We start from the raw sequence: 55,446 nt of genomic DNA, 5'->3' as shown, positions 1-55,446 counted from the left end.
GGGTACAGGAATCTGGCCTGCTATGGGCCCTGCCCGCGCCTTTCGAAAAGGTTTTGCTTCTGCCCAACGCCGCAACGGTCTTGGAACGCCGGATCAACGGATTGCTTCGCTCGCCTCCGGCTCAGGGCGGCGAGGCCGACGCTTCAATGGAAAGCGATACCCTGGCGGGATCGGGATACCTGCTGACCGCCGACGCGAGTGTCGTTCAGCTCGACATCCGCGTCTTCTATCGGGTGACCGACCCCTTCACCTACGTCCTGCAAGAGGAGCACGTCCTTCCGGCACTGGACCGCCTCGTGACCCGAAGCGCCGTTGTGATCTGCGCCTCACGCGATCTGGACAGCGTTCTGGTCGCCCGCCCGGAGCTGGTCTCCGCCGGCAGCGATATCGCCGAGCGTCGCGAGCGTTTGCGCGCCGACCTGGTGAGCAGCATCAATAGCAGTCTAAACTCCCTGAAAGCGAAGGGCACAGGTCTCGGGATCGAGATCGACCGCGCCGATGTTCAATCCGCGCTCCCGACGCCGGCCGTTAGCGCATTCGACGGGGTGCTCACGGCGAGCCAGCAGGCGGAGCAGGCCATTGCGTCAGCGCAAAACGACGCGGAAAAGGACAAGCAGGCCGCCGATCAGGAAGCCGACCGGATCGTGCAGGTGGCGGAAGCGCAATCCAGCGAACGGCTGTCAAAGGCGCGTGCCGACACGGCCACCGTCACCGGTTTTGCCAACGCGCAAGGGTCCGATAGCGACCCCGGTCTTCTCTGGCGCCTCTATCGGGATCGCGTTGGCAAAATCCTGTCGCAGGCAGGCTCGGTGGTCACGGTCGATCCCCGGGACGACGCACGGCTCATTCTGCAGGGAGCCGACAAATGAGTGTCGCGACCGATCATTCGCACGGCTCCCACGGCCACGCGCACCATCATGGCCATATGCTCAGCGCCGGCCTGCTGACCGCCAACGAAAAGCAGGCGGCGGCCGTTCAGCTCACACTCGCCATGATCGCCTTGAGCTTGCTCGCGCTCGGCATCGGCTGGCGCTGGCTTGCGCCTGACGAAGAGGGCGTCAGCCAGCTTCTGCTGGCGGCTGCCTCGCTGATCGTCGCAGTTCCGGTCGTACGGTCCGGTTGGCATAGTCTGCGCCATCCAAGCCTGCACGGCATCACCGATCAGTTGATCGCCCTGGCGATGCTGGCTGCCTGGGCGACGGGCGATCTGCTGACCGCCGCACTTCTGCCGATCATCATGATATTTGGCCATGTGCTGGAGGAGCGCAGCGTCATCGGATCAAAAGAAGCGATGGAGGCGCTGGCACGTCTGACCCGCAGCCACGCGCGGCTGATCACACCGGACGGCCGGACGCGTGAAGTCGACAATGTATCTCTAAAGCCCGGCGATTTGGTGGAGGTAAGAGCGGGAGACCGCATTCCCGCCGATGGTCGCGTCAGGGAGGGACAGGCAAGCCTCGACACCGCGCCAATCACCGGCGAATCCGTGCCTCTCGAAGTCTCCGCGGGGATGGACGTCTTCGGTGGCGCGATTAACCTGGACGGTCGTCTTGAGATCGAGGTGACCCGAGCAGGTGAGGATTCGACGCTTGGAAAAGTCATCGCGCTGATGCAGCGCGCGGAAAGTTCAAAGCCGCCTATTACCCGTTTCTTGGAGCGTTACGCCCAGCAATATCTGGCATTCGTGTTGACGATAGCGGCCATCGCCTGGTTCCTCACCTACAATGACCAGATCATGCTTGCGATCCTGGTTGCTGCCTGCCCTTGCGCCCTGGTCCTGTCCGCGCCGGCAACGGCGATTGCCGGTATCGCAGTCGCCGCGCGCCACGGCATCCTCATCCGTAGCTCGGCATTTCTCGAAGAGCTGGCAGACCTGACCTCCTTGGTCATCGACAAGACCGGCACCCTCACCTTCGGCCGGCTTCGGCTGAAGGACATCAGGCTTACCGCCAATACGGATCGAGAGATCGTTCGGGCCTTGGCCGCCTCTCTGGGCGCTGCCAGCAGTCATCCGGTGAGCCGAGCGCTGGCCTTGCTCGTCGCCCATGATGCTTATCACCCCCTGACGAGCGTTCGGGAATTTCAAGGTTTGGGCGTCGTTGCGAGCACGGCAATGGGTGAAGTGGCCCTTGGACGTCCCCAATTGTTTGAACGCCTGTCCGTCGTCGTTCCCCCGGTTCCCGTGCATGACGGTCCGCTCGCGGGCATGTCGATCGGCGGAAATTTTGTCGCCTGGCTTCTCCTGTCGGACACGATCAAGCCCGAAGCAGCGGCTGCGATGACGGAGTTGCGGGCGCTCGGGCTCCATCGACAGCTTCTACTCACCGGCGACCGCCAATCGGTCGCACATACCCTCGCGCGCGAGATCGGCATAACCGACATCGCGGCTGAGGCCTTGCCCGCAGACAAGCTGAAGCGCGTGCTAAGCGAGACGAAAAGCGGCTTCAAACCTCTTGTCGTCGGCGACGGGATCAACGACTCGCTCGCCCTCAAGGCCGGTGCCGTCGGGATTGCCTTAGGCGCGGGCGGCGCCGATATTGCGCTTGCCTCCTCGGACATCATCCTGATCGGCAGCGATCTGCGACGGCTCGGCACATGCATCCGGCTCAGCAGGCTCTGTCGCCGGACGCTGAAAACCAACGTTATCACTGGCCTCGGCTGGACAGTGGCGATCGTCGTATTGGCGGGCTTCGGTTTTCTCGGAGCGGCGGGGGCCGTTGTCGCCGCCCTCCTGCATAATTTCAGCACACTGTTGGTGCTGGCGAACGCCGGGCGGCTGATGCGATATGACGAACCACTGGCGGCATGAGGCAAGGTCTGCTGACATCATCTGCTATGCTATACACCAGCTAATGTCGATCAGTACTATCGTCACGGTTTGCCACTTAACGTCGACGCAGCGCTCGCCTGCAGCAGACGCCAGAGTGCCGACGCTGCTGGCCCATGTGCCCGGCCGGACCGCCGGGCGGCGACCAGCTCAATCACGCCGCCGCCGAAATAGCCGTTGGCCAGAGAAATCAAACGGCCTTCCCGCAATTCGGCATCGACAAGAAAATCCGGCATGTGGCCCCAGCCAAGGCTTTGCAGGATCACTTCCTTCTTCATGAGCTGATCACTGACCGTGCAAGTCCGCGCACCTTCGATGACATAGTAGCTTCTCTCGGGCAAATTTTGCGCGCTGTCCCGAATGACACATTGAACCAGGTCCCGCATTCGTTCCGGCGACGCCTCCTCTGTCGAAAAGGGCAGAAAGTTCGGGGCAGCGACTGGAATCAGGCGAACAGGACGAAGGCTGATCGTTTCAAAGCGCGGATCACTCTGATCGACGTGATGCAGAATGAGGTCTGTACGATCCTCCAACAGCAATTCCCATGGCCCGGAAATCGCCGCGAACTGAAGATGCAATCGAGTGGCCGGCCGACCATCGAAGAAACCACGCAGGAGTTGGAGCATTTCGGGAAGCGGCGATAGATCACCGATCACGACTCGCAACTCGCTTTCCTCACCGGCGGCGAGCTGGGCGGCATAGACCTGAAGGTCCACCATTTCGGTGAGCACGCGTCTGGCACGCGCCAGGAACGCCTCTCCGGCGGGCGTAAGGACCATGCGATACCCAGTTCGATCAAACAGGGGGAAGCCGATCTGGCGTTCGACGTTGATGATGGCCGTATGCAGAGTTGGGTGCGTGCGGCCGAGCCGCAGCGCGGCAGCTTGCAGCGATCCCTCGGAGACGACGGCGTCGATCGAGCGGAGTTGGGCGAGCGTGAGACCATTCATGGCGATAAAGTCTACAATGTTTGGAGAAACTTTGTAAAATACTTTTTGCCGGGCGCTTGTATGTCTTCTGAGAGGAAAAAGGAGCACACACATGCGCGCCATTATCATAAGCCGCCCCGGCGGCGCCGAAGTTCTTAGTCTCTCGGAACGCCCGAGACCCGATCCACGATCAGGCGAAATTCTGATCGCGGTCAAGGCCTTTGGCTTGAACCGGGCGGAGCTTTACTTTCGAAGCGGTGCCTGGGGTAAGGTGGCGGAGATTAGCGGCATCGAGTGTGCCGGCATCGTCGAGGCCGATCTCGAGGGAGGCTTTGCGGCGGGGCAAAAGGTCATTGCGCTTATGGGCGGGATGGGCCGCACCCGCAACGGCTCCTACGCGGAGTTCGTGAGCGTGCCTCGGGAAAACGTTGTCGCCATCGACACAGACCTGCCTTGGGAAGAGCTTGCGGCTCTTCCTGAATCCTACGCCACTGCTTGGACATGCCTGGTTGGAAATCTCCAACTGGCTCCCGGCCAGACGCTGGTGATCCGAGGGGCGACTTCTGCGCTTGGCCAGGCGGCCTTGAACATCGCAAGAGGTTTGGGAGTGAGAACGGTCGCCACCACGCGCCGAAGGGATCGCGCTGATATGCTGTACCGGCTCGGCGCGGCGCATGTCATAGTTGGCGGCAACGAATTGGCGGCGAAGTTGCATGATATCGCGCCGACTGGCGTCGATGCGGTGCTGGACCTTATCGGCACCACGACCGTGTTCGATTCTCTGGCGGCGGTTCGGCGGGGCGGTCGCGTTTGCCTGGCAGGGTTTCTTGGCGGCGGCGCGCCGTTGCCCCAGTTTGATCCTGTCTTCCAAATGCCGAGCGGCGCCCACCTCAGCGCATTCGCCAGCGCGCTCGTCTTCGGCACCCAGGATTATCCACTCAGCGAGATTCCGTTCCAGCAAATCGCCGACAATGCGGCCCGAGGACTCTATCAGGCAAAGCCTGCCCGCGTGTTTCGTTTCGAAGATATCCAGGCAGCGCACAGGCTGATGGAGACGGACGAGGCCGGTGGAAAGGTAGTCGTGCGCATGTGAAGACAGAGGATAGTTCGTTCGACGATGCCCCCAGTTCACCCTTTGCCCAGTGACGCGTTCGTTCTCAAGGACACGCATTTGCATAACGAAGAATGGGGAGACAGTTTTTGCCCTTGTTGGGGAAAAAGGCAGAGCCATCTTTCCTCACTGGAGGAAGTGCACTTCCAGATCCTTAGCAAATGCCTCTGTATATGGGCTCTCTCGACGGGGTCATCTTTGCACTTTTTCACACTCTGACGCTCAAACTTCTCCTTTTGTTCTTGGCGACACTGCCATCCCGAGAAAGACCAGCATCGCCTGATTGAGGCGCACGATGTCCTCATCGTCAAGCCGTCCGACCTGCCCGCCGATCTTCGATTTCGGAACGGTTGTGATCTTATCCACCATCAGCCGGGATGCCGTGCGCAGACCGTTGCGGTCATTCGGCTTGACAACAAGCCGGAACAACGGCGCCTCCGTCTCGTCTGATGTGAAGGCGCAAATAGTGATCGAATCCGTGGCGTCGAAACTGTCGTCCTGCACGATCACGACGGGGCGCGGCTTGCCCGCATGATCTTTGCCACCCGCGACCGTCCAGATATCGCCGCGCCTCACCCATCACCCCAATCAGACACAGCATCGACAAATGCCTGATCCTGGTCGGCATGCACGCTTGCCACAACGGCAAGCGACTGGCGGTGGGCCTCGGCCTTGAACGATGGTGCACGCACGTCCGGAACCCAGATCTGGATCGGACGCAAACCTTGGGCACGCAATCGGGCGCGATGCTCTCCGACCTTCACGCGCGAGGGAATGCGCTTTGATATAAGGGCCACGTATTTCTCCATCATTTTTGGTTACATGTAACTTATCAGAAGCCTACAAGCTTGCCAACATCCTTTCTAGAAGCGACCCTCCCCGGCATCGGCGCTGCGCCGAGCCGGTGTCCGCCATTTCCAATTCCATCGCCTACGAGAACCTGATGGTCCAAGCTAAGGTCGCGAAGCCCTCTGCTGTCCGAGATGTTCTCGGCCCCTCCCGATGGATCAATCTCCGGCCGTTGACACTCTTGCAACGGAAAATGCCCATACGGGATGGCGAATTTTCGTTTGCGGTGGACTCGTCCAGAGCTGCTTCCCTACCTGGCAAATCGGAGGGCGTTTACGTCACCCACCCCCCAGCAATGCGGCACATCGGTAATCGTGATCAGGTTGGATATTGCCGGCCTCGTCGAAAACAAACCGGAAGGAAGGCGGGCGAAGTGTCACCCGCGATCATTGATCAGCGGCTGATCGTCGCCTGCAGTGCGTCGATGGAGGACTGGATGCCTGCATCCGTGGACATGGTGAAATCTTCCATCTCGAGGCTGACCCAGTCGTCGTAGCCGACCATGCGAACTACAGAGAAAAACTCCTTCCACCATTGCAGATCATGGCCGGCGCCGACGGCGACATAGTTCCATGTGCGGTTGGCGACGTCGGTGACGTCCTTCAGCTCAAGCAAGCCATTCACGTCAGCCAGGCCGCGTTCGATGCGAGTATCCTTGCCGTGGCAGTGGTGGATCGCGCTCCCGAGCGCGCGCGCCGATGCGATCGGATCAGCACCCATCCACATCAGATGCGACGGGTCGAGGTTCATGCCGACTGTCGAACCAACCTCGTTGCGCAGGCGGAACAGGGTCTCCGGGTTCCAGACGAGCATCGCCGAGAAATTCTCCAGCGCATATTTCTCGACGCCGACTTCGCCTGCAAGCCTCACAAGATCGTGCCAGAGCGGAAAGGCGCGATCTTCCCACTGGTAGCGGTCGCGCTCCGGCATCTCGTTCGGCCAGCTCTTGGTGTAGACGAGCCAGTTCGGCACCATGTCGCCGGGACCGGCCTCCGGCAGACCGGACATGGTAACGATCTTCTTCACACCGATTTCGCCTGCAAGCCGGATCGTGTCCTCCATCTCCTTGCGGTGGCGCTTGCCCATGTCGCCTGGATCGAGGGGATTGGCGGAGCAATTGAGGGCGGCGATTTGCAGGCCGCGGACCTCGATCTCCTTGAGTTTGGATTTGAGCAGACCCTTGTCGGCCAGGAGCTCATCGGCCCGGAAGTGCGGACCGCGTGACCAGCCGCCGCCGGTCATCTCGATACCCTCGACGCCGAGCTTCACGCATTTGTCGAGCATATCCGTGAAGGAGAGGTCGCCCATCACGTCAGTACAAATAGAGAGTTTCATCGTGTTGTCTTTCAAAACAAGGAGGGTGAGGACGCGCCTAGGAGTAGGACGGAGGAAGTCCGGCACGTCCTCTGCTGGGTCACTGGAAGTCGACCCAAGCGGCGCCCGCGTCAGCCGAGCGGACGCAGTTTTCCAGCCAACGCACACCTGCGGTGCCGGCCTTGATGCCCGGATAGTGATGGCCCTGAAGGAAAGCCTCGTCTCCACGGCGTTTGGCATCTATGGCCTGGGCAATCCAGAGGTAGATATTCGACCAGCTATCCCCCAGGCCCTCGGTGTGCAGCGCGCCCATGCGGTCGACGGCAAGGCTTTCCTCCTCGAGGTATGGCATGCCGTGATGCAGCGTGCGGTTCGGCTCGCCCTGCACTTCGTAGATCAGCTGGTCGGGTTGAGCGTCGGACCATTCGACCGACGCCTTGGAGCCGACGAAGCGGTAGCGCTGCGAACCCATGTTCCCCGCATTCACCGAGGATACCCAGAGGCGACCGCGGGCGCCGTTGTCGTAGTGCATAAGAACGGTGGCATGGTCCTCGAGTGGAGCCCGGGTCGGGATGAAGGCCTTGCGGTCACAAAGCAGCTTGTCGATCTTCATGTGCGGCAGCACGACTTCGGAGAGGTAGTAAAGGTGCGTCCCAATATCGCCAAGCACGAAGGTCGAGCCGGCGGTCTTGGGATTGGTGCGCCATTTAAGGGCTTCCCCTGCGCCGGTGTCGTCGCCCGCGTTGAAGCCATGGCTATATTGCATGTCGACGATCCGGATGTCGCCGAGCATGCCCTTCTTGACCATCGCCGCCATCTGATGAACTAGTGGATGGCCGGTAAAGCCGTAAGTGACACCGACGATCAGGCCGTTTTTCTCCGCCAGCTTCGCGACCTCGTCGCATTCCGCGACGGTGAAGAACAGAGGCTTCTCGCAAATCACATGGAGACCGGCTCCAAGGCAGGCCTTGGTGATCTCGTAGTGTGTGAAGTTCGGCGTGGCGATCGAAACGACCTCGACGCCGTCCTCGCGTCCGGCCTCGCGGGCGATCAGTTCCTTGTAGTCGGCATAGCATCGGTCCGCCGCGACGCCGATCCTCATGCCGAAGTCGCGTCCGCGCTCGGCATCAAGGTCGAAGGCTCCGCAGACCAGCCGATAGGTGCCGTCCCGCTGAGCGCCGGTTCTATGCTTGTATCCCACCTGCCCAGTGCGGCCGCCGCCGACCATGCCCCAGCGCAGGGGGCGCTCGATCTGTCTTTCTCCGTTGATCATCCTCTGTCCTTCCAGGAGTAGTGTCTGTGAATTTCAAGTGGCGGCACAGCCGCGTCGGCCTCGGCTACAGCGCGCCGAGGGCTCACTGGGGCGCTGGCTGCAGACGGACCTATCCGCTGTCATTTGGCCGCCCAGTACTTGTCGACGAAACGCTGCATCTCCGAGCGCATGAACTTGCCGGAGTGGTCGGCCTTGTCCTCCCATGCAAAGACGCAGGCGGTCATGATACCGTCGAAACCGACCTCAGCCAGGGTGCCGAAAAAATCGTCCCACGGAACCTCGCCCTGACCGATGTTGAGGTGCTGATGCACGCGGGCGTTCGTGCCGGGAGGATTGAGGATATACCGAAGTCCGGAGGACGCCCTATGATTGAAGGTGTCGCCGACGTGGACATGGGCGAGCACGTCCTTGGCCTCGCGCAGCATCGCCTTGGTGTCGTCGCCGAAGTAGAATGTGTGCGGCGCGCAATAGAGAAACTTGACGTTCTTCGAGTTCACGGTCCGGATGATATCCAATGCCGGCTGAAGCGTTTCGCACCAGTCTTCCGGGTGCGGTTCGACGTGCATGTTGATGCCCTCGCGTTCGAGGACCGCCACGAGTTCGTCCATCGAGCGCCACCAGGCATCCTCGCAGGCTTCGATCATCGATGCGGTATGGCAGCAATAGCAGGAGCCTCTATCCGGGTGAGGACCGCGCCCGAATTCGGAATTCATAGTATCGACGCCGAGTTCGACGCAGATTTCGATGGCGCGCTTCCAATGCTTGACGGCGGCCTGCCGCTCGGCCTCGTCGTTGGACGCCCAGCGGTACATCGGCAGGAGAGAGGCAATGCCTACATTCGCGTCCGCGAGCGCCTTCTTGAAGGACTTGATCCGCGAGGGGAAAACGCGCGGCGCCTTGAACCATTCGAGGAAGTCCGCCCTGGGGCTGAGTTCGATCCACTCGTAGCCAAGTTCGGCAACCTTCGAAGGGAGTTCCTCAAGGGAAAGATGTCGATGCATAAATGGGTCGAGCGCGATTTTCATGATTGATCACCTCTAAAATGGTTGCACTTGACAGCCCCACCCGCGATGGCGGGTGAGCCGGTTTCGATTGTCTGGCGGTGTTCGTTTGGCCGATCGCTCAGACCGCCGGGGAATGGTCGTCATTCGCGGATGAATGAGCCGAGATCTCAGCCTCCAGTTCGGCCATCGCCTCCCCGCCTGCCATGAGATCGGTGATCTCCTCCCTCGTCTTTTCGCCCTTGCGGAAGTCGGCCGCCTTCTCGCCCTTGATCAGGACAGCGAAATGATCGCCGACCGTCATCGCGTGAATGACGTTGTGCGTAATGAAGATGACTGCCAGTCCGCGACGCCGCGCTTCGAGAACGATGCGAAGCACGTGGGCGGCTTCCTTGACTCCGAGTGCTGCCGTTGGCTCGTCGAGGATCAGCACCCTGGCGCCGAAATGGACCGCCCGGGCAATCGCCAGCGACTGGCGTTCCCCGCCCGACAGTCCGCCGATCAGGCGATCGCCGTCGTCGATACGGGTAATGCCGAATTCGCGCACCGCCTTCACCGCGATGTCGTTTGCCGTTTTGCGGTCGTAGATCTTGAACGGGCCGAAGCCCTTGGTCGGCTCACGACCGACGAAGAACGAGCGGCCGATGCTCATCAGCGGGAACGTGCCGCCGAACTGGTGCACTGTCGCGATGCCCATATCGGCGGCCTCGCGCGGGTTGTTGAAGATCAGCGGCTTGCCTTCGAACCTCACGGTCCCGCTCGTCGGCTTGTAGACGCCGGCAAATGTCTTGATGAGAGTGGACTTGCCTGCACCATTGTCTCCAAGAAGACAAAGGACCTCCCCCGGATGGACTTTCAACGTGATGTCATGAAGGACATCGATCGGACCAAAGGACTTGTTGACGTTTTCGAGTTCAAGGATAGGCGTTCTCATATCCTGATCCCTCACTTCTTCTTCGGCGAGTAGGTCAGCGCCATGTGACGGAACGTGTTGTTCATAAGCACCGCGATCAGCAGCATGACGCCGATGATGAGGCTCGACCAGTTGCGGTCGAAGGTTGTGAAGTAGATGCCCTGGTTCACAACGGCGAAGGTGATCGTCCCGAAGAAGATCCCGATCACGGAACCGAAGCCGCCAGTCAACAGGACGCCGCCGACGACAACCGAGATGATCGCGTTGAAGATGAAGGTCATGCCGCCGGAGACCTGCGCCGAATTGAAGAGGATGGCCTGGCACATGCCGACGAAGGACGCACTCGTGGAAGAGAGCACGAACAGGATGATGGTCAGTCCCGCCGTGGGGATGCCGGCATTCCGCGCGCTGCCCCTGTCTCCACCCATCGCGAAGACCCAATTTCCATACGGCGAGAAATGGATGAAGAAGACGAAGAGAGCGGTGATCGCGATCCACCAGACGATGATCACCTGGAAAGACCCGAATAGAAACTGGCCGAAGAGGAATTTTGCCCACGGATCGGCGGTCAGGGCGACGCTGGTCGTTCCGGTTACCAGAACCGAGACGCCGAGCATCAGTCCCTGGACCGCAAAGAGCGTGCCGAGTGTTACGATCAGCGATGGCACCGCCGTGCGCACCACGAGATAGCCGTTGGTCAGACCGACGATGAGACCGATGCCGATCGACCCGAGCATGCCGAGCCAGATCGGAAAACCGTAATAGCCGGATATGATCGCCACCGTCATCGAACCGGCGGGGATCATCGCGCCGATTGAAATGTCGAGATCGCCGGCGATCATCAAAAGTCCGATCGGCAAAGCGACAATGCCGAGATTGGCAGCGACGTTCAGCCAGCTCGCGGCCCCGGCAGGTTCCAGAAACTTGGCGCTTCCGAAGATGATGAAGAACGCCAGCACTCCAAAGAGCCCGAGAAAGGCACCCGCCTCAGGGCGGCGCAAGAGGTTGCCGACAGACAGATTGTTCATTTGCTGTATCCCCAATCAGGCTTCTTTTCGAAGCATGGGACGTCTCATTGCCGATCCGCGAGTTTCTCGCGGGCCGGAGCGAAGCCTACCCGATCTATCGGGCGCCCTGTTTGACGCCGACCATGACCGCGTCGATATTGGAAACATCGACGATACCCGGACCCGTCAGCACCGGCGCCGTGGGCAGGTTGGTGCCGAAGTCCAGATGGGATGCCAGTAGCGTTACGCTGAGCAGGGCTTGGAGATAGGGCTGCTGGTCGATCGCGAAGGTCTGAGAGCCGTCCTTGATGCGCGCCAATCCCGATGCATTCAGATCGAAAGTGCCATGGACGACTTTCCCCACCTTGCCTGCTTGATTGATCCCGCTCGCAGCGGCGTCCGCGTCGGTCGCTCCGACGTTGAGGACGCCATCGATTGTGTCATCCTGAATGAGTGTGGCCTTCACCGCCTCGGCAATTGCCGTTTGATCACCGAAGCTCGTGGCCGGCAGCGGCAACTGCTTGCCCTTGCCACCCCTAGCGGTGATGCCATCGATCACGCCTTTGCACCGGGCCTCCTGATTGGCAGCACCTGGAAGCGTATTGACACAAATGACATTCTTTGCGCCTTTTGATCCCATATATTCGCCGCCAGCCTTGCCGGCGACATATTCGTCCGAGCCGACATAGTTGATCGCGCCGAGCTCGCGCGCCTTATCGATATTGCCGGCGTTCATGAGGATGATTTTGATCCCGCTCTGAATAGCAGCCTTGATCGCTTCATCCTCTGCCGCCGGCACCCAGTCAGGGACCACGATGCCCTTCACACCCTGGCTCATCGCGGTGCGTACGAGCTGCGCTGCGTCCGGACCGAGATTGTCATAGGTCTGCAGCTGGAGATAAGTTACCGTACCGCCGTTCTTTTCGAGAACGGGCCTCGCATCATCGACACCCTTCTTGATGCGGCTCCAGAACTCGTCATCCGTCTTGCCACCGACCACGGCGATATTGGCGGCCAGGGCGGCAGAGGCACAAAGGGCGACAACAGACGCCGCCAATACCCCTTTGAGGGCACCCTTAAAGAACTTCATTAGATTTCCTCCCGAAAGTTGCCCTCGAGATCACATCTCCTCTGATCGATCTCGGCAACGCCAGGCAGTAGTACCAAATGAACTGCTTGTTCGAAATAGCTATTGCAATGGAATGAATATTTTGTATCTTTTATTCCATTCTAAAATGAATTGGATAATGTCATGAAGGCACGCCCTACGATCGCGGATTTGGCCAGTACCGCCAAGGTGAGCATTTCCACCGTGAACAGGATCCTTAATGGTTCATCCTCTGTGAAACCGAGGACAATCGAGAGAGTTCAAAAGGCTGCGGAGGAAATCGGCTTCTATGGTCGGGGCGTCATCGAAGACCGGCAAAGAAATGCCCGCCCCTCATATTGCTTCGGATTTCTTTTGCAGCAGTCGACCCGAGAGCTATACCGCCTCTTCGGCTCCAGCATCGTCAATGCATGTCAGCAGAGATCCGGTGAGAAAGTCGAGGCGCTGGTCGAATTTGTCGACGTTTTAAGTCCCGAGAACATCGCAAACAGATTGGATGCCCTGGGAGAAAAATGCGATGCGGTCTCTGTCATTGCGGGAGATCATCCCCTGATCGGACAGACAATTCATTCTCTCAAGCTTAGAGGCAAGCCGACCGTTGCCTATATAACGGATCAGAGCGCCCCAGATCGCGCCGGCTACGTCGGGACCGACAATTGGAAACTGGGCAGAACTGCCGCATGGTTTTTAGCCCAGACTGCCCAATCGCCCGGGCGAGTTGCAGTGTTCATCGGTAATCACCGCTACCAATGCCAGGACGTCTCGGATGCCAGCTTTCGCTCATATATGCGCGAGCATGCGCCTCACATCCAAATCGACGATAGCCGGCCAACTCATGAAGAGCCCGAGGAGGCTCATCGGATCGTTAGCCAATTGCTGTCCGAACTCGATGACCTGAGAGGTATCTTCATAATTGGAGGCGGGATTTCGGGGGTTCTCAGGGCACTGCGCGAGGCAGCTCCCGAAAGAAGAGACAAGGTGAAGGTGGTCTGCCGCGACCTTGGTCCGGAGACGCGTAAGGGACTGACGGAAGGCCTAATCACTGCAGCTTTGTGTCATCCGATGGACCGAATCTCTGACGAATTGGTCGCAACAATGATTGCCTCCCTGACCCATCGCGACAGCCCGGCAATTCTCCAACGTATCGTGCCGTTTGAGACGATAACTCCAGAGAGCGTGTGAGCCTGCAATGCGAGATATCGGGCAGCAGTCTCAGTATCGAAGAACTGATTTGACCGGCGTCGACGATAAATTGAGCCTGGTGGCGGCGGTGGGGATAATGACAAGCAAGGCAACGTGCTTCGACTACCCATCCCAATTTACATGTCGAGGCGAATACGCTTAGACTCCGCTGTTGCCTGCCCGGCGGCGATATCAGTGGTTCGCATATGGACCCGCGCGGAGCGCGATGGTGCACTTTTTCCTTGAGAAACCCAATATAAAATTGCCAAACTTCCGATCGAAGCTCGGAAAACCCTACGAAGCAGATGCATATCGGCGACTGCCGGCGTTTGTGCCTGTGATCGTCAGGCGGCGTCTGCTATGGCATTGGCTCTCGCATCGCTTCCAAGCAAAAAAGAGATGCAGGATTTATAGGTAACGCTGCCCTCGCAACTATCATCGGTGATTGGATGACCACATTCTCCGTCCGGCATATCACCTCCTATCGCTACACAAGACCTGTGGAGTTTGGCGAGCACCGGCTGATGTTCAGGCCAAGGGACAGTTTCGACCAGACGCTGTTGAGCTCCCACCTGCAGGTCGATCCGCAGCCGGAATACGTCCGATGGATCCATGACGTGTTCGGCAATTGCGTCGCCCTGGTTGGTTTTGCGGAAGCCTCGCGTGAACTTCGCTTCGAAACAACCATTCGCCTCGACCATACGCCTCACATTGCAATCGACCTTCAGATCGACGAGGCGGCCTTGACCTATCCTTTTGCATACGATCCGGAGGAAGCACTTGATCTGGAGCGGACAATTCATCGCCATTACCCAGATCCGGGGGATACGGTCGGCAAATGGGCGCGGCAATTCGTGCGGATCGGCCAGCCTACCGAAACCGGGCACTTGCTGATGACCTTATGTTACGCGATCCACGAGAGCTTCATCTACGCTCGGCGGTTGGCGCATGGCACGCAGACTCCGCTGGAAACTCTGCAGCTTCGGCGTGGAACCTGTCGCGATTTTGCACTGCTAATGATGGAGGCGGCGAGATCGCTTGGGCTCGCTGCCCGCTTCATCACCGGCTATATCTATGTTCCCGACCGTGACGGCTCGTTGACGCTCGGGGGCGGGTCGACCCATGCCTGGTGCCAGATCTACCTTCCGGGCGCCGGCTGGGTAGAGTTCGATCCCACCAACGGTATCGTCGGCAACCGCGACCTGATCCGGGTCGGCGTCGCCCGCGACCCGAAACAGGCGATACCCCTGTGGGGCAGCTATGATGGCAGCGCATCCGATTTCGACGACATGTCCGTGCAGGTGAATGTCACGACCGATGATCGCAGTGCCAGGCTTTGAGGTCCACGTCCCCGGACAAGGCTGGCGCCCACTCGCCCTTCAGGTTCGTTTAAGCGAGCTCCGATAAAGCACGGATCGTGCGAACACTCGCGCCCCCCAGCCGGAGGTTCGCACAGGGAGGTCTTTTCAATAGGCCTTTTTAAGCTCTGCCTCAATGCCACGAGGCAGAGCTCTTCTCGTTTGTCATCGGCATGCACCGCTTCACAATGCCGTAGTTGAGGTCGGATACCTTCTTCATCCAGGCAAGCCAATGGCATTGCGGCAACTCGGCAATGATCTGCGAGACCAGTGGAACCTTCATCGTACTTGACTTCATGTGTCCCTCTGGCACGGTAAATGTTACGTCAAAAATAGGAAGATCCATGACCCCAGAACGTTTTTCCGAATGCCTTTTGCATATTCGCTGGACGCCCATCAATCTGGCGAGTGCCCTGCAATGCGACTTGTCGTGGGTGGAGGCGTTGGAAGCAGGCAATGCCGAAGTGCCGACTGGATTGGCGGCGTGGCTTGAAACTCTCGCACAATGCCATGAGGCTGCCGGCGTTCCAACGACCTATCGCGGACGTGGGCACGAGTGAGATCAACAGTCGCGGAACGCGCGGTTGACGCGAGTTATCAATGAGCAACCACCCCCGGCGGAGGGATTTGAGATGAATGATGATTTTCGCTTAAAGCTTGTCAAGATTAGAGACGAAAAAGTCGCCCATCGCAATGAGCTTCTGGCGATGAAGTTGCAGGGCGCAGCTGCGAAATGGGTCAACGAGGATATCGATATTGACGGCATGATCGCCCGCGAACAACTCGCGATCGACAACCTCGACGATACGATTGCCCGCCTCAGCTAAAAGCGCCCGATCGTAACTTGAAGGCGAATCCTCGCCATCGACATTCGCGCGGCTTCTGATATTTTTTCTATTTTACAGCGACGACAGTTCTGGGAGGAACTTCACCGTCGGGAGGAACACATGACCGGGAAACCGAACAACCGTGATGCCGCCGCCCTGTCAGCCGGCGCGGTGGCGCTTTCGAATTCCGCCATGCTTGCAGCGCTGATCGGTCATCTTCGGCGGATCGGCGCGGTCAGCGCGGAAGCAGAGCGCGATATGTATGAGAACGCCCTTCAAATGCTTGAGGAAAGCCAGGGCGATGACCAAAGCGGCGTATTCGCAGCGGCTCGGGAACTGATTGCAGAGCATTTGAAACCGCATAGTTCCAAGCTGGCAACTTAGGATAGGTCACGGATAGACGGGATCGTGAACACTCGCGCCCACCTCATGGGCAAATGCGATGTCGTGCAAACGATTACATTTTTCGGCTCGCATGTACCGCAATTTGGGGTTTGCAAGAGACAATAGGGTTTCCAGTTCTGCCATTGATTATCATTTCACGGGAGGCTGAAAGAGAGTATCTTGTACGATGGAGGAAGGTCATGCGTCGCTACCTCATCGAATGCGTTCTTCAACCAGAGGAGATCGACAATCTTCAAAAGATTTTCGACGTTATCATTGCTCAGCCCTGGTTCGTTTTGAACGATGTCAACCGAGAGATGTTTGCGGTGGATCTGATCAAGCTCTACCAAAGTGGAATTGTTGATTGCAATATACTACGCGATCTCGCCACCTCGAGAGCCATTAGGCGCTTCGGCCGAGAAATGCCGAGGACCCCATCGGAAAGAGAAAGAGAAGCCTATGAACAAGGTATTGCTGCAGGAAGACGACACCTGAACGATAGGCCCAATCCATATCCGGAAAACAGCACTCTTGCGGCTGCCTATGAGAATGGTCTTCTTGACGGGCAAAAGCTGCAATAGATGCCAGCCGGCCCGATTCTCGCGGGCTCGACCATATCCGGCCTGAATTTACCGCCAATTTGATGAAGAGGGACCGCCGTCGATCGGCGGAACGTCGTCGCACCGTCGCCAAGAATTTCGCGTCATCCCTGTAATTTTCCTCGTTTCACTAAGGAGCTCAGGCCCACATACCCGGAGGCGCCGCATCACGAAAGGATGATTTATTATCTAGGAATTCACCCTTGAGTAGTGTAATATTAGCGGACGGACAAGTTCACACCCCTGACACTTGGTCGCACTAAGTGAGCCGTTATAGGTCTCCCGGCTCTGCCTTGCCCCACAAGGCAGAGCCGCTTCTCTATTCCAAGAGAAGGAATGCCAATGGTGTGGCCCATCTGGCAGTCGTGTCCGGCCCGGCGAAAGCATTCAGAGAAGTCGTCTCAGCCGTAATCGTTGACCTGCGCCAAGCAGGCGAAAAATATCAATACGAAATTAAGGGCTGGCTGTCCGCAATTGTCAGCTGTTTTGATGGTAACGGAGGACTGCTACCATCAACTTCAACGCGCCTGAACGGGCCAACCACATCTAGGGCAGTTGGACGCCTGTGGCTGTGGTGTAGACGCGGTATAACGATTGCGTCGCAGCGATAAACAGCTGATTGCGGCGAGGCCCGCCAAAAGTCAGGTTGGCGACCGTCTGCGGTATCTTGATCTTGCCGAGCAAGGTGCCATCGGGCGCGAAGCAATGCACGCCGTCGCCGGCACTCGTCCAGATATTACCCGCAATATCCGCGCGGAATCCATCCGGAATGCCCGCGTCGATGTCGCAAAACACCCGGCCGTTGGCGAGCTTGTTTCCATCAATCACGTCGAACACGCGAATGTGCCGCGGAGCATTGATGTCATGGCTTGCGGCAGAGTCGGCGACATAGAACTTCGTCTCGTCCGGCGAGAAGGCCAAGCCGTTCGGCTGACGGAAATCGTCGACCACGATCTCCAGTTCGCCGGTCGCCGGGTCCAGCCTGTAGACATTGCGTGTCGCCTGTTCCGGCTCTGCCTTGTAGCCCTCGTAGTCCGACAGGATGCCGTAGGTCGGATCGGTGAACCAGACGGAGCCGTCGGAGCGGACGACCACATCGTTGGGCGAATTCAACCGCTTGCCCTCGTAGCTATCGGCAAGAATGGTGATCGAACCATCGATCTCGGTGCGCGTCACCCGGCGGGTGCCATGCTCGCAGGATACCAATCGCCCCTGGCGGTCGCGCGTGTTGCCGTTGGCGAAATTCGAGGGAGCGCGGAAGATCGACACGCTCCCACCCGGCACCCAGCGCAGCATGCGTTCGTTCGGGATATCGCTCCAGATCAGGCATCCGGTATCTGCGAACCAGACCGGCCCCTCCGCCCAGCGGCAATCGGAATAGAGTTCCTCAAGACCGGCACTGAGAACCACGAGATCGCGGAACCGCGCGTCGTACATTTCGTAGATGGACGGTGCGTCGTTTGGCATTGCTATTTTCCTGTAAAGACCGCTGGGAACAGTGTCAGCGCCCGCCGATGGGACGGCCGCCGGCAACGAGAATGACGGCAATGATGATTAAGCCGGTGAGAATGAGCCTTGGGCCTGCGCCGAAACCATAGGTGTTCAGCATGGAAACAACCAGGAACATGAACAGGGACGCACCCCATATACCCGGCACATTTGAATCGCCGCCGGCGACCGCCGTGCCGCCGATGATGACGACGGCGATCGACATCAGCAGATATTCGGCCCCCATATTGAGAGCTGCGCCACCGGAGAAGCTGGCGAGAAGATAGCCGCAGATCGATGCGAGAATGGCGCAGAGTACATAGGTCGCAAGCCGCGTGCCATCGACGGGAATGCCAGCCATGCGCGCGGCAAACATGCTCTGTCCGATCGCCGAGATCCAACGACCGTAGATCGTCCTCTCCAGCAAGACCCAGGCAAGCGCCGAGAGCAGCAGGGCGACGATGGCGACATTTGGAATGCCGAGCACACCGGACGTGGTGAAATCTGCCAGCTGCTCGGGCGGCTTGATACGCAGCCCGCGATTGCTCCAGATGGCCGCCGACTGGATGATGAAGCTCATCGAGAGGGTCGCGATAATAGGTGGAATGCGCAACAGCTTGATCAGCGCATAGTTGCCGATCCCGATGCCGAGACCGATCACGATCGACACCAGCAGACCCGGCACGACCATGCCGTCCTCGACATTCATCAGCTTCAGCGCAATCGTACCGGCAAGCGTCATGGTGGCCGGCACCGAGAGATCGATATTTCCGGGCCCGAGCGTGATGACGAACATCTGCCCGATGCCGACGATGACGGAGAAGGCGGCAAAGGTGAGTGCGGCCTGCGACAGGCCGATCGAACTGGCGCCGCCGGTGAAAAGCACCGTGATGATCCACACGAGGATGGCAGCGACAAAGGACCAGATCCAGGGCTTCCGGCCGAGCGCACGAAGAGCGATCATGATTGTTTCTCCCGCTTTTCGACACGGTTGAGCAAGAGCCTCAGGGCAAGCACGATGACCAGGATCGCACCCTGCGCACCGATCTGCCAGTCCGGCGAGATCCGCAGGAAAGACAGAAACGAGCCCGCCAGCGTCAGCGTCAGCGCGCCGATCACGGCACCCACCGGCGAGACGCGCCCGCCCGTGAATTCGCCCCCGCCAAGGATGACCCCGGCAATCGACAGCAAAGTATAGCGCAGCGCGATATTCGCATCCGCTGAGGTCGTAAGGCCGACAAGCGCAACACCGGCCAGCACGGCGAAGAGGCCGGCCAGAGCGTAAGCCGCTGCACGCAGGCTGACGACGGACCAGCCCGCACGCTGGAGCGATCGCTGATTGCCACCGACACCGCGGATAAGAACACCGAAGGAAGAGCGCATGACAATCAGGTGGGAAATCAACGCGATGACGACGCTCGCGACGATTGCTATGGGGACAAGTGGCGGTTTAGAGGTCATCAGCCAGCGCGCCCAATCCGGCGCGGTACCGCCTGGTGCCGGCAGCAAAAGGACCGCCAGACCGCCCCAGACGAAGCTCATGCCGAGCGTCACGACGATCGACGGCAGATCCCTGATATAGATGATGATGCCGATTACGGCATAGACGGCAATCGCTGCAGCCAGGATGAGGATGCCAATGAGCGGGGACGACTGCAGATAGGTCGCCGCCACGCAAGCGGTGAAACTGACGAAGGTTCCCATCGACAGATCGAGATCGTTGACCGACATGATCAACATCTGGGCGATCGTCGCAAGCGCAATGGGCACGGCAAGATTGAAGAGTAGATTGAGGCCGATATAGCTCATGGCTCGCGGCTGCAGATAGAAGACCGCGACGAGCAGGACGGCAAGCGAGAGCGCCGGGATCAGCAGGCGCAGGGTGGAGGAAGATGGACGGTTCATGCGTCTTCTCCGGCAAATGAAGCGGCCAGCACATTTTCCTCGGTGATTTGGTCCCCGACAAGTTCCGCAACGATGGCGCCATTGCGGAAGACATAGGCGCGATCACAGAGGCGGATCTCATCCATCTCGGTCGAGTACCAGATGAAGGTGCGCCCGGCCGCTGCTTCGTGGTTCAGGATCCTGTAGACTTCCTGTTTGGTGCCGATATCGACGCCGCGCATCGGATCGTCCATCAGCACAATCGGCGACGTGGTCGCTAACGCACGAGCAAACAGAACTTTCTGCTGGTTGCCGCCCGATAGCGACAGGATTCCGTTTTCCATGGCTGGCGTGCGAATTTCGATGCGACCCTTCCAGTCGGCTCCCAGGCCTTCTTCCCGCTGTCTGTTGACGAGGTACTTCTGCGAGAGCTCGCTCAGCGATGCGATGCTGAGGTTCTTCAAAATGCTCCACAGGGGAAAAGTGCCATTCAGGCTTCTGTCGCCGGCAACGAAGGTGATCTTGTCCTGCCTACCCGGCAGCCAGTTGCTCGAGAGCGACCGATGGAGATCGAGGAGCATTTCGGTCTGGCCGTGGCCAGCAAGACCGGCAAGGCCGATCACCTCGCCCTTGCGGACCGCGAAGGCAAGACCCTTGCCGCCGCGCGCGGGCAACGCAAGAATGGGAGATACCGCGACACGCTCTTCGTTCCTCACTTTGCGATCCTGTTCCTTGACGACACTACCCATCGCCTGAACAAGGCTGTGCACGGTAAAATCCTGAGCCACGCGATCGGCAACGACGCGGCCGTCTTTCATGACCAGAATGCGGCTCGCGGTCGACAGGATCTCGCCAAGGATATGCGAGATCAGCATCACGGCGCCGCCTGTCTGAACGAAAGCCCGGACATAGGCCATCAGTTGCGCCGCCAATCCGGCATCGAGCGAAGAGGTGGGCTCGTCGAGAATGACGAGCTTCGGCTCTTCCCCCACGGCGCAAAAGGTAATCGCGATCTCCACCATCTGCCGCTCAGCGATGGAAAGTTCGCCGACAGTGCGCATGACATCGATCTTGTGGCCGGTGAAAATCTCGTCGAGCTTGGCGCGGATGATCGCTGCAGCCTGCCGCCGCCAGTTCCAGCCGGCGAGGCTGCGGTGAACGACCCGCATGTTCTCGACGACGGTCAGGTTCGGCGCGAGCGATAGCTCCTGGAAAACACAACGAATGCCATGCGCACGCGCAGCGTTGATGCCATGCACTTTATCGTCGCCCTCATAGGCGATGATGCCTTCGTGCGGGCTCAGGCCGCCATTGATCACGTTGACGATCGTCGACTTGCCGGCGCCATTGTGACCGACAAGACCGATACATTCGCCGGCAAGAATTGTAACATCGGCGCCATCAAGCGCCTTGACGGCACCGAAATGTACCTTAATGCCGCGGGCCGAGACGACCGCTTGCGGCTCGGCATCCTGTCTCATCGAAGCATTGTCTTTGACTGCAATCATGGATCGTCCGGTCGGGCGTTGCGTCTGCCCAGCGCCACCCTCTCATCGGGCAGCGCTGGTTTTAAATAGCAGGTTGATATCGACTACTTCGCCGTGGCGATGGCTTTCTTGGCATCGTCGAGCGTGTATTCAACATTGGCGACGCCGCCAGCCTGGGTCGAGGCGAGGTTGGTTTCGAGATTGTTCTGATCGATGCGCAGGAACGGCACGACCAGATCCTTCTTCACCTGCTGGCCGTCGAGGATCTGCTGGGCGACCCAGAAGGCGAGCGTCGAGACGCCGGGCGCGATGGAAACCGACATGGTCTCGTAGCCGCTGGCGTCCTTCTCCTTCTTCCACCAGGCAAGCTCGTCCTGGCGGTTGCCCATAACGATCGTCGGCATGGGGCGCTTTGCGGCTGCGAATGCTTGCGCGGCGCCATAGCCGTCACCGCCCTGGGTCACGACCGCGGCAATGTCAGGCAGGCTCGGCAGGATACCCGCGACGGCGCGTTGGGCAACATCCTGCGCCCAGTCACCATGCACCGAACCGACGATTTTGAACTGCGGATATTTGGAGGCCGCATCGTGGATGCCGGCCGAAATCTCGTCATCTACGGAAACGCCGGCAAGCCCGCGAATTTCCAGGATATTGCCGCCCTTCGGCATTTTCTTCGCGAGATACTCGATCTGGCTTGCGCCCATGCCCTTAAAGTCGACGGCAATGCGCCAGGCGCAGGGTTCGGTGACGATGCCGTCAAACGAAACGACGACGATCTTGGCATCGCAGGCTTCCTTGATCGCGCCGTTCAGCGCGGTCGGCGATGCGGCATCGATGACGATCGCATCATAACCCTGCAGAATCATGTTCTGAATCTGCGCGGCCTGCTCGGTCGCCTGGTTTTCTGCCGTCGTGAACGGGTCGGCGGCGGCAACGACGCCCGCTTTCACGGCCTCGCCGGTCACCTTCTGCCAACTGGTGAGCATGGCCTGGCGCCAGGAGTTGCCCGCATAGTTGTTAGACAGGGCAATTTTCTTGGATGACGTATCTGCAAAAGCAGCCGGTACGGCAACGCTCGCGATGACGGCGGACGCCAGAAGCATCTTGGTAATATTCATTTTTTCCTCCCAAAGAGCCTGTACTTCAACTTCCAGGCCAAGATTTTCGAACGCGCTCCTCAACGAACGATCGAAAATATTATTTGCACTGAAGGTTCCCCTTTCAGTAGAAACAGGATGTCCGAGATTGTGACGCTTGTACAGGCGCTTAAAGGGCGGGACCTTGCGGGATCCCGCAGAAAAGATGCGCAAGTCCGCAAGACGAACGACTTTGTTCGGCGCTTAATAGCGTTGGAAATTTACATGCTGCGATCGGCCGGAGGAGTTGAGGTCGACGCGTTGCCTGGGAGGGCCTGTCTTGCGCGATCTGGCGCCGCAATCGGTCTTTGACCATTACCTCAACATTTCAAGGCTCATCGCAGGACGGCTCGATTTTCACTCCGTCATCCAGGCGGTCGCGGCCGAGATCAACCATGTCATCCCGCATGATCACCTCGATGTCTGCATCATCATGGTGGATGAAAAATTCCATACGGCCTACGAAAGCGGAATGGAGACCGATTGGGGCAAGCGCTTTCCCGCTCCCGTCAGCAACAGCCCCATCCGCACGCTTCTGTGGGGCGAGACCGACCATCTGCTGACAGATGACGCCTGGAGCGACCCGCAATTCCATTTCCAGGGGGCCTTTTCGCATCCGATCTTCCATCAATCGCTGCACAGCCGCCTGCATGTCCCCCTCAAAGTCCAAGGCCACGTCATCGGGGCACTCTCCTGCTCCAGCCATCAGATGGGCTTTTACGACATGCAGGATGTCGAAAGCGCACGTGTGATTGCCGATCTGTTGGCTCCGCACTTCTTCGCCATCCGCGCGGCCGATCAGGCGAAACGATCCGCTATCGTCGAGGCGGAGGCACGGGCTCGCGAGGAAGGCCTGCGGCTCGGCGCGCTTAAACTGACGGAGGCTCTTGAGGCGGAGCGCCAGCGCATCGGCATGGATCTGCACGACCAGATTCTCGCCGATCTCACTCGACTTTCGCGGCGGCTGGAACGGCTGGCGCGTCAGCCTGACGTCACAGGCGAGGCGCTCGAACCTCTCTTCCGGGGTCTGCAGCACAGCATGCACGATCTTCGCCAAATCATTGAGGAAGCAAAGCCCTCGGTCCTTCAGCTCTTTGGCTTTGCCCAGGCGGTGGAGAACCACCTCGAACGGTCGATCCAGGAAAGCGGAGCCACGCTCAAATGGAGGCTGAACGATGAAACGAGCGGTGCCATCGACCGCCTCGAGCAATCAGTCAGCATCGCGCTCTTTCGCATTATACAGGAAGCCATCAACAACGCGATCCGCCATGCCCAGGCAAGCAGTATTGTGGTTCATCTTAAGGCCACCGAGGGAGCCGTCACCATTGATGTCATCGATGACGGCCTCGGGCTTGGAAACGCCCACAGATCCTCTGGCGGCGGTATCGAAAACATGAAGACGCGGGCGCGATTGATTTCGGCGCGCTTCGCGATCAAAGCCGCAGCGGTCTCCGGAGGCACGCTGGTCAGCGTCAGCCTGCCCGCCAAAGAGCTATCGGCCAAGGGAGCTGCGGCATGAAGGTGCTGATCATCGAGGACGATCCTCTCCATCGATCCTATCTGAGCGAGGCCATCCGCGCCGCCCTCCCCGAATGCGATGGCGTGCTGGAAGCAGAAAACGGCGGAGCCGGAGAGCGGCTGGCGCGCGATTGCAAATCCGCCCATATCGTCATGGACCTGCAGATGAGCGAGCGCAACGGCATCGAGGCTGCGCGCACCATCTGGAAGGAGCGCCCGGAAACGCGCATCCTGTTCTGGTCGAACTACTCGGACGAAGCCTATGTCCGCGGCGTCTCTCGCATCGTGCCGGTCGGTGCCGTCTACGGTTATGTCCTGAAATCGGCCTCCGACGACCGGCTGAAGCTTGCGCTGCGCAGCATTTTCATCGAAAGCCAGTGCGTGATCGACCGCGAAGTGCGCGGCATGCAGCAAAGAAGCCTCGGCACCATCAACGGCTTCACCGAGGCCGAGTATGAAATCCTTGTCGACATCGCGCTCGGCCTCACCGATCGGGCGATTGCGCACAGGCGCAATCTGTCGGTACGCAGCGTGCAGAACCGGCTGCAGCAGCTCTACATCAAACTTGGCGTCTATCAGCCGCTCGGTGCCCAGAGCGACGAGGGCCGGTTCAATCTGCGGGCGCGAGCCATTGCCGTCGCGCTCCTTCGAAAGCTACTCAATCACAGCGCGCTGGAGCGGGCCGAGGCGGATCTGAGCGCCTGGCTTGCACGCCAGCCGCACAGCTGATGGAAAGAACTTTGCCGCCGGCGTCAATCACGCTTGACGCCCTCCCCGTCGAATGATTGTCTATTGCTAGCAATAGACATTAATCCAACCTCACGGAACCCTTCATGTCCGCCGTTTCGCCTGTCATCCTCCTTAATCCCATAGACGACGTCGCGGTTGCCCGCGCGATGATCCGTGCCGGGAACCAGACCGGCATCGAAGGATTGATCGCCGCCGAGCAGATTCCGCGCGGACACAAGGTGGCGGTGCGCGATATCCCCGCCGGTCAGGAAATCCGTAAATTTGGCCAGCCGATCGGCATAGCGACGCAATTCATTCCGGCGGGAGGCCATGTGCACCTGCAGAATCTCGCCGTCATCGAATCCGAGCATCCCTACCAATTCAGTGTCGATATCGAAGAGACGGGAATGCTGTCGCGCGAGGACTGTCGCACTTTCATGGGCTTCGATCGCGGTGCCGGCGGCGTCGGCACCCGCAACTTCATCGGCATCATCACCACGGTCAACTGCTCGGCCACCGTCTCGAAATATATCGCCGAACACTTCAACCGCACCGGCGGCCTGGAAGGCTTTGATAATGTCGATGGCGTCGTCGCGCTCACCCATGGCGGCGGCTGCGCGATCAATATGAATTCCGAGGGCTACCGCTACCTGGCGCGTACCCTGCAGGGCTATGCGCGCCATCCGAATTTCGGCGGCATCCTGATGATCGGGCTTGGCTGCGAAACCAACCAAATTGCGCCTATTCTGGAGCACTACAAGCTAGAAGAGGGAAACCGGCTGCGCACCATGACCATTCAGGATCTCGGCGGCACGCGAAAGACCATCGCCGCCGCCTCCGAGATGATCCGGGATATGCTTCCCGAGGTCAACGCGGCCGAACGGACCGTTCAGCCGCTTTCGGGATTGAAATTGGCTTTGGAATGCGGTGGATCGGACGGCTATTCGGGAATCTCCGCTAACCCGGCGCTCGGATATGCCTCGGATCTTCTCGTTCGCAATGGCGGGACATCGGTTCTGGCGGAAACACCGGAGATCTACGGCGCGGAACACCTGCTGACGCGGCGCGCTGCAACGCCTGACGTTGCTGAAAAACTGCTCTCCAGGATCGACTGGTGGCGCGACTATACGCGACGCAACGGCGCCGAGCTCAACAACAACCCATCCTACGGCAACAAGCTCGGCGGGCTCACAACCATTCTAGAAAAATCGCTCGGCGCGGTCGCCAAGGGTGGCACCATGCCGCTTAAGGCGGTCTACGAATATTCGGAGATCGTCGACAAGACCGGCTTCGTCTTCATGGATACGCCGGGCTATGATCCGGTTGCCGTTACCGGCCAAGTCGCCGGCGGCTGCAACGTGATCTGCTTTACGACAGGCCGGGGATCGGTGTCGGGCTTCAAGCCGGCTCCCTGCATCAAGATCGCCACCAACACCGAGATGTACAATCACATGCGTGAGGACATGGACATCAATTGCGGTGACATTGTCAGCGGCGAGGATACGATCGAGGCGGCCGGCGAGCGCATCTTCGAGGACATCATTGCAGTTGCGTCCGGCAAGAAGACGCTGAGCGAAACCTTCGACTACGGCGATAATGAATTCGTGCCCTGGCAGGTCGGCGCGATCACCTGATACCGCTTTTATCTGCTAGGCGATGAAGCTGTAATCATCAGGCTGATAATGCTCGCGAATATAGGCAGCGCGCGCCTGGACATTCGGCTCGGAATTGCGGACGTGGTTGCGCATGGCCTTGCGTAACCCCTCCTCGTCGCGCCGCCGCATCATCTCGAAGACACCGATATGTTCAGCAAGAAACGGCTCGTATTCCGGCATTTTGATGCGAATGCCGACGACATGCTTGCTGAGCGTCAGGATGCAATGGGTCCGCCTGAGGATGCTCAGGAACTCCTTGTTCGGGCAAGCCTGAAGGCTGCGAAGGTGAAGATCGAGCTCCAGTTCGTACATGGTCGAGGCCGAAACGTCGGGATAATCAGCAAGCGCCGTCGACAGCCGCGCTAGCATCATGCCGATATGATCATCCGAAAGGCCGCCCAAGGCGCTTGAAAGCGCGATCGGCTCGATCTGCTCGCGCACCTCGTAAAGATCGCGGATGCGCTGGCTGTCGAGCGGCACGATCGACCAGCGGAAATTGTCGTCCTTTTCAATAATGCCGAGCGTTTCGAGCTTCAGGAGCACATCGCGCGCCACCGCACGGCCGACCCCGAAATGCCGCGCAAGCTCGTTTTCATTGATACGGTAGCGCCCGAAAAACGAGCGGTAAACAACGATGCGCTCGACATTTTCATAAAGCGCCTGCCAGGCAAACATCGGCCTGGCATCGGCCTCGATCAGCTTGCCGAGATAGTCGGCCAGCTTCTCCCGTCTGGGCGCCGTTCCCGAGGAGCCGACGACAAAACCGCGGCCGTCGAAGCGATTGATCAAGCCATCCTCGACCAGCATTTGCAGCGCCTGCCGAACGGGCGCGCGGCTGCTGCCGACAATGCCGGCAAGGGCAGCCTCGGTCAGCACGATGCCTTCCGGCACGGCACCCTCCAGGATTTCAGCCTTCAGCCGCCCATGAAGCTCCTCATAAAGGCTCCTCTTGCGCGGTCCACCGCTGCCCTCCAAGTCCGATACGCTCATACCGCCCATTTCCCTTGTGCGCAGATCCTGCCGTTTCGCTGAGGAACATCGCACAATTGGGAGGAAGACAACAATCCTGGAAAGACCGTCGTGCAGGGCAGCAACGCGCGGCAGGACATTTTTACCGACCGAGGTGACGGCACCGATGATGGTGTCATACGTTCCTCGCGTTTCGTTGAGAGGAATGCCGCGCAATTTCTCGACCATCTAGCGATTGTAGAGGACCGGGGCAAAAAAAGCCGGACACACCCTGCTTCCCTACACTTTCTCGGCGAGCAACGCCGAGTTTCGCGTAATTCTCAGCCGGCGGATCAGACGCACGATACGCAGCACGACATCAGCAAATGCTTCGCGGGACACTCAGAGGCGTTCCCCTTTGAGGTTCCAAGCGGCTGCTCGTCGACAAACCTGCAGCCGTGCTTTGACGGCGGGCCAGAGTAGCCAGATGTTCGGCGAGTCTGACGGCCAAGGCGACGGCGGGAAGCGTGGGGTTAGCTTGTCCGGATGTAGCGAAAACGGAGCTACCGGCGATGTAGAGGTTAGCGATATCGATGACGCGACAGTTGTGGTCGACGACGGCGTGGTTGCGGTCCACGCCCATCTTGGTCAACCCGATCTGATGGTAGCCGTCTTTGGCTTGTGCGGCGATATGCTCTTCAAGATTCTCGGGGGCTGTATCGAATATCAGCTTGCCTATTTTGCGCTCCTTGAGCCAGCGATCAAGGGCGAGATGTGCTTGGAGCGTGCCGCGAAAATCCTGAGGTAAATATTGGAATGAGACCTCGAGCTTGAACTGGCCGTCCGCATCTTGCACGGGCTTGAGGAAGGCGCGGTTTGAACTGCTTGGAATTTGCTCCCCATGGTAACGAAGGCCGTATCTCAAGTCAGGCCTGCGCAGCAGAACATATGGTTCGGCCACACGGTATTTTTGGTTAAACAGCGCCAGCGCGGCAGAGGTCGTGCCAAGAGGATTGCGCAGGACATTATGCAGCACATTATAGTAACGGGATCGGTCGGCTTCGCCCCATCTCGCCCTGTGAACGACGGTCTTCCGACTGTTCCAAAGATATAGCAGCGAGAGCGCCGGATCGACCTCATCGACAGCAGCCCTCCGGTTTGTGGGCCAAAAAGCGATATTCGGCAACTCGAGTGCGCGTTGCAATTGGGGGGCGGGTTGAAACCGGTTACACACGAAGGTTCCGGTGGATGTGCGCTTAAAAAGATACCGTTCGGCATGTTCCTTGGTGGCGAATTCGATCTGCGCGATCTGTCCGGCGAGGTGTCCCATGTAGAAGCGGCCGAGCGGCCCATCGCTTCCGCCGAACAATTGCGGAAATGCAACCTGGAGGTTCAGCAGCAGCCGGGTATTGCCCCTGCCGCCACAGGCCAGCACATAGTGGTCGGCGCGCACCTTGTACGAACCACCGCGGCAGGCGATCGACATGGAATGGACCCGTTCTTCTACTGGGTCGAATACCAGAGCTTTGACCCTCGCGTCTAAAGCGACGACGAGGTTCTGCGAAGAAGCGATCTCAGCCCTGTTGGCTCTCGCTGTGTTGCGTATTCGTGTCCAGCTTTCCCGGGATGCTGGAAAATCACTCTCCGGCTCCGGATCCGGATCCGATCGCTGGTCGCCGATATTACTGCTCAAAAGAGACCGCGCCCGCTGATAGAAAGGCGAAATCTTTTCGTGAGCAATAGGCCAACCGGAGTGTGTGACATAATCTCTTGCTTCGAAGTCTATATCATCAAGCTCAACGCATTGCCCACCCCATCGTTCGGACGTGCCGCCAAGTCCGGTGGCCGAAGTAAGTCGGTCCGCAGCGTGATAGATATCGTCTCCTACGTCGAACCCTGTTTCGTTTTGGTGAGGTCGTTTCGATCGTTTCGGCCCGGCTTCGATAAGCAGCGTTCGCAGGCCTCGCCGGCTCAATTCCAGTGCAGCGGAAATACCGACCGGGCCTGCGCCCGTGACGCACACGTCAAACACCTGTTGAAAGACCTCTAAATCCGCAAACATCTGCCCCCCCAAAATTTCGAGCTAGCGTCCTTTCAGCAGCGGCCGCAATCCCGTTACGTCCCCTTGCGGCACTGCGGATATGTCTTGGCGCGATCGCCACCGGATGGAAGGTGGAGGCGCAGACCTGCGGGGGCACGCTAATGCTTCACCATCCGCAGAACAATTTCACCTTAAGTGGAATGAATTTACTCGTCACTTCGAGCAAAAGGATTAGTAACAGCTTTGCACGCTCTGCAATCCCGATCGTCGTCCAGCTCAAACAAAAGGCATCCGTAATGGCAATCCGAAGTGCGCTACGTCAGACGTTCGCCGATCGTGTTGGCGGATGGCGCTATCAAGACGCGCACGCTGCTTGGCGCCAGGGCGATGCATGGGGCAATCTAAAAACAGGCGCGACCAAGCCGACCCTGTTCCCCAGCCTTGCATTGAGCGGCCGCACACTGAGACCGAAGAAAGGCACACCGACAATAATTGTATCAAAAGGCGGATCGCCGAATGCTGCGGTTTTAACAGTCAAACCACAGGAAGATCGAATGGGGCCGCCGCGCGTGAGCCGGACGGCTGAGAACGCCGCACGGCGCCACATTGAGAGCCTGACTCAAAAGCCTGCATTCTTGACAGCTCAAAGTCAGGCAGCCGCCACCGCCTCCCGTCGCGCGGTCCTGCGCAATACCTCCGCGGGCACACCGAAGGTCCGGAGGAACGCTCGACGCATGCGTTCGCGGTCGGCAAAACCTGTCTCCTGCGCCACGACGTTCACCGTGTGCCGCCCCTCTTCAATCATGAATCTGGCCGCTTCCAGCCGAAGTTGCTCGACGGCTTTTGCCGGTGACTGCCCGGTCTCGGCCAAAAAGGCACGGCTGAACTGGCGGGGGCTGAGATTGGCAACCGCCGCAAGCTCCTCGATCGTGAGCGGGTTCCGGAGATTCTGGCGAATATGAGCCAGAACCAATTCGATGCGATCGGATTTCGGCGTCATGTCGAGGAGCGCGGAATGCTGCTTTTGTCCGCCCATCCGACGCTGGTTCATGACCAGAAGCCTGGCGACCATCTTCGCGGTTTCGGGACCGAGATCATTATCGATCAATGCTAGAACGAGGTCGATCCCTGCGGTCATTCCCGCCGAGGTCCAGATCGGGCCATCGTTGATGAAGATCCGGTCCTCTTCCGTTTTGACGTCGGGAAACCGGATCCTGAAGCTCGCTGCATGGGCCCAGTGCATCGTCGCGCGCCGGCCATTCAGAAGGCCCGCCTCGGCAAGTACAAACGCGCCGCTGCAGATGGAGGCAGTCCGCCTGGAGGCTTTGGCGGCTTCTCGTACGAACGCGATCACGCTCGCATCCGAGGGCGGCATTTCCATCTCGGTGATCGACCCCACGATGACGGTGTCGAAGGCGGGATCTCCAAATGCCTCGGTTTCCAGCATCATTCCCGAGGAAGACCGAACTGGACCGCCATGTTCAGACAGCAAATGGATGTCGTAGCGCTGGTCAGCCGGGGGCAGGTTCACGATCTCGAACGCCGTTAGCGCCGCAAGGCTCATCAACTGGAATCCGCGCGGTACGATGAAACCGACCCGATGCATATTCACTCCTAGTGTCCGGAATTCATATACTACCCTAAATTAGTGACATCCACGAGATACGTTCGGAAGCCTACTTTCGGTGCCCACGAGAGGACTTCGCAGGCTCGCGCCTTCTATGTCACGAATGGTGGCAAGAACGACCTACGTCGAGTCAACAAAACGCGTTAAGACTTAAGCAACATACAGATCTCGCCCTGCCTAACCAAGGTATTGCTCACCACCTGGATAGTGAAGGGAGCGTCCAGTCGGTCGTCATCAATTCGAGTGCCATGGCCACGCTGCCGAGTGCTCGCCCGGCACGGCTATTCCTTGACCTCGCTGGAGGCGGATCGTGTTGCGGCACTAACGGCCAATCAAACGCCTACCTCAACCCTTCCGCGAGGAAGAAAGGATGATGCATGTCTTCTGATCACACCCCATTCACCGAGCACCGTATTCCGCGAGTCGAAGGAAGCGTGTACACTCGAGACTATGCCGGCACCGGGCCAACTTTCGTGCTCATGCACGGCTTCCCCGATAACCAGCACATCTGGGACGACCTGATTCCGCACTTGGTCGCCAGCGGGCGGCGCGTGGTGACGTTCGATTTTTTGGGCTTTGGCGCCTCCGACAAACCCGCCGGCGCCGCCTATAGCTTCAAGCAGCAACTGGGTGACCTTGAAGCAGTCGTTGAAGGTCTGGGCTTAGGGAAGATCGTGCCCGTCGCTCATGACTCCTCGGGGATGGCGACGCTCAACTACGCACTCACGCATCCGGACGCCGTCGACTCCGCGATCATGCTCAACTCGGCCTATAGCGAGGACTCCACTTTTTTTTGGCCAGAGATGATCACGCTCTTTGCGACCCGGAACATCCAGCCCCTGGCCATGGCGATCGCCCAGAGCCCCGAACAGTTTGGATGGCTGCTGAGATGGCAGCAGAAGAAATTCCTGGACGCTTTGCCCGAGGAGCAAAAGCGCCATTTCAGCGCGTTCATCGGTTCGCTGATCATCAACAACTTCATCGTCCAACCTGGCGCCGGGCCCGCCTTCGTACAGCTGGCCGCGGAATTCTTCGATGAACATGCCAGAAACGCCAAGCATCTGGCGGCGCTCAAGGCGTTGGATATTCCGGTCAAACTGATCTGGGGACAGTACGATCCTTACTTCCCCGCCGCCATGGCCGAGCGGCGCCAGTCTCAGCTCAAGAATGCGTCCCTAACCCTCATACCGGCAGGCCATTGGCTGCAGGCCGACGAGCCCGCGCAAGTGGCGAAGGCGATGCTGTCATGAGCCGCGTCCTCGACAAGCTCGCTGTGAAAGCGACTCGCTTGACTAGGCTCACGTGCTTCGGTGTCGTCGTAGCGCTACTCCCAGCGATCGGGCCGGCCACTTCGTTCGCTCAGTCGGCGCCGCCATCCTCGGGCCTTGACGTGCCGACCACCAAGCTACTGGCGATCGGCACCTTCACCGCCAAAGGGTCGCCGGACCAGTGGAAGCCGCTCCTCCCCGCCGAAGTGCGCGACACGGTTCGGCTCTATCTCGCTGGGAAAATCGACCAGTGGTACCTCAAACAGGACCAGAGCGGCGTCGTGTTCATGATGAACGTCACCGATCCTAAGGAGGCGTTGGAGCTGCTGGGCAAGTTTCCTTTCGGCCAGGCGGGGATGATGGAATTCCAGATCATCCCGCTCGGCCCGATTGCGCCGCTTCGCGTGCTTTTGGCCGAGCCTGCAAAGTAGTTCGTGGTGTTCCAGACCAATATATCAAAAGGAATTAGCAAAATGCCCAACAAGAATCCGCGCGTTCATGCCGAGATACTGCCCGCGCTTGCCGCCGTCGTCGTTCCGACGACCAAGATCCTGGCGATCGGGTCGGTCACGGCCAAGGGCACGCCCAAGGCGATCGCGCCGGTCCTGCCCCACGAAGTCCGCGCGACAGTTCGCAACCATCTCGCCGGAAAGATCGAGCAGTGGTTCTTCCAGACCGAGGGCTACGGCGTCGTCTTCATCGTGAACGCGACCAGCACGGCCGAAGCGCACGAGCTCCTGGAGAAACTTCCTCTGGGCGTCGCCGGCATGATGGAATTCGAGCTGATCGCCCTCGGGCCGCTCGCCCCGCTCGCCATGCTCATCGGTGAGCCGCCTCATTCGTGATGTGATCTCGGGAGCTCGTTGGGAGCTTGGTGGCTCTCCAGGCTCCATCGCGATCGCGATCGTCAACTTCACGCCGCCGCTGTTCGCCTATCTGAAATCGCAACTCGCCGCCGCGCGCGATTTCCTGGCAGCGCTGCGATCAATGAACGTCACGCCCACCACCGAAATCGATGGTCACAGCGTTGAAGAATGGATCGCATGGGCGGTGGAATGGCTCGAGCGGGCTAATCCAACCGGCGGCGGCGTTGGCAGCTTCTTCGAGCAGGTCGCTGAAATCACCGATTGGGCCTACCGCGATTGACCAAGTGGACGCTGAGTAAGCGTTGCCATCGTATTTGGACATCGTGGTCTCTGCGGCAGGTGCCAGAAGCCGCTACTCGAGCCATAGACCGTCACGGCAAACTCACTTACAGCCGAATTCTGAGGGGGCGTTGCGGGTCTCTCCGCTGCAGAGGGTGCGTCGGCAGCGAACCGCCGGCCGGAAGGTATCCTTCTCCCCAAATTGCGACCTTGCAAGTTCCAATTGGCGGAACATTGACTTCCAATCAGCCGTGGAACGCCGCCGAAGAAACGGAACATCCGGACGTGTGAACCGATCCAATCGGGGAGTGCTGTGTCCAGGTCGCCATCAGATTGTTTCCGCCGGTATTGCGTTCTGCGGCAACTCTGGGTCCAAAGTCTGTTGCCATCAGGCGGCGTTGCTTCACTAAACTAAGCAGTTTTCAAATTTATAATGGGTCAGTGGCGTGTAGCGAGTGACACTTACATCTTGCCGTTTGAACGGCTCGCCGGCCTTATCTGTACAGCGTAAATCCAAGTCAGGCCCTGCATTGCGTGCCTGTTCGAGCTGCGTCTGCAATGTTTTCCGGCTGGAAAACATTGCAGACAATCACTTACGAGCAAGGCGAGCGCGAAACCCCGGTTCGCTTTATCTTGCCGTACTTCCCCCTTCCCAGTTGACGCTCCCCATATCGCTGCTTTCCGGTGTTCAGAGCTGACGGGGCGGGTATTTCTATACGCGCCGTTCAAGGGAAGATCGCAGCAATTCGACCAGAACGGAACGCTGTTCGGGCTTGAGCTTGTCGAGATTGCGCTGCCGCCAGCGGATGGCGGGAAGCTCTGCGACATGACCTATCTTGAGCAAGGGCCAGTCCGGTTCGCCGCGCTCAAAGCCGATCAGAAATTCACGGTGATGATCCGGCATGCCGCCGATTAGCACCTCGATCATTTCATGCTGCGTTTCTATCAACTCTTCGATGGCAACAACCTCCTCGGTCATGCCCTCGAAGCCGTTCTGGTATTCGTTCGCAAGGTCTTTGACGCGGCCTGATAGCCCTTCGCCCATGGGGCGGTTGTGACTGAGCAGATACACGATGAAGGTTTCACGCAGGTCATCGCTCAGCCCTTCATTGGTGAGCAGGCCGCGCACGTCAAAGAGGTCGCGCGGGTGCTGACGGTCGAGGGCGGCAACCAGCTTGCCAGCGAAAAGGTCTTCGAAGGATAGGACGCTGGTTTCGGCAAAGCCGAAGACCTCTTCAACGGCCTCGGTGACGGGAATCGTGGAAGGTTCGTGAACCACACCGCGCAACACGGGCGAGACTTCGATCTTCACCTGTGTTCCCTCGGCCATCACAAGAAGGCGCAGGATCGCTCCATCATGGACGTTTTCGGTAACGCGCGCGCCGGGCAGTTCCGCCAAAGCTGCCGCCTTGATGCGCTTCATGGCGGCGTCGATGTCCGCCAGAGCCTCCGGCCTTTCGTTCACTGGCAGATACATCAGATCGATATCGACGGAGAGGCGCGGCAGGTTGCGCACAAAGAGGTTGATCGCCGTTCCGCCCTTGAGCGCAAAACAGGCTTCTCGCGCCACGGTGGGAATAAGGCGCATGAGGAGCCTGACCTGGGCCTGATACTGATCACGAAACGGCATTGAGGTCCTCCGGCACGGTTATGAGATAGGCCGGATCGAGCTTGCCGCCGGGCACAAGCATGCGTTTGCCCTTGCCGAGATCGATGGCGGTTTTATCCAGACGCTTGAGCCATGCATGGCCATGCCGATCCGCGAAATAGAAGAACAGGCGCTTGACCTTCACACTGCCGCAATCCACCAGCAGTTTTTGCAGCCGTCTCGGGCTGAAATTTGCTGCGCTCTGCATGATCATGTCGGCTTGATGGAAACTCTCATGGCGCGGCAATTCATCAAGCATTTCGAGATAGGCGCGCTCGGGCTGCGAAAGCGTCAAAGGCCAATCCCACTGCCCCCAGGCAAACGAGGTCAGGCTGCTGCCCTGAAAGCGGGTGAGATCACGGCCTGTTCCGTCCGCGATATCCCAGGCAAGACTGCCGAGCTCCTTTGTTACGGGATCATTCCGGAAGAGGGTCGCGCTGTTGTGATAGACAAAGCGCTGGGGAAGGTTCAGCTTGTTCAGCCATGCGGGCGGCTTGCCCGGCCCGTAGAGGTGAACAGTCTTGGTCTCATGCGAAAGATAATGCGCAAAGCCCTGTAGCTCCAATGCCGTGCGCCCACCGACATAGAACGGTGTTCGCAAGAGCAGGGTCTGAAGAGAGATAACAACTTGCTGCCAGCTCAGCCTGCCACGCGGCCTTTTATAGACGCTGCGCACCGGCTGTTCCAGCCAGCCGGCCTTGACGTAGTAAGCACGCAAATTACTGGCGATACCGCGCTCTTCCAGCCAAGCGGCATCCACGACCAGCCCCTCGGGGAGATCTTTCTCAAGTCGGTTTAACAGTGATGCAGATTGCATAGCCATACTGAGTATATTACACGATTCTCAAACCATTTCAAGTTTGCCAACATCTCAATATACTCAATAGAATTGAGTATATCCGATAATATGCAAACCTCTTATATCCAGCGCCCGCCTCTGGTGGCGCGATTTTTCTCGCCAGAACAAGGGGAACCGCCGCTTACGCGGCGGCTCCTTCCTTGGATTTGGCAACGCTTTGCAGACCACGCGGGAAATCGGCGGCGCGCTGCGCATGGGCGGGGGGGGGAGGGGGGCTGAAGATTGCACGCTTGTCTTCCTTCACCACTTTGAGTTATCCGCATTGGACTAACCCGCTCCGCTACGCCGGAGCGGCAAGTAGGTCAGATATTCAGTAGGAGCCCCAACTGCGAGAGGATGGGACGGCTGTTTTCCAGCCCATTCCATCGCACAGAGGAGCTCATCATGACCCCACTTCGCCAGCGCATGAGCGAAGACATGCAGGTGCGCAATCTTTCGCTCAATACCCAGCTCTCGCATCTGCAACAGGTGTCGCTGTTCGCCCGACACTTCGGCAAGTCGCCAGACTTGCTCGGCCGCGAGGATATTCGGACCTATCAGGTCTATCTCGCCAACGAGAAGAAGCTGATGCCCGGCTCGATCCACATCGCCATTTCGGCGTTGCGATTTTTCTTCAACGTCACGCTCGAGAGGGCCTGGGGAAGTATTGCCACTTCCCAAGAAGCCCCAGAAGCTGCCCACGGCAAGCCCGGAAGATACGCTGTCTCAGATTGCGAACGCGCCGATTGACCTGCCACCAGTTGATGGCATTCCAGTCGGTCTGTCCCTTGGTTCCGTTTGCAGAAGATTTCCGCACCTAACTTCTCCCTCGGTTAACAATCGTCACATTGTCTTCGCGCGGTTCACCAGACCCACGTCAGCAGCCTTTCGGCTTGGGCATCGCCCTATCTGACGGGTTATGGATTTTTGAGGCTGAATCAACATAGCCATTTAACTATATTATTTATTATAGTATAATCGATGTCATTGGTGCCCGCGCAACACCGGAGAATGCTTATAATGCCGGCAAAATCAGCTATTTCAGATATTGACGCACAGATCGAGAAACTCAGAGACCGCAAAAAACTTCTAATAGTAAAATCGGCGGAGCGCTTTGCCAGGGCTGCAACAAAGTCCGGCCTAGCCGAGTTGGATATCTCGGATGAAGAACTCGATGCGATCTTCGACGATATCTCCCGACGATTTCAGCCAGAGGTCAAGAACCTCACCCAGCTATCCTCTCAAACACCTCGATCGCCAGCTCCTGCGTCTGAAGCCGTGGCCGAGACTCCCCAAAATGGCTAGGAGCGCGCATGGCGAAAGCACGAAGTTCAGACTCGGCGCAATCGTCGTCAGGGCCGGATTGGCGAACGCAGACCGCGCCGTTCTCTCTGGCGACTTCTTGCCGATGGCAAACATCCTTGTAAGCTCGACCGAGCAGCAGTGGCTGACGCGGATCGGCACTGAGGCTTTTGCAGCTCAACTGAGCTCGACGCCCAATAGGGAAATCGGATAATGGCGCTCGGTACCAGGCTGCATTCGAGCATGCTGTTGGCCCTTGTTCCGATTGTCGCCACGGCGCTCTCCGCTGCAATCGTCTCGTCGCAATGGCAATTGTGGGCCGGCGGCATGCCTATAAAGGGCGCTTACTGGTTCCTTCGTGCCGCACCCGTGCCCGTACTTCTCATTGGCCCAGCCACGGGATTGCTGATCGTTCTGGCCCTGCCGCAGCATCGCCGCAAGCCGATAGCGATCGCAGGCCTGGGCTGCTTTTTGACTGTCGCCGGATACTACTGCGCCCGCGAATATTCCCGCCTCGTGCCGCTAATCGGTCGGCAAATCATCACATGGGATGGAGCGCTATCCTACCTCGATGCCTTCGCTGTGGTGGGCATCATCGTCGGCTTCGGCCTTGTCGCCACTTCGGCACGAGTATCGGTCGTCGTTTCCGATCCGATCAAGCGAGCAAGGCGTGGCGTCTTCGGCGATGCCGACTGGCTGCCCATGGCGGCGGCCGCGAAACTCTTTCCCGCGGATGGAGAGATCGTTGTCGGAGAGCGCTACCGCGTCGACCGTGAACTCGTTCGCGGTCTTTCCTTCGATCCAAACAAACTCCCGACCTGGGGACGGGGCGGGAAAGCGCCGCTTCTGACCTACCGTCAGGATTTTGATTCAACCCACATGCTGTTCTTTGCCGGTTCAGGCGGCTTTAAGACAACGAGCAACGTCATACCGACCGCGCTACGCTATCGGGGACCGCTCATCTGCCTCGATCCGTCGACAGAGGTTGCGCCGATGGTGCTTGACCACCGTATGCAGGCTCTTGGCCGCGAAGTCATGGTGCTCGACCCGACCAATCCGGTGATGGGCTTCAACGTACTTGACGGCATTGAGACGTCGCAGCGCAAGGAGGAGGATATTGTCGGTATCGCTCAGATGCTGCTGTCTGACAGTCTGCGCATCGAATCTTCCACCAACGCCTATTTCCAGAACCAGGCCCACAATCTTCTGACAGGTCTGCTCGCCCACGTCATGTTCTCTCCCGATTATGCCGGCCGCCGCACCCTGCGTAGCTTGCGCCTTATCGTCTCCGAGCCTGAGCCATCCGTCCTTTCGATGCTACGAGACATCCAGGAAAACTCTGGATCCGCCTTCATCCGCGAAACCCTTGGCGTGTTTACCAATATGACCGAGCAGACCTTTTCCGGCGTCTATTCGACCGCCTCCAAGGACACGCAATGGCTTTCGCTGGACAATTACGCAAGCCTCGTCTGCGGCAATGCCTTCAAATCGCGTGACATCGCCAAAGGATCTAAGGATGTATTTCTCAACATCCCCGCCTCAATCCTGCGCTCCTATCCGGGGATTGGCCGGGTTATTATCGGGTCACTACTGAATGCCATGATCCAGGCCGACGGTGACTTCCAGCGCCGGGCTCTGTTCATGCTTGATGAGGTTGATCTGCTGGGATACATGCGCGCGCTCGAAGAGGCACGCGACCGTGGCCGTAAATACGGGATCACCTTGATGCTGATGTATCAATCGGTCGGCCAGCTCGAGCGTCATTTCGGGAAAGATGGCGCCACGTCCTGGATCGACGGATGCGCATTCGCCTCCTACGCGGCGATTAAGGCGCTGGAAACCGCTCGAAGCGTATCGGCTCAATGTGGAGAAATGACCGTCGAGGTGCGCAGTCGTTCACGCAACCTCGGTTGGGGTAATGCGAATGGCGGAACGCGCCAATCAGAAAACGTTAACCTCCATCGCCGGCCGCTGATCCTGCCGCACGAAATCACCCAGTCCATGCGCAAGGATGAGCAGATTATCATCGTGCAAGGTCACAGCCCAATCCGTTGCGGTCGGGCGATTTATTTTCGGCGTAAAGAGATGAAGCTGGCTGTCAAAGCCAATCGTTTCTGGAGAAGTTGAGGCTCACGTCCCGCAACAGCTCCGATCTTCCGACAAACTAAAGCGGTTCCGCTCCCTCGTCGACGGTTTCCAACAGGTGCGAGGAAGCCAATGCTCGTGACAGCACGTGGGGTCGCGATCCAGAACGAGGACCTGTCGCGTCGGTCATCTCGCTGACTTCGATCTCACAGACGGTTCAAAATATATCTCTGTGACGAGAAATCGGCCATCGGATCTCTTACACTGTATGATGACATCGATGGCGGCCCCTAGCAGCGCGCGAATATCATCGCGAGTAAGATCACGGCCACCTTCGGACTCCTTTACCAGCAGCGTCAATTGTTCGAACGCCAGCTGCGCGGAATCCGCGTGTACAGTTGTGATCGACCCAGGGTGCCCCGAATTCACGTTGCGTATATAGTAGAAGGCCGCGCCGTCGCGCAGTTCCTGCAGAAGAATACGATCAGGACGCATCCTGAGGCAGGATTCGAGAAGATCCTTCACGCCGATCTTCGCCAGCCCCTGCCCCCCTTTCGAATAGAAAAGCCGGACGTGATTGGGCTGCGAGATGACCAGTTCCGGCGTATCTTCAATCGAGATAATCCGCTCTTGCTCCGGAATGTGCCGGATCAATGCCTTTGACAGGGTGGTCTTGCCCGACCCGGTCGCGCCCGAGATAATGATATTCTTGCGCGCGAGCACAGCCTGGTGCAGAAATGCCGCGTAATTGGCCGCCTCATAAAGATCGATCAGTTTCTTATCCCACGATGCGACGCCGGTGCTCACGGCGGTGGCTTCAGAAAACAACCCAGCACCTTCGAGATCGTCCAATGTCAGCGTCACCGCCGACGGCTTTCTGATCGTGATACTGACCGTGCCTTTGGTCGTTGCCGGTGGTACGACGATCTGGATCCGCTCTTCATCCGGCAAGGTAGCCGATAAGATCGGCCGGGACTCGTCGATCGCCTGGTTCGAATAGCTCGCGACGGCACGCGCTAGACGCATGAGCTTGTCGAAGCCAAGCTCCGGGAGCTCGTGAGACTGCCATCCCTCTGGCCCCTCCGTCAGCACCTCTTCTGGTCGGTTGATGACGATCTCATAAAGTGATGCGTCTTTTAGGAAGCGCGATAGTGGCGAAAGCAGCTCACGGACGACGCCTGCGTCGGAAGCTTCGGTCATCCTCGTCCTACTTCGTCACTAACGTCGATCGAGATCTGAAATCCTCCGATGCCGCCCGATCAAGAACCTTGTTGCGCGGCTCGATGACGTGCAGGCTATAGACACCGGAGAAATCAAGGTCACGGGCAACAAAGATCGATACAAGCTCGCCCTGATGCTTCGTCAGCGTCGGCGGGATATTGATCGATTGTTCGACGGCGATCGCCGCAGCCTGCTGGCCCGCTGACGTGGTATTCTGCGCCTGGACATCGCTGTCCTGCAGCCGGGTGCCAGCATAAGTGGTGGCATCGCCGACGATCGAAAGCAGTATGGCACTTCCAAACCGCTCCCACCAATGCGTGTTGACATAACCGTCCATACCTGCTCGCCCGAGCGCATCGGTTGCGGGTGACGCAAGCGTGATGATGATGCCCTTCGGCGTCTTTGCCCTGTTCCAAAGCACGAACAAGCGCTTCTGGCCGCGGGTCAAGCCACCACGAAATTCTCCAACGACCTGTGTTCCCTTTTCCATGAGCACCACCCGGCTGTTGTCGGAGAGCACATCGCGACTAATCACGCAACTGGCGAACCCCGGCTGGTCGGATGCAAGGGCCGTCTCCAGCACGCAAGGTATAGACGTGCCCATGGCGACGATGAAATTGCGGTTGCCTAGCGTGCCGGCGCGCGATCCTTCCAGGCGTGTCGGTGTTAACATCCTATTGAAGCGCTGATCTACGTTTTCACCCTGTCCGTTGAGCGCCGCGGAAATTCCCGGGTGGGGAAGGTAATTGGAGCTAGTATCTGAGGAAACGGCGCCATCGCCGTGCTGTGGCAGCGAAGTCTGCTGCCCATTATAGGCCATCACGGGCGCACGACGGGCAGACTCCAACAACGGATCTTCTGTCACGACGGCTTGCTCTCTCGCCAAAGGCGTTGGCAACTGCGCTTCCGGAAGAGTGATTGTAGTCTTCGGTTCCTCCTTGGCCGGCTCGAAGTCCGTATTCTGGCGGATGACGACACGCTCGGGTTGACTGGCATCTGGCTTTTGCTGATCGCGCATCGACCAGAGCGAAAATCCTATGAAAGCAAGCATCGCCAAGACCACGGCGCCGCGCTTCAGAACCGGATTACTATTGGCCCGCCCGCTGACAGCGGTCTCGGCACGTTCTCCGGGAATAGGTTCCTCCATCTCATCAGACATTCCCGTCTCCCTATTGCTGCGCGGCTGGTGCCTGCGATTTCACAACGCGTTCCACTGAAGGAGACGTGGTATTGGTATCGGGATTGATGCCTGCTGGATCGTAGGTTTCGTTGAAAACGCAAAGCACATCGCCTCCCCTTCTGAGGATGAACTTGCGGCTGATCGCGTGAACGAGCACAAGCTCCCCATCGACCGACTTTGGTACCAGGCTTTCGGTGCCGTCTGAGTTTTCCATATAGATTGCCGGCATTTCCTGATTGGCCCTGAACGCAAAGGTCGTGATCTTGCCGTTATCATAGACCGCCTGTGGTTCGAGGGCTGTCGATCCTTGCGCCGCATATCGCCAGTTGCGTGGTCCATATTGCTCGTGCAGTGCCAATACTTGGTCTGCTTGCCCTGCTTGAGCCGCCTGCGCGTGCGCGGCCGCGTCTTGGCGCCGACGCTCAGCCTCGTCGGCCGGATAGCGATATTTGACGTAGAAGTAAGTATCCTGACCGGCAGCAACCGGTCCATCTCGGACCGTCAGCTCCATCTGATAGCTGCGGGTCGAGCCATCCCGGCGCGTGGTTATCACCGAAATGTTGGTGACCGGCTGGTTTTCCCGTGGCTTTAGGAAGAGAATATTGCCGGCCGGCGCCACTTCCCAGGCAACGGTATTTCCAAGCGCCACATGAGCGATCTCTTCATCGGCCGCAAACTCGATCTGGACCGACGAACGCAGCGAACCTACGACCCTAGTGATATTGTAGGGTTGATAGTCAACAAAGCGGATACGACCGTCTTGCGGAGCGCCGCGCGGCGTCTCCAGCGCAAGGACGGGCGAAGACCAACCTGCTACCGCGAGCAGAACAATCAAATAGCGACGTTTCAATTGATGGCCTCCGGGTCGGACCGATAATCGCTGACGACAAAGCCGAGCGGGTTCACCAACCGATCGGTCGAGGACATCGGCGCATTTACATAGGAAAAGGTGAGCGTCGCCACCCAATGGGTCGTATGCGCCTCATCACCGCGAGTGATCGTACGCATGTAGCGAACCGACGCGACGTTGCCGCTGATCAGCGAGATCGAGGCGATATTGACCCGTGACGAGGCACTGCGGCTGTAAATGTTCTGGGGCGAATCCGGATTGCTGCCACGATACAGAGCAGTGAAGCGGGTCTGCTCCGATGCCGTCGACAGTAGTGAGACCGTGCGAAAATTCTCTTCCGCCTCGCTCCAGACGTAGCCTTCGCGAGCACGCACATAGCGCGCCGCGAAATATTTCGTCACCGCTTCATCGTAAGTGCCGGCGGTTGAGGTAAGCGCGGAAGCGACATCCACAATACCGGTCGAATTGTCGACCCTGACCACGAAAGGCTCGACGGTCTTCAGCGGTGTGAGGCCGGCAAGCGCAACTATCGATACTGCGGCAAGAGCGCCGGCCGCGATCGCTATGAACCAGGCGATACGGGCCGAGCGTTCCAACTGAATCATGCGATCCTGATCGAAACGCCGCGCCTTTTCGAAATAGCTCTTGAGATTATCCGTCGTGACCATCGCCATTACTCCACGCACGGTCGATAGGAGTTCGCGACATCGAAATGCGCAAAGGCGGTTGGAATGCCGTCCGGTTTTTCCTCGATATATCCATGCGGCGTGCCGGCGGATTGCGTTGACGGACGGTCCAGGGATTGCGATGTAGGTCGACGATCACCGTCCCACTGCCACATGGCTCGATTGAGCGGTCGACGCGAGTATCCATCGCATTTGGGCAGGGGATAGGAGAGTGACGCGCAACTGCCAAGTGCCGACGCGACGCATAACACCACAAATATTCGCATCATCCTGTAGAAGCCATTTTGTCGTTGCTTGAAATTCACCACCAGCCAGCCCCTTTTGATCGCAGGCCACGGGCGACGGCACGCGCCCCCCGGGCAAGCGTGCCTTCATGCGCATCGCGCGCCGCGCCATAGCCGTAGGTGAGCGAGGCGCCGCCTGCGGCAAGGGCCGAGGCTATTCCTGGCAACTGATAAAAGACGTAGACGGCAGCGAGGCAAATCGCGCCGAGCGCGACGGGCCTCATGAGTACGTCGCTGTAACCTTCGATCATTGTGAAGGTGGAATCGATACAGGTAATCAGCAACGATCCGACCGCAACAACCAGTACCTGCAGAACCACGAAATTGGTCAGCTGTCCGATCCATGCCTCGGTAAAGCGCCGCGTCGAGGGGAACATAGCGAGCGCCACAAAAATCGGTCCGATGGCGAGCACGATCGCCAGCGCGAGCCGTGCATAGAGCGAGACGATATAGCCGATCGCGGCGACCACGAAACTTGCCAAAATTACCAGCATACCGCCGATACCAGTGACGATGTCGATGCCCCATGAGGCGTGCGACCAGATTTCCCTCGCGCACTTCTGACCCTTGTCCAGAAGGCTATCGAAGGTCGAGGCACTTGGAACGGTTCCGGAGTTCAGCGCCTGCGAGATCTCCTTTGGCAAGCTATCGAAGAAGATCTTGCTGACATAGGTTTGATACTCGCTGGCGTTTCTGACCAGCATCAGGATGATGGCGAGCTTCATCGCCCGAAAGGCAAAATCCATAATCGGCTCGTGCACGGACCCACGCAGGATCAGAAAGCCATAGAGAATGACATAAAGTGTCAAAGCCGCCGTTAGTGGGCCGGCGACCCAGCTGGCAATATTTGATGTGCCCGAGGAAATGAAGCTCTCCAGCGGCGCCTTGAACTGCCCATCGACAAAAGCAAAGACCTGATACATGGCTTAGCCCCCGAGCGCTTTACCCATGCGCTCTAGGCGAGCTTTCCAACCGGCTGCTGCGGCATTCATGCAGTTTGGCGTGCCTTGGAGTTCACCCGGATTGTTGCGGCACTTTGCAATCGTGTTGGCAAGCAGCTGCTCGTCCGCAAGAAATTCCTCGACGGAATGGACACGCTCGGATTCCTTTGAGCAGCCGAACAATGAGACGACCAGTGTGAAGAGAACAAGAAACTTCATGGCAGTGCCGCTCCCATGGCATCCATGCGCTTGCGCCAATCTTCGGCCTTGCGCTGTTCATCGATCTGCCTCTCGGCCTGCTGCACCATCTGCAGGCCTTGCATTCTCAGCACATCGGTCTGGAGAAAGGCCGTCTCTGCCTGCAACCTCGCCTGTAGGTCGGCAATGTTTTTAGCGTCGCTTGCTGACGAGATTTGTTGGCGCAGCTGGTCGATGCCGTCGATCCGCTTGGTTGCGGCGTCGTAGATCTGCTGACCGAGGCTCATCTGTCCGGCATTCCTGTTCTGAACGCGCGACAGTTCCTGGGCGTAAAAATCATTGGCGCTCGTCTTATAGGTCGAATTGTTGCTTAAGAATTTTGAGGCGGCGTCACCGAGCGCACCTGAACCTGAACCTTTAAGAAGGCGCTCAATAGTGGAGAAATCCTCAGGCAACGCCTTTCGGATCGAGGGATCGTTTAAGACGCCGGCAATATCGGCCATATTTGTCAGCTTGTTCAGAGAGCCATAAAGCTGCTGAGCCTGTTGGATCTGCCGGTTCAGCGCATCAAGCTGCGATTTGAGCTGAATGATACTTTCGATCTGTTTGGCAATCGCTGCCTGGTCGATCACAGGTATGCCCTGTGCGTCCGCGGGACTGGTTGAAAGAATTAGGGCGACCGCCATCGTCAGGGTAGCCAGTTTGGGTCGAAACATCAGCCTGCACTCCTTCTTTGCTGAAAAGGCTGCAACCAGTCATCCTCGCCACTTCCAAGTTCGGCGCGGATTGCATCGGCGAGTTCAATATTTGCTGTCCGCCCGGAGAGGATTGCGAGTTCGTCATCGAAGCCGCCCAGATCGAGCTCGGCGACAACACTGTTGTGCCCCTGCTTGACGATGAAACGGCGGCTCTCGATGGAGAGCTCGCGCGAAAGCAACTCGAACTCCCGTTCGGTAAGCTTGAAGCCATCGACATAGTCGGCACGATCGCCACGCGAGTTCGGCAGGAAGACCTGCGTCGGGCATTGTTCGATGATGGTATGCGCAATCCCTGAGTTGATGGCATCGCGAGGGCTTTGCGTGGCAAAAAGCATCAAGCCGTTCTGCTTGCGGATGGTCTTAAGCTTGTTCTGGGCGAGATCCATAAAGTTCTCGTCCTGTAGCGCCTTCCAGAACTCGTCGATGACGATGATGATGCGCCGGCCATCGATCAATTGTTCGACGCGGTAGAAGAGATAGGCCATGAGCGGCGTGCGGATCTCCTCGTTGTCGAGAAAGTCCGTCATGTCGTAGCCGAGGAATTTGGAACCGATGCCGATGTCATCGGCCTCGTTATCGAAGACCCAGCCTAGTGGCCCTCCGCTCTCCCAGCGGCGCAGTCTGGCGGCAATCCCTTCCGGATCGGCATTATTGAGGAACGCGCGCAGCGCCCCGATCGTGCGCTGTCCTCTTGGCAAATCGGCGAGGCCTTCGATCGCGAGAGCAATCTCGTCGGCTTCGCGAGCGGAGAGATCGCGTGCCGTCGAGCTGACTAGCTTGCCGATAAAGCGGGCTAGGAACACCTTGTTTGCCGGCGTCAACTCCAGCGCCTTCAGCGGCGCACATCGCGTCGGCTCCCCGTTCCTGAGCGGCAGATAAATGCCGCCGGCGGCGCGCACGAAGAGATCGGAGCCACGGTCCTTATCGAAAAAGACCATGTGCGGATCGTGCTTTTCGAGCTGTGAGAGCATGAAATTGACCAGCACGGTCTTACCGGCGCCCGACGGGCCACAGACGAAAGTATTGCCGAGATCGCCGCAATGGAAATTGAAATAGAACGGCGCACCTGACGCGGTCTTGAGCATGGCGACGGCCGGCCCCCATTCATTGCCGTCCTTCTTGCCCGACGGATAGGCATGAAACGGCGAGAGTGCTGCAAAATTCCGCGATGTGATTGCGCCTGAGCGTGCTCGATAACGAAAATTACCCGGCAATTGTGCCCACCAGGCCGCCTCAAGCCCGAGATCCTCACGTGCAACGACGGCGCCACCACTGGTCAGATGGGAGCGAGCCTTGGCGAGATTGTCGGTTAGTTCCTTGACCGTGGAGGCGAATACCCCAAGCGTCAGATGATGCTCGCCAAGCACGAAACGGTTCGATTCGAGCTCGTCCATCGCCGCATCGAGTTCCTCGATCTGTGACGCCGCCTTGTCGCCAGCACTCACCATCTGGTTCTGCTTGCGTCCCATGATGGAGCGCGCATCCGTTTTTGAGGTGAAAGCGAAGGACTGCGTCAGGATCAACTCGAAAGGGACCGATAGAATGCCGTCGAGCATGCCGCTGCGGGTCCTCGCCGGATATTCCTTGAAGCCGAACATGCCGGCAAAGCGGCTGGCGCCCTCGTGGCGGATCTCAATCGTCTCTCGTCCAAAGATCACGCGATCAGAATAAATGGCGGCGGAAATCCTTCCCTGTGTCAGCGGAATACGCTCACGGCGACCGCCGATGATCTGATGCAACACTTCGCTGGGCTCGGAAAACAGAATGCCCTTCTCATCGCAAATCGACAACGCGCGGGGCGCGAAACGCTGCAGCCCCGCCATTAGATCAGCGAGCTTGTCACGCAGATGCTTCACCCCATCCGCGTCGAGCTCGGAAGCTGTGTTGCGCGCTTTGCGCAGCCGCACTAATAAGCTCGCAAACCTCTCAGCGGGATCGCGGTTCGGATACCATAGCAAGCTGAGATAGAGGTCGTTGCGGAACAAGTCCTCCCGCACCATTCGCTCGCGATATTTGCCGTTGAGCGATGCCGAGAAAGGATTGGAGAATTCGCCATCGGGATAGGTGTCGTCGCGGCGCCGGATGATATGGGTCCAGATTGCCAAACGCTCGTCGGAGATATTGCGGTAGAGCGTATTGAGGTCGCGATAAAGGCCATTCAGATCTAGACTATCGGCTGTCTCGAACGATACGCCCTCAATTGAGATCATCACCATTAGAGCTCTTGAATCGAGCGCAATCACCGTCTCATCTACATGACGGATGTAGGGGATGAAGGTCTCTGGATCGAGTTCGCGGGATTTGAGGAGAGAAGCGCTATGCAAGGCCCAAGTCCCTCTCATCGTAGCGCCGCACGAGCCTCAATGGCGTCAGCGAAGCACCGCCCCAGTAGGCGCCATTGCGCGAACGGCCGCGCGTCTCGATCCAGGCGAGCAGAATGCGGAACATGTTGTGGTCATGCTTGACGAGCGCGCGAAAGATGAGATGGAAGACTACACCGACAAGCGCGTAGGCGATCGAGCCTGCGATGATGTAGAGGATTGTCGTCATCATGACGTTGGCGCCCATAGCTTCCATTGTGACACCGGCAATCATCGCCGGCCGCGTGCAAGCAAGAAAAAGCGTGTCTTCCTCAAGTTTGACTTGGTCTGGCATTCTCTCAGCCCCCTGAGATCGTACTGACAATCTGCGAGGCACCGAAGATGATGCCGATGCCAAGCACGACATAGGCTGCCTTTCGCAGATCGAGATAACCGAACATCCACGCAATTCCGACGATGATGACGGCGATCGTCGCGAGCAACTTGGCGACATTGCCCGTGAGCAATGTAACGATGTTCTGCAGAACCGTCTCGATGCCGCCGGTGCTCTGGGCGAAGGCGGGTTCGATCGTGACTGCCGAAAACACAGCAGCCATAGAGACAATGGCCGCAAGTGCACGGATGTTAATCCTTGATATCATTCAGGCTGCTCCGGTTGATCGTTTTGGAAAACGAGCGCGGACGAGCGTCGCGCCGCATTGAACACATCCCAGAATGGCGCTCTCGCTACCGGCTGTTGCGATGCCTCGGCCTTAGCGACGGAAGGTATCGCAAATGCCTTGGCGCCGACACCGTCCGGCCTGTGAGGTCCCTGCCCGATCGCCAACGAGGCCAATCTCGCCGAAAGCCGCTTTGCCTCATGCCGGATCTGCTCGTCATATCGAACCATTTTCCCGACGGAAGGATCGGAGCGCCCATAATAGGATTGCAGCATCACGCGCTCGGCCTGTCCCGAAGCAGCACCTGCGCGGACCGCCAGACGATAGTAACCGTCGAGCAAGGTCGCGGTCGCCTTAAGATTGAGACAGGGATCGAAAGCATCGGAGATTGTTAGATTGAGCTTACGCAGTTCCTCGATCCCCACACCGCCAAGCCCGAGCTGGATGTCCTGGTGCTCAGCAACCAGCGTGGCTGCGGTTTCGATCGCCTCCGCCTTGCTTTTTGGCTGCCGCTCAAGCGGAAGGCCGCTATTGATGCGGATATTGAAGGGCTGAAAATTGCTTTCCAGGCTGACGACGGCAGCCAGCGTTTCCATCGCAACCGCTGGCGCGCAGGTTTCAGCAAGATCTGCGAAGGCGATGGTCATCGATCAATACCACACACGTTGGCTACCGACACCGTCGATGGTCACGTCGACGTAATGCGGCTGCAAGCGCCTGCTCGGTCGCTCAGTCGGATAACCCATGCATTGCAGGTGCCTTTCCCTCCGCTGCCATCGAGCCAAGGCGACCAAATCGGTGTTTTCGGCAGCGCTATCGCGGCCGGAGCGGCAATATCGGGCATCGACCTTTTGAAGCGTTGCGGAAATACAGATGGCCTCCTGGCCGCGGTCACCATAGCGTGCGGTCAGGCTATAGCCGTCATTGCATGAATAGGGTTCATAGCCGGGTTGGGAGGCCCGGAAGCCGACGCCGCTGCAAGTTGGAAAGGAAGCTCCCTTGGCGAGCGCCTGCCAGAGCTTGCTGATCGGTGGGCGGCATTGGGCAAATTGCGTTGGGCCACCCGGATTGGAAAGACACAGGATAACCCGGCATCCCCAGTCATCGGCGCGCGCATCACCCCCTAAAATAAGGTATATGGGAACACAGCCGGCAACGGCGGAGACTATACCAACCAGAAGGTTTTTCATGGCTAGGACCCTTCGATGTGACAGCATCAAGCGATCGTCGCGACTTCCCTTGGGAAGTCCTTCGTCGCTCATACTAACTTATATAATGCAGTTAAAAAGATGACAAGCACCTTCAACACACAATTGCACAGTCTTTCGTTCGCAGCCTTCATCCTGCGCGAAATCATGGACCATCCGCAGGAAGACGAGACGCCGCAATCCAGACTGAAGCAGGTCGGTATGATGAGCATTCTCTACATCATGAATCAGGGACATCAGGCCCTAACGATCTCAAATCTCGTTGAAATTACGAAGCTGACGCGTATGGGCGTTTCGGAAGTCATAGAGCCGCTACTCAAACGTGGCATGCTCACGGAGACCTTCGTGAAGAATTCCATGGGACGCGGCAAGGCACGTCAATTCGAGATCGCACCTGAGATTTTTGAGAAGCTTCGAGCCTTTGGGCAGAGTAACTAGCACGGGCAAAGGGTGCGATTATACTATATATTATAATGCACTATAATTCGATGGCCGATTGCAGATGCTCGCATCTGCAATATCGGCTTTGCGCAGAAAAGATGTCGAATAAGCGCTTTCTAACTGCGGACGAACGATTGGCTCGCGTCGCTCGTCAAAAAGGCTCGCCAAACCCCGCGAGAACCTGCGTTTCTATAGAGCGTTTTCAAGCGATTTGGACTAAATCCACTTATACGCCTCGGCTCTTCGTTTCTTGCAGCTACTGCTAGGCCGGCGCTCCAAATGGTCGCCGATCACAGAATGACGTTTGCAAGATGCGAGGTCAGATGTGCCGTTTGAACTCGTCGCCGAGATCTGCTCGCCGATTATTCCGAATTTGCCTGGATTTCATCCTGGATCGCAACTACTGCTGCGCAGAGAGACCGGATTTCCTCATCTGCGTGGCCTGCAGTGACGCATATCCTCAGGCCGGCGTTGCCCCTTGATACGGTGGGAAAGAAGATCGCCGAGGTGTAAAAGCCTTGCCTGAAGAGACTTGTCGCGGCGCCAATCGCGAGTAATTCATCACCAAAATGGACAGTGCGGATCGGAAGCCGGGCTCCATGCTGTTCCGTCGGCAGCAGACCGTCAAGCAAGGCTATTTTTTGCTGTAGCGTTCGCTGCAGATGGGGTAATTCATCGGTTCGATGCAATTGTGCGGATGCCAGGCCGGCACCAATAGCGGCCGTGTTGAGCGATGCCGAAAACGCATGAGCCACTGCAAATCTGCGGAACAGGACCTCCTGATGCGCCGTAGCCAGCATGAGCATGCCGCCAGATGCACCGAAGCCTTTGCCGAGAGAGGCTGCGATAATGGTCCTGTCGCCCAATTCACCAATTAGGGACTTCACAAAGCCTTCACCACGCCTGCCGAAGAGCGAGATTCCGTGCGCATCGTCAATATAGAGAAACAGGCCATATTGTTCTTGGAGACGGCGCAGCGCGGATATCGGAGCACTGCCACCCATGGAGTAGACGCCGTCGCAGATGTATGCGACGGCTTTATTCTGGCGGCATAGTCGCTCGAGAGCATCGAGGTCGTTGTGGGCTATTGTCTCGACACGTGTCTCCTGGGCAATGGTTCCTTTGTGGTGGGCAAGGGTTGCGTGCGCTAGGCGATCGAACACCATGACGGGCTTAAGACCACCAGTAAGATGGCCAGATGCGACCAACGGCAGGGCGCTCATATTGGCTGCGAGCACTGTGGTGTAAGTGATCACCCGCGCGGCGAAGAGATCGGAGAGGGATTCTTCCAATTCACCGAGACTTGCAAAGTTCAACCGGGTGCGGGCGCACGACCAATGCAGTGTGCCCGAACTCCGTACGGCTTCAGCGGCACCCTCGACAATGTCGGGATGATTGTCCAGACCCAAATAGGAGCATCGGACAAAGTCGACAACCACGCGATCCTCGAAGTTCGGCCTGAAGGCCCTGCCTTGCGACGGATGGGCGTAAATCGACATGATACCTTGGTAATGGGCAGCTTCGAAATGGCGCCCAGCCGTATCGATCAAGCTGCCCGTATTACGATGAGTTGCTTTCCCGTTTCGATTAGAACGTGCGGAAATCTTCTTTTCCATATTTCAAACTCCGGTCGGTCAGTGTGCAGACCGGAGGTTGAAATCATCGCCCCAGCAACTTCAATAAACGAGGCCGGAAATCTTCTGCAATATACAATATGCCTGATGTGACATAGTCGATCGTATGTGAAGCTGTTTGTGTAGGGACTAGCCAAATTCAACCGCGTAACCGCTGGACCGGATCGTGCGGATAATGTTGCGACCGATCATCTGCTCCAGCATGCGGCGCAACCGGCCGACATGAACGTCGACCGTTCTTGGCTGGACATAGTAATTTGGAGGCCAGGCTGCTTCGATGAGTTCCGATCGGCTGAAGACGCGGCCTGGTGCTTGAAGCAAACGGCATAGAAGCTTGAATTCGATTGGGCCTAGCTGAATTTCTTTCGAACCGTGCCTGACCAGCCTCTTGCTTACCTCGATACTGAGTTTCCAAACGTTGAACGTACTGCCGTCCCGCCGAATGCCTCCCATTCCCAGAGGCAATCCCGACAGGAGAGATTGCAGATAGCCCAATATCCTTGCCGGCGAAATCGGGCGAACAAAACTTTCGGTCACACCGGCCTTGAGGAGATCCAGATAGTGCCGCTCATCGCCGCCGGGAATCAGCGCGAGCAAAGGAATATGCGCCGTTGTCCGATCGGCTTTGATCAGGCTGCAAACGCGCAGCGCATGCTCAGCATTGTTTTCGGTGTCGAGGACAATCGCTAATACAGATGTGCGTCCTGCAAGCTCTCCCACCTCTTCCTCGTCCAAGAGCACGCAACTCAACCCCTCCACTGCGAGAATGTGGCTGAACACGAGATAAAAGTCGGGATTTTGCGACCAGAAAAGCACCTCTGGGTTCATACGACAGCCCTTCTCTTGTAGCTACCAGATCAATGACTTGGAATTATGCTGCATCAAAAATAGCGGAAAAATCGTCGCATTTTGCATATTTCTGTCGATTTTTGCGCTATATCGTTCAATATTCACATTTCCTACATAAAAGTCTAGTATGTTTCTCCGATTTTTGATGCAACATTTTTGTTGCTTTTCTCGCAGCCTTAGCGCACCCTGTGGATTTGGAGCGCAAGCTCCTTTATGCCTATCTAATGTCCGTGAAAGAGCCGCCGTTGTTTATGAAGTCCAGCATCGACCATCTACCGCCGCTCAAGCAGCGCGAGCCCGCTCGGGTCCTCGAGGTGTTACATGAGGAGTTTGAAGACGCGCTGAAGGGCGGCTCAGCGGACTTCAAGAAGCGTGGCCGCATCCTGAAAATCATCCTGTTCGGATCCTATGCGCGGGGTAGCTGGGTCGACGAGCCGTATACCAAAAAAGGATACCGCTCGGACTTCGATCTGCTGATTGTCGTCAGCAATCGCAAGCTTACCGATTTCTCCGGCTATTGGCAGAAGGCGGCGGATCGGTTCATGCATTTGCCGGAAATCAAGACGCCGGTGAACTTCATCGTGCATTCACTTCGCGAGGTAAACACCCTACTCAAGCAAGGCCGGTATTTGTTCGTCGACCTCCGCCGAGATGGCATTGTGCTATATGAGCTTGATGACACGCCGCTAGCCAATCCCAATCTTCTTCACCCTGCGGACGCCTACAAATTTGCAGCAGAGTATTTGGAAGATCGGCTGCCTCTCGCGAAGAGCTTCTCGGAGGGAGTTGTGTTTTTTACGGCGAAAGGCAAGCTTAAGGAAGCGGCATTCCTACTGCACCAATCGATCGAGCAGGCTTACGCAACATTGCTGCTCGTGCTGACCAACTACAGCCCAGCCTCCCACAATCTCAAGCACCTGCGTGGCCTCGCTGAAAGTCAGGCGCAGCAGTTGGCGAACGCTTGGCCCCGCGATCAGCAGCGCTTTGTCGCCTGGTTCAACATTCTCAATGAAGCATATGTCAAGGCGCGCTATTCAAAGCACTATGAGATAAGCCGTGAGGCGCTCGCCTGGCTCTTGAACCGCACGACGGATTTGATCGATCAGGTGGAAGCAGTCTGTCAGGATCATCTTGAAGTATTGAGGATAGAGGTGGAAGAAGCCGATCGCCGCTCACGGAAACGATCATAGTCGCAGAATTAAGAATTCGGATTTCTTCCACGAAGCCCTTTCGGCGTGACATGTTTGTCACGAGCAAAATGCCTAGGACGATAGGATGGTCGGCTGGATCGACCTTCGCAGCTCCTAAATGAGCTTCCAACGTCCGGCTCCAAAATCAACTCCCTGCGCCGGACGCAGGAGGTATTGACTTGTCTCGAAATTCAACGACGCGTTCTGGCGGCTGCTTTGACGGCAAATCCGATACTGCTCGTAATAATCATCAAATAGTCCATGACACGATCGCGCTTTGCGGAGACAGCGCGCCAACGACCGTGGCATGGTGCGCATTTGAGGCTTGGTGCGAGGGTGACGATGAAGAATATCAATTCTGGCTGGGCATCTTCCACCGCCTGCGCAACTAGAAAGGCGCCGTTCTCATTGATGGATCAAGCTAGAAAGTGCCTTGCTTAGGAAGCGCTTTGCGGCCTTGGTATTGTAGCTCGGGGACAGAAAGGGATCGATCGAATCACGGTGTTGCCGACGGTTCGGTAAAGACGCCCTGCTTGCTCTTGACCTTCACATACGTCTCATCGACCCATGAACGGCGCGATGGCGAGGAACGATGTCGCCACCAGAATGCGCATACCGCAAAAGAAGGCTGTCACTGTCATATCCTGATCTTTCTCGAAGTGTTCATGAGGGTAGACATCCCGCTCCTCGCATTATTCCGAGCGAGCTAACTTCTTTGGTGGTGGGTTTGGTGCGGCTGGTCCGGCAGGACGCGAGCAGCGCAACGTTCGCGGGTGGAACTGCGTTCCCGTCGCGTCGGAAGCTAGGGCACTTAACGGCGCCTCCTCCCAGCGATCGGTCCTCGATCCCGTATTCGAAGCGGTCGCGCCCGGCGTGCGCATAGCGCAACCATGTTTGGAACATTCGCTCCTCACATTTGTTGATAACCCAAAGAGGAGATCATCATGGCACGCGACAGGATAACCAAATCATCAATCGACCCTACAGCTAGTGGGAATGTTGAAACTTCGCAGCCGTCCAACGTCCGCGATTGCGAAAACGAGATCCGAGAGCGGGCGTATGCCATATGGGAGCATGAAGGAAAGCCCGAGGGCAAACACCTTGAACATTGGGAACGGGCGGAGAAGCAGATTGACGGTGAGTTCGCGCCTGGTGGTGTAGCGATTGGGAACGACGAAGTATCCAAGCTCGCCGCACGAAAGGAATTCGTCCGAGAGCATCGGGATACCCTGCCTGTCGCGAGCGACGTTGAAGACGCAAGTGAGCGCGAGACTATCCCGGGCACTCAAGAATAATGGTAGAAATTACGACGCCTGCCAACTTATTCTAACCAGGAAACCCCGGAGGAGTGTGTCAAACGCTCTTTTATAGGAAAGCTAGCTTCACCTCCCGGGCGGTTTGTTGCTGCTTCTGACCTTCTGAGCAATCAGTGCCAATTCTGCGATGTTTGGTAAGCGGTCAGCCGACCACGCCTGTCTTGAAGTTCCAAGGCATCAGAGCGTCGATGTCGTGAGCGGGCCATCCATTGGCCATACGCAGTAACGT

At 58.1% G+C, this 55,446-nt stretch carries 56 protein-coding genes and 2 pseudogenes (1 of these 58 only partly in view); 23 read left to right on the top strand and 35 right to left on the bottom strand.

Going from position 1 to position 55,446, the window contains the following annotated elements; all coding sequences use genetic code 11:
- Window positions 1–869 carry the 3' portion of a protease modulator HflK gene (locus tag FHT29_RS32735; RefSeq protein ID WP_168601065.1) on the top strand. The gene continues 172 nt to the left of window position 1, outside the view, so 869 of the gene's 1,041 nt are visible here — the last part of the coding sequence; the start codon falls outside the window, past its left edge; its stop codon occupies window positions 867–869.
- Window positions 866–2,809 carry a heavy metal translocating P-type ATPase gene (locus tag FHT29_RS32730; RefSeq protein ID WP_168601064.1) on the top strand — a complete coding sequence of 648 codons (1,944 nt, stop codon included), beginning with the start codon at window positions 866–868 and terminating at the stop codon, window positions 2,807–2,809. Before FHT29_RS32735 ends, FHT29_RS32730 begins: the two co-directional genes overlap by 4 nt.
- A gap of 62 nt (window positions 2,810–2,871) precedes the next feature.
- On the opposite strand, the gene FHT29_RS32725 is transcribed toward FHT29_RS32730, so the two are convergent.
- Window positions 2,872–3,879, bottom strand: coding sequence for a LysR family transcriptional regulator (locus FHT29_RS32725; protein WP_246703201.1), 1,008 nt, complete (start codon window positions 3,877–3,879; stop codon window positions 2,872–2,874).
- Between FHT29_RS32725 and FHT29_RS32720 the strand changes: the two genes are divergently transcribed.
- Complete coding sequence (locus FHT29_RS32720) at window positions 3,869–4,849, top strand: zinc-binding dehydrogenase (RefSeq protein WP_168601063.1); 981 nt, start codon at window positions 3,869–3,871, stop codon at window positions 4,847–4,849. The genes FHT29_RS32725 and FHT29_RS32720 overlap by 11 nt on opposite strands.
- Window positions 4,850–5,089: 240 nt before the next feature.
- Here FHT29_RS32720 and FHT29_RS32715 read toward each other — a convergent pair whose 3' ends face one another.
- The 8 genes from FHT29_RS32715 to FHT29_RS32680 all read right to left on the bottom strand — a co-directional run bounded on the left by FHT29_RS32715 (window position 5,090) and on the right by FHT29_RS32680 (window position 12,314).
- Window positions 5,090–5,443 (bottom strand): type II toxin-antitoxin system PemK/MazF family toxin, encoded by a 354-nt coding sequence (locus tag FHT29_RS32715; RefSeq protein WP_168601062.1) that lies wholly within the window; start codon window positions 5,441–5,443, stop codon window positions 5,090–5,092.
- Window positions 5,440–5,664, bottom strand: a complete 225-nt coding sequence (locus tag FHT29_RS32710; RefSeq protein ID WP_318284047.1) for an antitoxin MazE family protein — start codon at window positions 5,662–5,664, stop codon at window positions 5,440–5,442. The genes FHT29_RS32715 and FHT29_RS32710 overlap by 4 nt, the downstream gene beginning before the upstream one ends.
- A gap of 445 nt (window positions 5,665–6,109) precedes the next feature.
- Complete coding sequence (locus FHT29_RS32705; protein ID WP_047561264.1) at window positions 6,110–7,051, bottom strand: sugar phosphate isomerase/epimerase; 942 nt, start codon at window positions 7,049–7,051, stop codon at window positions 6,110–6,112.
- 79 nt (window positions 7,052–7,130) lie between these two features.
- Complete coding sequence (locus tag FHT29_RS32700) at window positions 7,131–8,303, bottom strand: Gfo/Idh/MocA family oxidoreductase (RefSeq protein WP_168601061.1); 1,173 nt, start codon at window positions 8,301–8,303, stop codon at window positions 7,131–7,133.
- Between the two features lie 119 nt (window positions 8,304–8,422).
- Window positions 8,423–9,328 (bottom strand): sugar phosphate isomerase/epimerase, encoded by a 906-nt coding sequence (locus FHT29_RS32695; protein WP_168601060.1) that lies wholly within the window; start codon window positions 9,326–9,328, stop codon window positions 8,423–8,425.
- Window positions 9,329–9,425: 97 nt separating this feature from the next.
- Window positions 9,426–10,238, bottom strand: coding sequence for an ATP-binding cassette domain-containing protein (locus FHT29_RS32690; protein WP_168601059.1), 813 nt, complete (start codon window positions 10,236–10,238; stop codon window positions 9,426–9,428).
- An 11-nt stretch (window positions 10,239–10,249) separates the two neighbouring features.
- Window positions 10,250–11,245 carry an ABC transporter permease gene (locus FHT29_RS32685; protein ID WP_037190771.1) on the bottom strand — a complete coding sequence of 332 codons (996 nt, stop codon included), beginning with the start codon at window positions 11,243–11,245 and terminating at the stop codon, window positions 10,250–10,252.
- 94 nt (window positions 11,246–11,339) lie between these two features.
- Window positions 11,340–12,314, bottom strand: coding sequence for a substrate-binding domain-containing protein (locus FHT29_RS32680; protein ID WP_047561259.1), 975 nt, complete (start codon window positions 12,312–12,314; stop codon window positions 11,340–11,342).
- Window positions 12,315–12,476: 162 nt separating this feature from the next.
- Between FHT29_RS32680 and FHT29_RS32675 the strand changes: the two genes are divergently transcribed.
- Entirely contained in the window at window positions 12,477–13,514 is a 1,038-nt protein-coding gene (locus FHT29_RS32675; RefSeq protein ID WP_168601058.1) for a LacI family DNA-binding transcriptional regulator, read from the top strand.
- Window positions 13,515–13,963: 449 nt separating this feature from the next.
- Window positions 13,964–14,854, top strand: a complete 891-nt coding sequence (locus FHT29_RS32670; RefSeq protein WP_168601057.1) for a transglutaminase family protein — start codon at window positions 13,964–13,966, stop codon at window positions 14,852–14,854.
- 151 nt (window positions 14,855–15,005) lie between these two features.
- Here the strand turns inward: FHT29_RS32670 and FHT29_RS32665 are convergent, their stop codons facing one another.
- Window positions 15,006–15,170: a hypothetical protein gene (locus FHT29_RS32665; protein WP_168601056.1), complete on the bottom strand. Its 165-nt coding sequence runs from the start codon at window positions 15,168–15,170 to the stop codon at window positions 15,006–15,008.
- Between the two features lie 46 nt (window positions 15,171–15,216).
- Here FHT29_RS32665 and FHT29_RS32660 point away from each other — a divergent pair, with 46 nt between their 5' ends.
- From FHT29_RS32660 to FHT29_RS32645, 4 genes are all read left to right on the top strand, one after another.
- Window positions 15,217–15,432: a hypothetical protein gene (locus tag FHT29_RS32660; RefSeq protein ID WP_080760641.1), complete on the top strand. Its 216-nt coding sequence runs from the start codon at window positions 15,217–15,219 to the stop codon at window positions 15,430–15,432.
- Between the two features lie 24 nt (window positions 15,433–15,456).
- Entirely contained in the window at window positions 15,457–15,699 is a 243-nt protein-coding gene (locus tag FHT29_RS32655) for a hypothetical protein (RefSeq protein ID WP_168601055.1), read from the top strand.
- A 120-nt stretch (window positions 15,700–15,819) separates the two neighbouring features.
- Window positions 15,820–16,083 carry a hypothetical protein gene (locus tag FHT29_RS32650; RefSeq protein ID WP_112442940.1) on the top strand — a complete coding sequence of 88 codons (264 nt, stop codon included), beginning with the start codon at window positions 15,820–15,822 and terminating at the stop codon, window positions 16,081–16,083.
- Window positions 16,084–16,283: 200 nt separating this feature from the next.
- Window positions 16,284–16,664 carry a hypothetical protein gene (locus FHT29_RS32645; protein ID WP_174157368.1) on the top strand — a complete coding sequence of 127 codons (381 nt, stop codon included), beginning with the start codon at window positions 16,284–16,286 and terminating at the stop codon, window positions 16,662–16,664.
- A gap of 564 nt (window positions 16,665–17,228) precedes the next feature.
- On the opposite strand, the gene FHT29_RS32640 is transcribed toward FHT29_RS32645, so the two are convergent.
- From FHT29_RS32640 to FHT29_RS32620, 5 genes are all read right to left on the bottom strand, one after another.
- The gene (locus FHT29_RS32640; protein ID WP_168601054.1) at window positions 17,229–18,149 is read right to left on the bottom strand and encodes an SMP-30/gluconolactonase/LRE family protein; all 921 of its coding nucleotides are present in this window, start codon (window positions 18,147–18,149) and stop codon (window positions 17,229–17,231) included.
- Window positions 18,150–18,183: 34 nt separating this feature from the next.
- Entirely contained in the window at window positions 18,184–19,134 is a 951-nt protein-coding gene (locus FHT29_RS32635) for an ABC transporter permease (protein WP_037190793.1), read from the bottom strand.
- Window positions 19,131–20,075, bottom strand: coding sequence for an ABC transporter permease (locus tag FHT29_RS32630; RefSeq protein WP_168601053.1), 945 nt, complete (start codon window positions 20,073–20,075; stop codon window positions 19,131–19,133). Before FHT29_RS32630 ends, FHT29_RS32635 begins: the two co-directional genes overlap by 4 nt.
- Window positions 20,072–21,562, bottom strand: a complete 1,491-nt coding sequence (locus FHT29_RS32625; RefSeq protein ID WP_168601052.1) for a sugar ABC transporter ATP-binding protein — start codon at window positions 21,560–21,562, stop codon at window positions 20,072–20,074. Before FHT29_RS32625 ends, FHT29_RS32630 begins: the two co-directional genes overlap by 4 nt.
- An 83-nt stretch (window positions 21,563–21,645) precedes the next feature.
- Window positions 21,646–22,659 carry an ABC transporter substrate-binding protein gene (locus FHT29_RS32620; protein ID WP_168601051.1) on the bottom strand — a complete coding sequence of 338 codons (1,014 nt, stop codon included), beginning with the start codon at window positions 22,657–22,659 and terminating at the stop codon, window positions 21,646–21,648.
- 298 nt (window positions 22,660–22,957) lie between these two features.
- Here FHT29_RS32620 and FHT29_RS32615 point away from each other — a divergent pair, with 298 nt between their 5' ends.
- From FHT29_RS32615 to FHT29_RS32605, 3 genes are all read left to right on the top strand, one after another.
- The gene (locus FHT29_RS32615; RefSeq protein WP_113102222.1) at window positions 22,958–24,196 is read left to right on the top strand and encodes a sensor histidine kinase; all 1,239 of its coding nucleotides are present in this window, start codon (window positions 22,958–22,960) and stop codon (window positions 24,194–24,196) included.
- Window positions 24,193–24,924, top strand: a complete 732-nt coding sequence (locus FHT29_RS32610) for a response regulator transcription factor (protein ID WP_168596091.1) — start codon at window positions 24,193–24,195, stop codon at window positions 24,922–24,924. Before FHT29_RS32615 ends, FHT29_RS32610 begins: the two co-directional genes overlap by 4 nt.
- A 104-nt stretch (window positions 24,925–25,028) precedes the next feature.
- Window positions 25,029–26,558, top strand: coding sequence for an altronate dehydratase family protein (locus FHT29_RS32605; RefSeq protein WP_037190808.1), 1,530 nt, complete (start codon window positions 25,029–25,031; stop codon window positions 26,556–26,558).
- A 15-nt stretch (window positions 26,559–26,573) separates the two neighbouring features.
- Here FHT29_RS32605 and FHT29_RS32600 read toward each other — a convergent pair whose 3' ends face one another.
- From FHT29_RS32600 to FHT29_RS32590, 3 genes and pseudogenes are all read right to left on the bottom strand, one after another.
- Window positions 26,574–27,569, bottom strand: a complete 996-nt coding sequence (locus tag FHT29_RS32600; RefSeq protein WP_168601072.1) for a GntR family transcriptional regulator — start codon at window positions 27,567–27,569, stop codon at window positions 26,574–26,576.
- 337 nt (window positions 27,570–27,906) lie between these two features.
- Window positions 27,907–29,589: a GMC family oxidoreductase gene (locus FHT29_RS32595; protein ID WP_168601050.1), complete on the bottom strand. Its 1,683-nt coding sequence runs from the start codon at window positions 29,587–29,589 to the stop codon at window positions 27,907–27,909.
- A 506-nt stretch (window positions 29,590–30,095) separates the two neighbouring features.
- Window positions 30,096–31,174, bottom strand: a pseudogene (locus FHT29_RS32590) (GlxA family transcriptional regulator).
- Between the two features lie 398 nt (window positions 31,175–31,572).
- Here FHT29_RS32590 and FHT29_RS32585 point away from each other — a divergent pair.
- The 4 genes from FHT29_RS32585 to FHT29_RS32570 are packed head-to-tail and all read left to right on the top strand — an operon-like array spanning window position 31,573 to window position 33,609.
- Entirely contained in the window at window positions 31,573–32,445 is an 873-nt protein-coding gene (locus FHT29_RS32585; RefSeq protein ID WP_168601049.1) for an alpha/beta hydrolase, read from the top strand.
- A gap of 38 nt (window positions 32,446–32,483) precedes the next feature.
- Window positions 32,484–32,894 (top strand): hypothetical protein, encoded by a 411-nt coding sequence (locus FHT29_RS32580; RefSeq protein ID WP_234903977.1) that lies wholly within the window; start codon window positions 32,484–32,486, stop codon window positions 32,892–32,894.
- Between the two features lie 42 nt (window positions 32,895–32,936).
- Entirely contained in the window at window positions 32,937–33,308 is a 372-nt protein-coding gene (locus FHT29_RS32575) for a hypothetical protein (RefSeq protein ID WP_047561237.1), read from the top strand.
- Entirely contained in the window at window positions 33,289–33,609 is a 321-nt protein-coding gene (locus FHT29_RS32570) for a hypothetical protein (RefSeq protein WP_168601048.1), read from the top strand. Before FHT29_RS32575 ends, FHT29_RS32570 begins: the two co-directional genes overlap by 20 nt.
- A 711-nt stretch (window positions 33,610–34,320) precedes the next feature.
- Here FHT29_RS32570 and FHT29_RS32565 read toward each other — a convergent pair.
- The gene (locus FHT29_RS32565; RefSeq protein ID WP_168601047.1) at window positions 34,321–35,238 is read right to left on the bottom strand and encodes a nucleotidyl transferase AbiEii/AbiGii toxin family protein; all 918 of its coding nucleotides are present in this window, start codon (window positions 35,236–35,238) and stop codon (window positions 34,321–34,323) included.
- Complete coding sequence (locus FHT29_RS32560; protein ID WP_113119533.1) at window positions 35,225–36,079, bottom strand: type IV toxin-antitoxin system AbiEi family antitoxin domain-containing protein; 855 nt, start codon at window positions 36,077–36,079, stop codon at window positions 35,225–35,227. The genes FHT29_RS32565 and FHT29_RS32560 overlap by 14 nt, the downstream gene beginning before the upstream one ends.
- A gap of 420 nt (window positions 36,080–36,499) precedes the next feature.
- Here FHT29_RS32560 and FHT29_RS32555 point away from each other — a divergent pair.
- The 4 genes and pseudogenes from FHT29_RS32555 to traG all read left to right on the top strand — a co-directional run.
- Window positions 36,500–36,794 (top strand): annotated as a pseudogene (locus FHT29_RS32555) (site-specific integrase); the annotation flags it as partial.
- A 320-nt stretch (window positions 36,795–37,114) separates the two neighbouring features.
- Complete coding sequence (locus FHT29_RS32550; RefSeq protein ID WP_168596086.1) at window positions 37,115–37,399, top strand: TraC family protein; 285 nt, start codon at window positions 37,115–37,117, stop codon at window positions 37,397–37,399.
- Window positions 37,392–37,610 carry a conjugal transfer protein TraD gene (locus FHT29_RS32545; protein WP_051963176.1) on the top strand — a complete coding sequence of 73 codons (219 nt, stop codon included), beginning with the start codon at window positions 37,392–37,394 and terminating at the stop codon, window positions 37,608–37,610. Before FHT29_RS32550 ends, FHT29_RS32545 begins: the two co-directional genes overlap by 8 nt.
- Complete coding sequence (gene traG / locus FHT29_RS32540; RefSeq protein WP_168601046.1) at window positions 37,610–39,523, top strand: Ti-type conjugative transfer system protein TraG; 1,914 nt, start codon at window positions 37,610–37,612, stop codon at window positions 39,521–39,523. Before FHT29_RS32545 ends, traG begins: the two co-directional genes overlap by 1 nt.
- 144 nt (window positions 39,524–39,667) lie before the next feature.
- Here the strand turns inward: traG and virB11 are convergent, their stop codons facing one another.
- Genes virB11 through FHT29_RS32480 form a run of 13 tightly spaced genes read right to left on the bottom strand, consistent with a single transcriptional unit; the run spans window position 39,668 to window position 49,769 of the window.
- The gene (virB11, locus tag FHT29_RS32535; RefSeq protein ID WP_113119178.1) at window positions 39,668–40,681 is read right to left on the bottom strand and encodes a P-type DNA transfer ATPase VirB11; all 1,014 of its coding nucleotides are present in this window, start codon (window positions 40,679–40,681) and stop codon (window positions 39,668–39,670) included.
- 7 nt (window positions 40,682–40,688) lie between these two features.
- Window positions 40,689–41,861 (bottom strand): type IV secretion system protein VirB10, encoded by a 1,173-nt coding sequence (virB10, locus tag FHT29_RS32530; protein WP_168601045.1) that lies wholly within the window; start codon window positions 41,859–41,861, stop codon window positions 40,689–40,691.
- 10 nt (window positions 41,862–41,871) lie between these two features.
- Window positions 41,872–42,732, bottom strand: coding sequence for a P-type conjugative transfer protein VirB9 (virB9, locus tag FHT29_RS32525; protein ID WP_113119176.1), 861 nt, complete (start codon window positions 42,730–42,732; stop codon window positions 41,872–41,874).
- Window positions 42,729–43,400, bottom strand: a complete 672-nt coding sequence (locus FHT29_RS32520; protein ID WP_037190856.1) for a virB8 family protein — start codon at window positions 43,398–43,400, stop codon at window positions 42,729–42,731. Before FHT29_RS32520 ends, virB9 begins: the two co-directional genes overlap by 4 nt.
- Before the next feature lie 5 nt (window positions 43,401–43,405).
- Window positions 43,406–43,687: a hypothetical protein gene (locus FHT29_RS34825; protein WP_246703204.1), complete on the bottom strand. Its 282-nt coding sequence runs from the start codon at window positions 43,685–43,687 to the stop codon at window positions 43,406–43,408.
- Between the two features lie 32 nt (window positions 43,688–43,719).
- The gene (locus FHT29_RS32515) at window positions 43,720–44,625 is read right to left on the bottom strand and encodes a type IV secretion system protein (RefSeq protein WP_047561218.1); all 906 of its coding nucleotides are present in this window, start codon (window positions 44,623–44,625) and stop codon (window positions 43,720–43,722) included.
- Window positions 44,626–44,628: 3 nt separating this feature from the next.
- Window positions 44,629–44,862, bottom strand: a complete 234-nt coding sequence (locus FHT29_RS32510; protein ID WP_168601044.1) for an EexN family lipoprotein — start codon at window positions 44,860–44,862, stop codon at window positions 44,629–44,631.
- A complete protein-coding gene (gene virB5, locus FHT29_RS32505; RefSeq protein ID WP_168601043.1) occupies window positions 44,859–45,557 on the bottom strand; it encodes a P-type DNA transfer protein VirB5 in 699 nt (232 codons plus the stop codon). Before virB5 ends, FHT29_RS32510 begins: the two co-directional genes overlap by 4 nt.
- Window positions 45,557–47,923, bottom strand: coding sequence for a VirB4 family type IV secretion system protein (locus FHT29_RS32500; protein ID WP_168601042.1), 2,367 nt, complete (start codon window positions 47,921–47,923; stop codon window positions 45,557–45,559). The genes virB5 and FHT29_RS32500 overlap by 1 nt, the downstream gene beginning before the upstream one ends.
- Window positions 47,916–48,254 (bottom strand): type IV secretion system protein VirB3, encoded by a 339-nt coding sequence (locus FHT29_RS32495; protein WP_092576114.1) that lies wholly within the window; start codon window positions 48,252–48,254, stop codon window positions 47,916–47,918. Before FHT29_RS32495 ends, FHT29_RS32500 begins: the two co-directional genes overlap by 8 nt.
- Window positions 48,255–48,258: 4 nt before the next feature.
- Entirely contained in the window at window positions 48,259–48,561 is a 303-nt protein-coding gene (locus tag FHT29_RS32490) for a TrbC/VirB2 family protein (RefSeq protein ID WP_037190870.1), read from the bottom strand.
- Complete coding sequence (locus FHT29_RS32485; protein ID WP_168601041.1) at window positions 48,558–49,226, bottom strand: lytic transglycosylase domain-containing protein; 669 nt, start codon at window positions 49,224–49,226, stop codon at window positions 48,558–48,560. The genes FHT29_RS32490 and FHT29_RS32485 overlap by 4 nt, the downstream gene beginning before the upstream one ends.
- 3 nt (window positions 49,227–49,229) lie before the next feature.
- On the bottom strand, window positions 49,230–49,769 hold the full coding sequence (locus FHT29_RS32480; protein WP_168601040.1) for a hypothetical protein: 540 nt from the start codon (window positions 49,767–49,769) through the stop codon (window positions 49,230–49,232).
- A gap of 99 nt (window positions 49,770–49,868) precedes the next feature.
- On the opposite strand from FHT29_RS32480, the gene FHT29_RS32475 reads away from it, so the two are divergent.
- Window positions 49,869–50,225 carry a transcriptional regulator gene (locus FHT29_RS32475; RefSeq protein ID WP_047639514.1) on the top strand — a complete coding sequence of 119 codons (357 nt, stop codon included), beginning with the start codon at window positions 49,869–49,871 and terminating at the stop codon, window positions 50,223–50,225.
- Between the two features lie 365 nt (window positions 50,226–50,590).
- On the opposite strand, the gene FHT29_RS32470 is transcribed toward FHT29_RS32475, so the two are convergent.
- Window positions 50,591–51,844, bottom strand: a complete 1,254-nt coding sequence (locus tag FHT29_RS32470) for an aminotransferase class I/II-fold pyridoxal phosphate-dependent enzyme (protein WP_168601039.1) — start codon at window positions 51,842–51,844, stop codon at window positions 50,591–50,593.
- Between the two features lie 147 nt (window positions 51,845–51,991).
- Window positions 51,992–52,690, bottom strand: coding sequence for a response regulator transcription factor (locus FHT29_RS32465; protein WP_037190887.1), 699 nt, complete (start codon window positions 52,688–52,690; stop codon window positions 51,992–51,994).
- Window positions 52,691–52,962: 272 nt separating this feature from the next.
- Between FHT29_RS32465 and FHT29_RS32460 the strand changes: the two genes are divergently transcribed.
- Together FHT29_RS32460 and FHT29_RS32455 are read left to right on the top strand one after the other, a co-directional pair.
- On the top strand, window positions 52,963–53,901 hold the full coding sequence (locus FHT29_RS32460; protein WP_168601071.1) for a nucleotidyltransferase and HEPN domain-containing protein: 939 nt from the start codon (window positions 52,963–52,965) through the stop codon (window positions 53,899–53,901).
- Window positions 53,902–54,845: 944 nt separating this feature from the next.
- On the top strand, window positions 54,846–55,196 hold the full coding sequence (locus FHT29_RS32455; RefSeq protein ID WP_168601038.1) for a DUF2934 domain-containing protein: 351 nt from the start codon (window positions 54,846–54,848) through the stop codon (window positions 55,194–55,196).
- Window positions 55,197–55,446: the final 250 nt, after the last annotated feature.

Source organism: Rhizobium sp. SG741, from assembly GCF_012275435.1.
GTDB lineage: Bacteria > Pseudomonadota > Alphaproteobacteria > Rhizobiales > Rhizobiaceae > Rhizobium > Rhizobium lusitanum.
This window is presented reverse-complemented; position numbering and strand designations above follow the sequence as displayed.

What these genes read in the sequence shown, in the direction of transcription:
- FHT29_RS32565 (WP_168601047.1), bottom strand. Translation starts at nt 35,238, where the DNA reads ATGCCGTTTCGTGATCAGTATCAGGCCCAGGTCAGGCTCCTCATGCGC.
- FHT29_RS32620 (WP_168601051.1), bottom strand. Translation starts at nt 22,659, where the DNA reads ATGAATATTACCAAGATGCTTCTGGCGTCCGCCGTCATCGCGAGCGTT.
- FHT29_RS32460 (WP_168601071.1), top strand. Translation starts at nt 52,963, where the DNA reads ATGAAGTCCAGCATCGACCATCTACCGCCGCTCAAGCAGCGCGAGCCC.
- FHT29_RS34825 (WP_246703204.1), bottom strand. Translation starts at nt 43,687, where the DNA reads ATGATGCGAATATTTGTGGTGTTATGCGTCGCGTCGGCACTTGGCAGT.
- FHT29_RS32485 (WP_168601041.1), bottom strand. Translation starts at nt 49,226, where the DNA reads ATGACCATCGCCTTCGCAGATCTTGCTGAAACCTGCGCGCCAGCGGTT.
- FHT29_RS32705 (WP_047561264.1), bottom strand. Translation starts at nt 7,051, where the DNA reads ATGAAACTCTCTATTTGTACTGACGTGATGGGCGACCTCTCCTTCACG.
- FHT29_RS32520 (WP_037190856.1), bottom strand. Translation starts at nt 43,400, where the DNA reads ATGGTCACGACGGATAATCTCAAGAGCTATTTCGAAAAGGCGCGGCGT.
- FHT29_RS32645 (WP_174157368.1), top strand. Translation starts at nt 16,284, where the DNA reads ATGCGTCGCTACCTCATCGAATGCGTTCTTCAACCAGAGGAGATCGAC.
- FHT29_RS32665 (WP_168601056.1), bottom strand. Translation starts at nt 15,170, where the DNA reads ATGAAGTCAAGTACGATGAAGGTTCCACTGGTCTCGCAGATCATTGCC.
- virB11 (WP_113119178.1), bottom strand. Translation starts at nt 40,681, where the DNA reads ATGACCGAAGCTTCCGACGCAGGCGTCGTCCGTGAGCTGCTTTCGCCA.
- FHT29_RS32660 (WP_080760641.1), top strand. Translation starts at nt 15,217, where the DNA reads ATGACCCCAGAACGTTTTTCCGAATGCCTTTTGCATATTCGCTGGACG.
- FHT29_RS32635 (WP_037190793.1), bottom strand. Translation starts at nt 19,134, where the DNA reads ATGATCGCTCTTCGTGCGCTCGGCCGGAAGCCCTGGATCTGGTCCTTT.
- FHT29_RS32690 (WP_168601059.1), bottom strand. Translation starts at nt 10,238, where the DNA reads ATGAGAACGCCTATCCTTGAACTCGAAAACGTCAACAAGTCCTTTGGT.
- FHT29_RS32585 (WP_168601049.1), top strand. Translation starts at nt 31,573, where the DNA reads ATGTCTTCTGATCACACCCCATTCACCGAGCACCGTATTCCGCGAGTC.
- FHT29_RS32720 (WP_168601063.1), top strand. Translation starts at nt 3,869, where the DNA reads ATGCGCGCCATTATCATAAGCCGCCCCGGCGGCGCCGAAGTTCTTAGT.
- FHT29_RS32730 (WP_168601064.1), top strand. Translation starts at nt 866, where the DNA reads ATGAGTGTCGCGACCGATCATTCGCACGGCTCCCACGGCCACGCGCAC.
- FHT29_RS32700 (WP_168601061.1), bottom strand. Translation starts at nt 8,303, where the DNA reads ATGATCAACGGAGAAAGACAGATCGAGCGCCCCCTGCGCTGGGGCATG.
- FHT29_RS32695 (WP_168601060.1), bottom strand. Translation starts at nt 9,328, where the DNA reads ATGAAAATCGCGCTCGACCCATTTATGCATCGACATCTTTCCCTTGAG.
- FHT29_RS32670 (WP_168601057.1), top strand. Translation starts at nt 13,964, where the DNA reads ATGACCACATTCTCCGTCCGGCATATCACCTCCTATCGCTACACAAGA.
- FHT29_RS32470 (WP_168601039.1), bottom strand. Translation starts at nt 51,844, where the DNA reads ATGGAAAAGAAGATTTCCGCACGTTCTAATCGAAACGGGAAAGCAACT.
- FHT29_RS32455 (WP_168601038.1), top strand. Translation starts at nt 54,846, where the DNA reads ATGGCACGCGACAGGATAACCAAATCATCAATCGACCCTACAGCTAGT.
- FHT29_RS32480 (WP_168601040.1), bottom strand. Translation starts at nt 49,769, where the DNA reads ATGAAAAACCTTCTGGTTGGTATAGTCTCCGCCGTTGCCGGCTGTGTT.
- FHT29_RS32600 (WP_168601072.1), bottom strand. Translation starts at nt 27,569, where the DNA reads ATGAGCGTATCGGACTTGGAGGGCAGCGGTGGACCGCGCAAGAGGAGC.
- FHT29_RS32490 (WP_037190870.1), bottom strand. Translation starts at nt 48,561, where the DNA reads ATGATATCAAGGATTAACATCCGTGCACTTGCGGCCATTGTCTCTATG.
- FHT29_RS32605 (WP_037190808.1), top strand. Translation starts at nt 25,029, where the DNA reads ATGTCCGCCGTTTCGCCTGTCATCCTCCTTAATCCCATAGACGACGTC.
- traG (WP_168601046.1), top strand. Translation starts at nt 37,610, where the DNA reads ATGGCGCTCGGTACCAGGCTGCATTCGAGCATGCTGTTGGCCCTTGTT.
- virB10 (WP_168601045.1), bottom strand. Translation starts at nt 41,861, where the DNA reads ATGTCTGATGAGATGGAGGAACCTATTCCCGGAGAACGTGCCGAGACC.
- FHT29_RS32650 (WP_112442940.1), top strand. Translation starts at nt 15,820, where the DNA reads ATGACCGGGAAACCGAACAACCGTGATGCCGCCGCCCTGTCAGCCGGC.
- FHT29_RS32725 (WP_246703201.1), bottom strand. Translation starts at nt 3,879, where the DNA reads ATGGCGCGCATGTGTGTGCTCCTTTTTCCTCTCAGAAGACATACAAGC.
- FHT29_RS32515 (WP_047561218.1), bottom strand. Translation starts at nt 44,625, where the DNA reads ATGTATCAGGTCTTTGCTTTTGTCGATGGGCAGTTCAAGGCGCCGCTG.
- FHT29_RS32680 (WP_047561259.1), bottom strand. Translation starts at nt 12,314, where the DNA reads ATGAAGTTCTTTAAGGGTGCCCTCAAAGGGGTATTGGCGGCGTCTGTT.
- FHT29_RS32465 (WP_037190887.1), bottom strand. Translation starts at nt 52,690, where the DNA reads ATGAACCCAGAGGTGCTTTTCTGGTCGCAAAATCCCGACTTTTATCTC.
- FHT29_RS32685 (WP_037190771.1), bottom strand. Translation starts at nt 11,245, where the DNA reads ATGAACAATCTGTCTGTCGGCAACCTCTTGCGCCGCCCTGAGGCGGGT.
- FHT29_RS32595 (WP_168601050.1), bottom strand. Translation starts at nt 29,589, where the DNA reads ATGTTTGCGGATTTAGAGGTCTTTCAACAGGTGTTTGACGTGTGCGTC.
- FHT29_RS32610 (WP_168596091.1), top strand. Translation starts at nt 24,193, where the DNA reads ATGAAGGTGCTGATCATCGAGGACGATCCTCTCCATCGATCCTATCTG.
- FHT29_RS32545 (WP_051963176.1), top strand. Translation starts at nt 37,392, where the DNA reads ATGGCTAGGAGCGCGCATGGCGAAAGCACGAAGTTCAGACTCGGCGCA.
- FHT29_RS32630 (WP_168601053.1), bottom strand. Translation starts at nt 20,075, where the DNA reads ATGAACCGTCCATCTTCCTCCACCCTGCGCCTGCTGATCCCGGCGCTC.
- FHT29_RS32510 (WP_168601044.1), bottom strand. Translation starts at nt 44,862, where the DNA reads ATGAAGTTTCTTGTTCTCTTCACACTGGTCGTCTCATTGTTCGGCTGC.
- FHT29_RS32475 (WP_047639514.1), top strand. Translation starts at nt 49,869, where the DNA reads ATGACAAGCACCTTCAACACACAATTGCACAGTCTTTCGTTCGCAGCC.
- FHT29_RS32495 (WP_092576114.1), bottom strand. Translation starts at nt 48,254, where the DNA reads ATGCCAGACCAAGTCAAACTTGAGGAAGACACGCTTTTTCTTGCTTGC.
- FHT29_RS32550 (WP_168596086.1), top strand. Translation starts at nt 37,115, where the DNA reads ATGCCGGCAAAATCAGCTATTTCAGATATTGACGCACAGATCGAGAAA.
- FHT29_RS32575 (WP_047561237.1), top strand. Translation starts at nt 32,937, where the DNA reads ATGCCCAACAAGAATCCGCGCGTTCATGCCGAGATACTGCCCGCGCTT.
- FHT29_RS32675 (WP_168601058.1), top strand. Translation starts at nt 12,477, where the DNA reads ATGAAGGCACGCCCTACGATCGCGGATTTGGCCAGTACCGCCAAGGTG.
- FHT29_RS32625 (WP_168601052.1), bottom strand. Translation starts at nt 21,562, where the DNA reads ATGATTGCAGTCAAAGACAATGCTTCGATGAGACAGGATGCCGAGCCG.
- FHT29_RS32560 (WP_113119533.1), bottom strand. Translation starts at nt 36,079, where the DNA reads ATGGCTATGCAATCTGCATCACTGTTAAACCGACTTGAGAAAGATCTC.
- virB5 (WP_168601043.1), bottom strand. Translation starts at nt 45,557, where the DNA reads ATGTTTCGACCCAAACTGGCTACCCTGACGATGGCGGTCGCCCTAATT.
- FHT29_RS32640 (WP_168601054.1), bottom strand. Translation starts at nt 18,149, where the DNA reads ATGCCAAACGACGCACCGTCCATCTACGAAATGTACGACGCGCGGTTC.